The sequence below is a fragment of the Sporacetigenium sp. TC11 genome, from assembly GCF_058146105.1.
In genome coordinates this window covers 519044-576714 of the sequence record NZ_JBYVNY010000001.1, presented here as the reverse complement: position 1 = coordinate 576714, position 57671 = coordinate 519044, and the positions used below count along the sequence as shown (strand labels likewise).

At 30.1% G+C, this 57671-nt stretch carries 38 protein-coding genes (1 of these 38 cut by a window edge); 37 read left to right on the top strand and 1 reads right to left on the bottom strand.

Annotation, left to right across the window (positions count from 1 at the left end; translation table 11 throughout):
• Window positions 1–180: 180 nt before the first annotated feature.
• Window positions 181–405, top strand: a complete 225-nt coding sequence (locus tag ACUSRV_RS02680) for an alpha/beta-type small acid-soluble spore protein (protein WP_490140369.1) — start codon at window positions 181–183, stop codon at window positions 403–405.
• A 140-nt stretch (window positions 406–545) separates the two neighbouring features.
• A complete protein-coding gene (locus ACUSRV_RS02675; RefSeq protein WP_490140368.1) occupies window positions 546–716 on the top strand; it encodes a hypothetical protein in 171 nt (56 codons plus the stop codon).
• Between the two features lie 26 nt (window positions 717–742).
• On the opposite strand, the gene ACUSRV_RS02670 is transcribed toward ACUSRV_RS02675, so the two are convergent.
• The gene (locus ACUSRV_RS02670; protein WP_490140367.1) at window positions 743–1219 is read right to left on the bottom strand and encodes a hypothetical protein; all 477 of its coding nucleotides are present in this window, start codon (window positions 1217–1219) and stop codon (window positions 743–745) included.
• 111 nt (window positions 1220–1330) lie between these two features.
• On the opposite strand from ACUSRV_RS02670, the gene ACUSRV_RS02665 reads away from it, so the two are divergent.
• The 35 genes from ACUSRV_RS02665 to wecB form a co-directional block, all read left to right on the top strand.
• Window positions 1331–1831, top strand: coding sequence for a hypothetical protein (locus tag ACUSRV_RS02665; protein WP_490140366.1), 501 nt, complete (start codon window positions 1331–1333; stop codon window positions 1829–1831).
• A gap of 32 nt (window positions 1832–1863) precedes the next feature.
• Window positions 1864–3651, top strand: a complete 1788-nt coding sequence (locus tag ACUSRV_RS02660) for a GAF domain-containing SpoIIE family protein phosphatase (protein WP_490140365.1) — start codon at window positions 1864–1866, stop codon at window positions 3649–3651.
• Between the two features lie 9 nt (window positions 3652–3660).
• Entirely contained in the window at window positions 3661–4248 is a 588-nt protein-coding gene (locus ACUSRV_RS02655; RefSeq protein ID WP_490140364.1) for a flavodoxin family protein, read from the top strand.
• A 119-nt stretch (window positions 4249–4367) separates the two neighbouring features.
• Complete coding sequence (gene aroC / locus ACUSRV_RS02650) at window positions 4368–5537, top strand: chorismate synthase (RefSeq protein WP_490140363.1); 1170 nt, start codon at window positions 4368–4370, stop codon at window positions 5535–5537.
• Window positions 5525–6559, top strand: a complete 1035-nt coding sequence (gene aroB / locus ACUSRV_RS02645) for a 3-dehydroquinate synthase (RefSeq protein ID WP_490140362.1) — start codon at window positions 5525–5527, stop codon at window positions 6557–6559. The genes aroC and aroB overlap by 13 nt, the downstream gene beginning before the upstream one ends.
• Window positions 6552–7799 carry a 3-phosphoshikimate 1-carboxyvinyltransferase gene (gene aroA / locus ACUSRV_RS02640; RefSeq protein ID WP_490140361.1) on the top strand — a complete coding sequence of 416 codons (1248 nt, stop codon included), beginning with the start codon at window positions 6552–6554 and terminating at the stop codon, window positions 7797–7799. The genes aroB and aroA overlap by 8 nt, the downstream gene beginning before the upstream one ends.
• Before the next feature lie 58 nt (window positions 7800–7857).
• Window positions 7858–8427: a phosphate propanoyltransferase gene (gene pduL / locus ACUSRV_RS02635; RefSeq protein WP_490140360.1), complete on the top strand. Its 570-nt coding sequence runs from the start codon at window positions 7858–7860 to the stop codon at window positions 8425–8427.
• A gap of 131 nt (window positions 8428–8558) precedes the next feature.
• Window positions 8559–9233 carry a deoxyribose-phosphate aldolase gene (gene deoC / locus ACUSRV_RS02630; protein ID WP_490140359.1) on the top strand — a complete coding sequence of 225 codons (675 nt, stop codon included), beginning with the start codon at window positions 8559–8561 and terminating at the stop codon, window positions 9231–9233.
• 104 nt (window positions 9234–9337) lie between these two features.
• Window positions 9338–11284, top strand: coding sequence for a S8 family peptidase (locus tag ACUSRV_RS02625; protein WP_490140358.1), 1947 nt, complete (start codon window positions 9338–9340; stop codon window positions 11282–11284).
• A gap of 92 nt (window positions 11285–11376) precedes the next feature.
• On the top strand, window positions 11377–11637 hold the full coding sequence (locus tag ACUSRV_RS02620; protein WP_490140357.1) for a hypothetical protein: 261 nt from the start codon (window positions 11377–11379) through the stop codon (window positions 11635–11637).
• A 415-nt stretch (window positions 11638–12052) separates the two neighbouring features.
• On the top strand, window positions 12053–15601 hold the full coding sequence (gene nifJ, locus ACUSRV_RS02615; RefSeq protein WP_490140356.1) for a pyruvate:ferredoxin (flavodoxin) oxidoreductase: 3549 nt from the start codon (window positions 12053–12055) through the stop codon (window positions 15599–15601).
• A 180-nt stretch (window positions 15602–15781) separates the two neighbouring features.
• Window positions 15782–19051, top strand: coding sequence for an immunoglobulin-like domain-containing protein (locus ACUSRV_RS02610; RefSeq protein WP_490140355.1), 3270 nt, complete (start codon window positions 15782–15784; stop codon window positions 19049–19051).
• Between the two features lie 148 nt (window positions 19052–19199).
• The gene (gene ptsG, locus ACUSRV_RS02605) at window positions 19200–20747 is read left to right on the top strand and encodes a glucose-specific PTS transporter subunit IIBC (RefSeq protein ID WP_490140354.1); all 1548 of its coding nucleotides are present in this window, start codon (window positions 19200–19202) and stop codon (window positions 20745–20747) included.
• Between the two features lie 243 nt (window positions 20748–20990).
• On the top strand, window positions 20991–22847 hold the full coding sequence (locus ACUSRV_RS02600) for an S-layer homology domain-containing protein (RefSeq protein ID WP_490140353.1): 1857 nt from the start codon (window positions 20991–20993) through the stop codon (window positions 22845–22847).
• Window positions 22848–22999: 152 nt separating this feature from the next.
• Window positions 23000–24721, top strand: coding sequence for an S-layer homology domain-containing protein (locus ACUSRV_RS02595; protein WP_490140352.1), 1722 nt, complete (start codon window positions 23000–23002; stop codon window positions 24719–24721).
• Between the two features lie 80 nt (window positions 24722–24801).
• Window positions 24802–26601: an S-layer homology domain-containing protein gene (locus ACUSRV_RS02590; protein WP_490140351.1), complete on the top strand. Its 1800-nt coding sequence runs from the start codon at window positions 24802–24804 to the stop codon at window positions 26599–26601.
• Between the two features lie 83 nt (window positions 26602–26684).
• Entirely contained in the window at window positions 26685–28493 is a 1809-nt protein-coding gene (locus ACUSRV_RS02585; protein WP_490140350.1) for a DUF4127 family protein, read from the top strand.
• Between the two features lie 60 nt (window positions 28494–28553).
• Window positions 28554–29585 (top strand): S-layer homology domain-containing protein, encoded by a 1032-nt coding sequence (locus ACUSRV_RS02580; RefSeq protein WP_490140349.1) that lies wholly within the window; start codon window positions 28554–28556, stop codon window positions 29583–29585.
• A 94-nt stretch (window positions 29586–29679) separates the two neighbouring features.
• On the top strand, window positions 29680–30711 hold the full coding sequence (locus ACUSRV_RS02575) for an S-layer homology domain-containing protein (protein WP_490140348.1): 1032 nt from the start codon (window positions 29680–29682) through the stop codon (window positions 30709–30711).
• Window positions 30712–30934: 223 nt separating this feature from the next.
• Window positions 30935–32089, top strand: a complete 1155-nt coding sequence (locus ACUSRV_RS02570; protein ID WP_490140347.1) for an S-layer homology domain-containing protein — start codon at window positions 30935–30937, stop codon at window positions 32087–32089.
• 354 nt (window positions 32090–32443) lie between these two features.
• Window positions 32444–34441, top strand: a complete 1998-nt coding sequence (locus ACUSRV_RS02565; protein ID WP_490140346.1) for an S-layer homology domain-containing protein — start codon at window positions 32444–32446, stop codon at window positions 34439–34441.
• Between the two features lie 119 nt (window positions 34442–34560).
• Window positions 34561–36198: a family 10 glycosylhydrolase gene (locus ACUSRV_RS02560; protein ID WP_490140345.1), complete on the top strand. Its 1638-nt coding sequence runs from the start codon at window positions 34561–34563 to the stop codon at window positions 36196–36198.
• 68 nt (window positions 36199–36266) lie between these two features.
• Window positions 36267–37313 carry an S-layer homology domain-containing protein gene (locus tag ACUSRV_RS02555; protein WP_490140344.1) on the top strand — a complete coding sequence of 349 codons (1047 nt, stop codon included), beginning with the start codon at window positions 36267–36269 and terminating at the stop codon, window positions 37311–37313.
• A gap of 326 nt (window positions 37314–37639) precedes the next feature.
• A complete protein-coding gene (locus tag ACUSRV_RS02550) occupies window positions 37640–43141 on the top strand; it encodes an S-layer homology domain-containing protein (RefSeq protein ID WP_490140343.1) in 5502 nt (1833 codons plus the stop codon).
• A gap of 245 nt (window positions 43142–43386) precedes the next feature.
• Window positions 43387–44541: an S-layer homology domain-containing protein gene (locus tag ACUSRV_RS02545; RefSeq protein ID WP_490140342.1), complete on the top strand. Its 1155-nt coding sequence runs from the start codon at window positions 43387–43389 to the stop codon at window positions 44539–44541.
• Window positions 44542–44575: 34 nt separating this feature from the next.
• A complete protein-coding gene (locus tag ACUSRV_RS02540) occupies window positions 44576–45244 on the top strand; it encodes an S-layer homology domain-containing protein (protein WP_490140341.1) in 669 nt (222 codons plus the stop codon).
• Window positions 45245–45499: 255 nt separating this feature from the next.
• The gene (locus ACUSRV_RS02535) at window positions 45500–46084 is read left to right on the top strand and encodes a sugar transferase (RefSeq protein WP_490140340.1); all 585 of its coding nucleotides are present in this window, start codon (window positions 45500–45502) and stop codon (window positions 46082–46084) included.
• A gap of 101 nt (window positions 46085–46185) precedes the next feature.
• Window positions 46186–46926 (top strand): WecB/TagA/CpsF family glycosyltransferase, encoded by a 741-nt coding sequence (locus ACUSRV_RS02530; protein WP_490140339.1) that lies wholly within the window; start codon window positions 46186–46188, stop codon window positions 46924–46926.
• Window positions 46927–46946: 20 nt separating this feature from the next.
• Window positions 46947–48872 (top strand): DUF5693 family protein, encoded by a 1926-nt coding sequence (locus ACUSRV_RS02525; protein WP_490140338.1) that lies wholly within the window; start codon window positions 46947–46949, stop codon window positions 48870–48872.
• 1 nt (window position 48873) lies between these two features.
• The gene (gene csaB, locus ACUSRV_RS02520) at window positions 48874–49947 is read left to right on the top strand and encodes a polysaccharide pyruvyl transferase CsaB (protein WP_490140337.1); all 1074 of its coding nucleotides are present in this window, start codon (window positions 48874–48876) and stop codon (window positions 49945–49947) included.
• Window positions 49948–50192: 245 nt separating this feature from the next.
• On the top strand, window positions 50193–52916 hold the full coding sequence (locus ACUSRV_RS02515) for an S-layer homology domain-containing protein (protein WP_490140336.1): 2724 nt from the start codon (window positions 50193–50195) through the stop codon (window positions 52914–52916).
• 290 nt (window positions 52917–53206) lie between these two features.
• Complete coding sequence (locus ACUSRV_RS02510; protein WP_490140335.1) at window positions 53207–54508, top strand: hypothetical protein; 1302 nt, start codon at window positions 53207–53209, stop codon at window positions 54506–54508.
• The gene (locus ACUSRV_RS02505) at window positions 54495–55301 is read left to right on the top strand and encodes a hypothetical protein (RefSeq protein ID WP_490140334.1); all 807 of its coding nucleotides are present in this window, start codon (window positions 54495–54497) and stop codon (window positions 55299–55301) included. Before ACUSRV_RS02510 ends, ACUSRV_RS02505 begins: the two co-directional genes overlap by 14 nt.
• Window positions 55302–55517: 216 nt before the next feature.
• Entirely contained in the window at window positions 55518–57131 is a 1614-nt protein-coding gene (locus tag ACUSRV_RS02500; RefSeq protein ID WP_490140333.1) for a putative polysaccharide biosynthesis protein, read from the top strand.
• A gap of 22 nt (window positions 57132–57153) precedes the next feature.
• A protein-coding gene (gene wecB, locus ACUSRV_RS02495; RefSeq protein WP_490140332.1) for a non-hydrolyzing UDP-N-acetylglucosamine 2-epimerase crosses the window boundary here: on the top strand, window positions 57154–57671 show its 5' portion. The gene runs 589 nt beyond the window's last position; only the first 518 of its 1107 coding nucleotides appear in the window; its start codon is at window positions 57154–57156; its stop codon lies beyond the right edge, outside the window.

Sequence of the window (57671 nt, the reverse complement as noted above, 5' to 3'; positions counted from 1 at the left end):
AACGACCTAAAAAACAGGTCCGTTGCTCAAAATTAGAAAATTCAAAATATGGTAAAAATTACCTTGAATTAAAAAATGAAATCTTCACAAAATAGTATTACAAAGCAAGATACACAGCAAAAGTCATAGCAAAATAGGAAGCAAGCCAAAAAAATCATTTTAGAAAGGTGAGGATTAGACATGTCAAATAACAATACTAACAACACAAAAGTAGTTCCAGAGGCTAAAGCAGCACTAAACCAAATGAAAATGGAAATAGCTGGTGAATTAGGAATGGCTAACTATGGACAAATGGACAAAGGAAATTTAACAGCTAGACAAAATGGTTATGTAGGCGGATATATGACTAAGAAATTAGTTGAAATGGCTGAACAACAAATGGCTGGAAAAGGACCACAACAATAAGTATTTAATATAAGTAATATTATAAAAGGCAGAGGAAGTTTCCTCTGTCTTTAATTTTTTACAAAAACATTATAATGAATTATTTTTAATACTCTGGAGATAATAAAATATATACATAATAATTAATAGGAGGTATAAATATGTCTACTATAAACTTTGAAGAAGTAAAAAGACAATTTGTAAATGCTGATTTAGATGAAAAAATAAGAATATATACTTCAACTGAAGGACTAACTGTTGAGCAATTTAGAGAACTTCTAAAATTCTATCCAATACAACATTTAGCAAAATTAGAAAAGGCTATGGGATAATAAAAAGCGAGGAGAAATCCTCGCTTTTAATGTTTTTGATTTTTTATGTAATTATAGACTCTTTCACTTCCTAACTCTATCTTTCCTGTTTTTATGTATTTTATAATATTGTCTACTTCAATTGCTGTTAAGTATTGAGAAGGCATTGTAAGTTCATATCCGCTTTCCTTTAATACGTTTTTAAGTTGAAGTTGTTGGGTAACTGTAGGCTTAGGTGATATTGAAACTTTAGATTTTGATTTGCTTTTAGGTGAGATACTAAATTCATTTTGATTATTTATAAGCTTATCTATGTAGTTTATGTAGGATTTTCTAAATTCTTCTTTGTTTTTTACATTTTCATCTAACCAATGCTTCATATTTTCCATTTCTAGTATATTTTGTGCAAATATGTTTGCTGTTAATTTACCACTTGCAATTCCCTTTTGATATTTTCTAAGAACCTTTTTTGTATAACCATAAAGCTGAGTTCTAAGTCGAATATCCAAACTTTCTATATCCATATAATAGCTCCCTTCTTACATAATCATCCATTTATATTATTGACAAGTATAAAAAATATTATAATTGTAAAAATATAAATAAGTAAAATATTCCAAACTGGAGGGAAAATTATGATTAATGGTTTAGTAAAGCTTTTTTATTCAGAAATAGTAAAATCTAGAATAAAGGATTTAACAAAAAAGGAATATGAAATAAAGAAACAGCCAATTCAGGAAGTATCAGCTAAGGTAGATAATATTTTAGGTAAGGCCTTAAAATACTTTGCTACTGTAGTAGGTATACTTATAGCATTTAATTTAAATATATTTTTTGGATTAGGAGCTATGGCAATACTTATGCTATACACATATTACAAGGTATTTTTAGAAGATCAATTCAAAGAAAATATCAAAGATAATATAAAGGAAAACATGGGGAATATAAAAAGCAATATAGAAGGAACTAGTCAAAAAATAGTTACAGACAATATAAAACCAAAGTTAAATGCTTTGATGATAATACTTTTAATAGGATTGTTTACTAATTTTAACATAGTTTGTATACTATCTTTCCTAATAGTTTTTGTATTTACTATAAAAGATTTATATAGTAATATTAAAAATATACAATAGACATAATTCGTTCTAAATACTGGGGGAGTTTTATGAAAAACAACACTAAGAAAGAAAAAGCTATGTATAATTTAGTAGAAATATCAAAACTTGTAACAGAATCTACGGACTTTTTTGTAATAAAAGATAAAATAATAGACAAAATGCTTCAAGTTGTACATCCAACTAAGGCATGTGTAAATTTATTTTATAAAAATAGCTTTAAATATGCATATCTAGTTTGTTCTTCTACCCTAAATTATATACCGACATTATTTTCTGATGATAGCCCAAGGGGTGTAAAAATAGATTTTAGCACTTATCCAAAATATATCCAAGAAGCAGTATGTGAACAAAAAATAGTTTGGGTAAAAGATATATTTGAAGATGAAAGAGCTATAGATGAAAGAGCTATGGCTAGCGAAGAAGGATATAACAGTAGAATAGTATTTCCTCTTATAGCTAACGATAGGGTAGTTGGTTTTTTAACTTGCTTTTTAAACAAAGACGAAACTTTGAGTGATGATGATATAGCCTTTATTTCTTCTGTTACATCTTTAATAAGTTTATCTATAGAAATAACTAAGAAAAATAGCGACATAGACGTTTTGGTAAATAAATTGAGAGGTGCTCTAAACTCTATAAATGAAGCTACCAAAAAACTTTATACAGATGAAAGTATACAAAGCTTCTTAGATCATTTAAGTAGACAAGCTTGTCATATAACAAAAAGTAAGGCTGCTTTAGTAGTTATAGACGATGAAGAAAGCAAAAAACAGCTATTTAGTCATTATATACCTGAAGATGAAGACCAAAATACTAATATATATGGAGCCCTTGGGTTAATAAAAGAAAATGATATAACATCTAAGTACTATGATAAGGGAGATTTAAGTAAAGAAATAGAAGACCAAAATGTAGGTACCCTTATATATCACAAGCTTCACTTAAGTGAAAATCATGTTGGATATATAGCTGCAGCAAATAGTGAAAAATACACTATAGACGATCTTAAGGTACTTAGTATATTTGCAAAACAAGTTTCTGTTGGTATGCAGCTGTATAAATATAATATAGCAAAAATGGAACATGAACTTGTTGAAAATGAATTAAAGGTTTTATCTGAACAGCAAAGACTTATGATGAATGAAAGTAATATTAAGTTTGTAAACAACAAAGAAATATCATTTTATCACAAGCCTTCTAAGTTAATAGGAGGGGATTTCTGTCATGTACTAAAGGTAAATGAAGATAAAAGAATTCTTCTTTTAGTAGATGTAATGGGACATGGTATAGTTTCAAACTACTTTGTAGCAATGTTAAAGGGAACCTTTAAGACCTTAGCACTTTCTAACAAAAGCTCATCAGAAATAGTATCTTCTATGAATGAGATATTGTATGAAGAATTTGATAAAATGGGAGTTTTTGCAACTGCTAGAGTTGATGTAATAGACGTATCTCAAAATTCTATATGTAGTTCTAATGCAGGCCATCATCTACCTATAGGGATACGTGTATTAGAAAATGGTGAAGTTATATCAAATGAAATAGAAATAGATAAAGGCTTACCGCTTGGAGTTATTGACAAAATGGCATATAGTGAAGGTTGTTATTGTCTAGAAGATTATAACCTTATATGTATGTTTACTGATGGTGTTTTGGAAGTTAAAAATAAAGATAAAGAAGAATACGGTATAGATAGACTTAAGAAATTTTTAGAATGTAATTATAAATTAAATACATCAGAAATATTTGAAAAACTAGAACAAGAACTAATTGATTTTTCTAATGAAGAACATTATGAAGACGATATATTATTAGTTTTCTTAAAAAATATATAGGGGGATTTTATGATAGTAGTTGTAAATGCAAGTCCTAGAAAAAAGAAAAATTGTGTAGACATAATAAATGATATAACTAATAAATTGGAGGAAAATAGTATTGATTATGTTGTTCACAACATATACGATATGAATATAGATTACTGTAATGCATGTGGATTTTGTGAAAAGACAGGGCATTGCCGTATAAAGGATGATATGACTCCTATATATGAACAATTTGACAAATCCAATGGAACAATTGTTGTATCTCCTGTTTACTTTGATTCAATACCGGCAAAACTAAAGACTGTAGTAGATAGAACTCAAGCTTTTTTTGCAAGTAAGTATATATTAAAAAAACCGTCTATAAATAGAAGTAAAAAAAGAGTTGGTATGTACATAGCTGTAGGTGGAAGTAGCCCTTATGAAAGTCAATTTAAGGGTGGCCAAATAATTATGGACTTTTTCTTCAAAAGCGTTAACTCAAAGCTAAAGTATACTTATAATATAAATAGCTCTGATGAAATGTCATATAAAGATAACGATGAACATGTTGAAAATATAGATAAATTAATAAATTCTTATATAAATGAAATAAAAGAGCTTGCTAAGTAGCTAGCTCTTTTTTTATCAAAGGAAATTTTAATTTCCAACTTATAAACTTGAGCAACGGGCCATGTTTCTAGGCCGTTGGCGACATGAGTGAAACGAATTTTTTTCTTAAGGAGGAAGTTATGCTTAGGTATTTAACTAGTGGAGAATCACATGGAAAATGTCTTGTTGCAATATTAGAAGGTATGCCAGCTAATTTACATATAAATATAGAGACTGTAAATAATGAGCTTAAAAAGCGTCAAACGGGATATGGTAGAGGCGGAAGAATGGCAATAGAAAAAGACAATGTAGATATATTAAGTGGTATGAGAGGAAGTACTACAATTGGAAGCCCTATTGCTATTATGATAAAAAACAATGACTATGAAAATTGGGCAAATTATATGAACCCTATAACTGATATCGACAAAGAAACTAAAAAAGTTACAAAGGCAAGACCTGGTCATGCCGATTTAACTGGAAGTCTAAAGTATGATTTTGATGATATTAGAAACGTACTTGAAAGATCTAGTGCTAGGGAAACTGCAGTAAGAGTTGGTGTTGGAGCTATTTGTAAGCAACTTTTAAAGACTTTTGACATAGAATTTACTTCTCATGTTATTCAAATAGGAAGTTCAAAACTAGAAAATGTGTATGATTTTGATTTTATAAAAGAACATGTGGATAATAGCGAAGTTAGATGTATAGTAAAAGATATTGAAAGCAATATGATAAATGAAATAAAAAATGCAAAGGTTGATAAAGACACCATGGGTGGAATATTTGAAATAAGAATAAAAAATGTACCTCCAGGTCTTGGTTCATACGTTCATTTTGATAAAAAAATAGATGCAGAACTAAGTAGACATCTTATGAGTATACAAGCCATAAAAGGTGTTGAAATAGGTTTAGGATTTGAAGTTGCGAATCATAGAGGATCCAAAATTCAAGATCAAATATACTACAATGAAGAAAAAGGTATATATAGAAGTTCTAACAATTTAGGTGGTATAGAAGGTGGAATGAGTAGCGGAGATGAAATAATAATAAGATGTGCTATGAAACCTATACCTACTTTATATACTCCACTGGATTCAATAGATATAGAGACTTTGGAAGGATATAAGGCAAGTATTGAGCGCTCAGATGTATGTGCAGTTCCTGCAGCTAGTGTAGTTGGAGAAAATGTGGCGGCATTTGTCATAGCTAAGTTTTTCTTAGATAAGTTTGGCAGTGACAATATAAATGATATAAAGTCTAACTATCACTCTTATATGGAAAGGTTGGAGAGAAGAGGATGGAGAAAATAAACAAAGTAATAATAGAAAGTAGTTATGATAAATTTTATTTACCTAAAGAGTATGACTCTATTTTAATAATAACTGACGATAATGTATATAAAAAGCAATTAGAATATTTTATAAAAGTATTTAAACATAAGATTATTTACGAATATATAATATCTAGTGGTGAGGACTCTAAAAATTTAGGAACTTATGAAGAAATAATAAGATACTGCATACAAAACAATTTATCTAGAAAGTCTTTAGTTTTGGCATTTGGGGGTGGAGTTGTAGGTGATTTAGCTGGATTTGTAGCATCTACATATATGAGAGGTGTAGATTTAATACAAGTTCCAACAACATTACTTTCCCAAGTAGACAGCTCTATAGGTGGTAAAACAGGAGTAAATATAGGTGTTTATAAAAATATAGTTGGAAGTTTTTATCAGCCAGAACTTGTATATATAAATGTAAATGCACTCAAAACTCTACACAAAGATGAATTCATAGGTGGACTAGCTGAGGTTATAAAATATGCTTTAGTATATGACTATGAGTTTTTAGATTATTTAATAGAAAATAGTGATGATATTTTAAATTTAAATGAAAATAAGTTACTTTATATTATAAGTAAATGTGTAAACATAAAGTTAGATATTGTAAGAAAAGATGAAAAAGAAAATGATTTGAGAAGAATCTTAAATCTTGGACATACTTTTGGCCATGGTATAGAAAAGCTAGGAAGATTAAGCCATGGATTTGCTGTAAGTATAGGTACTGTTATGGCATTTAAGTTCTCGCTAAAAAGAGGATATATAAACAATGATTATTATGAGAAGTTAATGGAAGTATATAATTTATACAATTTGCCAACGACTTTTTATGATATAGATTCTAAAGACATACTAAATGTTATGAAAAATGATAAGAAAAATAGCTTTGGAAAGTTCAATTTAGTTATTCCAATAGATTATGGTAAGGTAAGAGTTGTAGATGATGGTACTGAAGATGAAATATATGAAGTTATTGAGGAGATAAAAAATGCTTAGGGGAAGTTTTGAATTAATAGGAGATAAGTCTATATCCCATAGAGCTATAATGTTTTCAGCAATAAGTAATGGAAAAAATAGAATAACCAATTTTTTAAATGGGCAAGATTGTATAAGTACGGTTAATTGTTTTAGAAAAATGGGTGTAGATATAGAATTAAATAAAAAAGAAGTTATAGTAAATGGAGTTGGACTTAAAGGTCTTAAAAAGCCAAGTGGGCTTTTAGATGTTGGAAACTCAGGTACTACAATAAGGCTTATTATGGGAATACTTGCTGGTCAAAACTTTGAAGCTACTTTATTTGGAGATGAATCTATAGCTAAAAGGCCTATGAAAAGAGTTACCGATCCACTAAAGCTTATGGGATGTAATATAACTGGTGATTATACACCAATAACAATAAATGGTGGAAATATTAATTATATAAATTACAATATGCCTATTGCATCTGCACAGGTTAAATCAGCTTTAATATTAGCTTCATTATATGGAGAAAACACTAGCACTATAGTTGAAAAAGTTAAAAGCAGGGATCATACTGAAATAATGCTTAAGTCATTTGGAGCAGATATTAATGTAAATGATTTAACTATAAATGTAAATCCAGTAGAAAATATTTATCCTAGAGAAATATACGTTCCTGGTGATATATCTTCTGCAGCATTTTTCTTAGTTGGAGGAAGTATTGTACCAAATTCTGAAATACTTATAAAGAATGTAGGCTTAAATCCTACTAGAACTGGGATACTAGATGTACTGAAATCTATGAATGGTAATTTTGAAATAGTAGATACTAAAAAAGTATGTGGCGAGTTAATAGGAAATATAATAGTTAGGTATTCTAATAATCTCTGTGGAATCACTATATCTGGAGATTTAATTCCTAGACTTATAGATGAAATACCAGTAATAGCTGTACTTGCCACTCAATGTGAAGGAACTACAATTATAAAAGATGCAAAGGAACTAAAGGTAAAAGAAAGTAATAGAATAAAAGCTACAGTTGATAATTTGAAAAAAATGGGAGCAGATATAGAAGAATTAGAAGATGGAATGATAATTAAGGGAAAGACTAAGTTAAAAGGAGCATACATTGAAAGCTTCAAGGATCATAGAATAGCCATGGCAATGAGTATTGCATCTTTAATAGCTAGCGGAAATACAAATATAGATGATAGTGAATGTATTAACATATCTTTTCCAAATTTCTATAATTTACTAAATGGGTTAATTATTTGATTTTGATAGGAATATTATGTATAATGATTATGAAAATTAAACATAGGAGGAATTACATATGAAATTACCAATAGCTTTATCTAACAAACACGTTCATCTTAGTCAAGAAGACATAAATGTATTATTTGGAGAAGGATATGAATTAAAAAAATTAAAAGATCTTGCACAACCAGGTCAATATGCTTGTGAAGAAAAAATTGATGTGGTAGGACCAAAAGGAACTTTAAAAGGTGTTAGAGTTTTAGGACCTGCTAGACCAAGCAGCCAAGTTGAAATATCATTAGCTGATGGATTTGTTTTAGGTGTAAAAGCACCAATAAGAGATTCAGGTGATATAGCAGGAACTCCAGGTGCTAAATTAGTTGGACCAGCTGGTGAAGTTGAAATGAAAGACGGTATTATAGTAGCTGCTAGACATATCCATATGCATACTTCTGATGCTGAAAAATTTGGTGTTAAAGATAAGCAAAGAGTTAAGGTTAGAACTTTTGGAGAAAGAGCATTAGTATTTGAAAATGTTTTAGTAAGAGCTCACGAAAGTTTTGCTTTAGAAATGCACGTTGATATAGAAGAAGGAAACGGTGCAGGTGTTAAAAACGGAGAAATGGTTGAATTAATAGCTGAATAATATATTGATAAAGTGCAAAAAGTATGTGTATAATACACATGCTTTTTTTGAGCAACGGACCCGATTTTTGGGTCGTTGGCGACATGAGCAAAGCGAATTTTTGTTTAAATAGTAAATAAGGAGATGAATATATGGACGTAAATATAGCAAAAATGATAGATCACACTATACTTAAGGCTTTTGCAACTGAAGAAGATGTAAAGGTTATATGTAGAGAAGCAAAAGAATATGGATTCTTTTCTGTATGTATAAATCCAGGATACATAGAACTAGCAAAAGAAGAATTAGAAGGTAGCGATGTAAAGGTTTGTACTGTTATAGGTTTCCCTTTAGGTGCTAATACAACTGATACTAAGGCATTTGAAACTAAAGATGCTATATCTAAAGGTGCTCATGAAGTTGATATGGTTATAAATATAAGTGCTCTTAAAGATAAAAAATACGATTATGTACAAAATGATATAAAAGCTGTTGTAGATGCAGCAGACAAGAAAGCACTTGTTAAGGTTATAATAGAAACTTGTTATTTAACTGATGAAGAAAAGAAAATAGCTTGTGAGCTTGCAAAAAAAGCAGGAGCAGATTATGTTAAGACTTCTACTGGATTTGGAACAGGTGGATCTACCCCAGAAGATATTAAATTGATGAGAGATACTGTAGGGCCTGAAATTGGAGTTAAGGCATCTGGAGGAGTTAGAAATATGGAAGATGCTATAGCTGTTATAAATGCGGGCGCTACTAGAATAGGTGCTAGTGCATCTATTGCAATAGTTCAAGGAAGAAGTGGAAGTAGTGGAGGATACTAATATTTAAGGTTGGCATGAATTTATTGCCAACTTTTTTATTTTCAATATAAATAAAATAAGTATATAATATTACTGTATTTATATTTATTCTAGGGGGATTTTATGTGTTAAAAAAGAAGTTACTATCAATAAGTATTATTTCTTGTATTCTTATTCAATCACTTGGGTATAATTCCCTGGCTTTAGAAAATGATTATAGTGACGAAGAAAAGATTATTATAAGTGTAGAAGATGAGAGCACTAGAAGTTTAAATAAAAGAATAAAAGAAATATTAAAAGAGGATAATATTTTAGCTGATGAAATTAAGGTTAATACTGTAAAAAATAAAAATATTTCTATACCAGATACATATGTTATAACTTTAGACTCTAATAAATCAGTAAATAAAGTAATAGAAAGCTTATCTCAAAATAAAGATTTCGAATATGTACAAAAATCTCATGTTTTTAAAGCAATTGGTAATAGCAATTATAATAGTGAGTTAATACAAAACTATAGCAATGAAGTTGTAAATAATTTTACAGAAGATACATTTTACAGACAAAGTACAATTGCTGTATTAGATACAGGAATAAATTATAATTTAAAGGATTTTGAAGGAAAAGTTCGTACAGATATTGATAAAGATTTTGTAAATAATGATGATGATGCTTTTGATGATCACTTTCATGGAACTCATGTTGCTGGAATAATATCTCAGGTATCTGATAATCACACTAGTATATTGCCTATTAAGGTATTAGATTCTCTAGGATTTGGAGAAGACAGTGATATAGCCTTGGGAATAAGATATGCAGTAGACAATGGAGCAAAGGTTATAAATTTAAGCTTAGGATCTTCAGTTATAGAACCTATACCAGTGATTGAAAAGGAGCTAGAATATGCTAATAAAAATGGAGTAACTGTAATTGCAGCGTCTGGTAATAGTTCTAGTAATGTTCTTTTTTATCCTGCCAATTCAAAATATGTTGTTTCAGTAGGAGCAACAGATAATAAAGATAATTTGGCTACATTTTCAAACTATGGCAAAGGATTAGACTTAGTTGCACCTGGAGTAGACATTGCAAGCGTTATTTCAAATGGAGATATAGCTTTATTATCAGGAACTTCAATGGCAGCTCCACATGTTTCTGCAGTAGCGGGTATTATGTACTCAGTTAAACCAGATATAACTTTAACCGAAGTTTACAATACATTAATAAGTACGACTAAGGACTTAGGAAGTATAGGCTATGATACAAGGTACGGATGGGGAAGATTAGATATTACGAAAGCTATAGATACTGTATCTAGTTTAGATAAATCAATAGTTAAACCTGAAAAGCCATTAGTATATGAGGTATCTGATAATAGCAATAAAATAATAGGTAAATCAAAAGCATGGTATTATGTAACTGCTAAGTTGGGAAATACAGAAATAGGATCATCACTTGTAAATAAATATGGAAGTTTTTCAATACCTATTAACTATCAAACACCGGGAACAATATTAAGTCTTGTAGCCACAAATGAAAAAGGAGAAATTAGTGATACAGTAAATATAACTGTAAAAGATAGAACTCCACCGGTAGTACCAACTATTAATACCGTTAATAATAAATCAACATTAATAAGCGGAAAATCAGAACAACATTCAACTGTATATATATATTTAGATGGAAAATACCTAGGAAGATCTATAACAGATGCAATGGGTGTATATAAGTATACAATAAAATATATAAAATCAGATATGGAGATAAAATTGTTGTCTGTAGATAAATCAGGAAATAAAAGTAAATATGCAATTACTAAAGTAAGAGATGTAATTCCACCTTTACAGCCTAGTGTATATACAGTAAAAGCCTATGATAAAACAGTAAAAGGAAGGGCAGAAGCATATTCAATATTAAGGGTTAGTATAGATAAAAAAATTTATTTATCAAATGCCGATAAAAATGGATACTTTACTGTAAATATACCTGGGCAAATAAGAAGTAAGAAAATTTACGTAAACGCAATAGATAAATCTGGTAATATTAGTGCAACAACTATAATTACAGTTAAATAACATTTGACTTTAATTTAATATAACCTTAAAATACTTTATAAGTGCGATATTTAAAGGATATTGGTGAAATTTATGATTTTGGGGGGATGATATTGAAAACTTGCATATTTACTATGCCTAGCTTTTCAAATTTTATAGGTATATGTGAACAATATAATTATGATAAGGATACTTGTATAGTGTCTATTTCTAGAGCTGATAAATCTATGTACTGTGTAAACGGTGTAAATATATACAAGATAAATAGAAGAGAATTAATAGATTTTATAAGGGAAAATGAGTTTGAAAAAATAAGATTAGACAAAAAGGGAATAGTTAATTATTTAATCAAGTCTATAAAAAATAGAAGATAACTCATGTAGAGCCAATAGGCTCTTTTTTATTGTTTTTTTATGTTTACATAAAATGGAATTAGATATATAATTTAATTATAACTTTAATATTTAAATATTTAAATATCAAAATGAGAATTAATTTAAAAAATTCAGATATCAAAATGAGAATTAATTCGAAAATTTGGTTTAAAAAGTATAAAATAGGGGAATATTAAAAGTTGGACATAGTTGGTTAAAAAAACCAAAATTTCGACAAATTAAAAAATTACAAAAATATATTTTAAAATTGAAGGAATTTTATATGAAATATAGAATTCTTATTTACAAAGATATTTTTATGCAAAAAATAAGTTTGTCATAAACCAACTAATAAATTATTAGTAAGAATATTACATATGTAATTCTTATTACAAAAAATAAGGAGGAGAAATAAATGGCTAAAATCATGAAGACAGTTGATGGAAATACGGCTGCTGCATACGTTGCTTATGCATTTACAGATGTAGCTCCTATATACCCAATAACTCCATCTACAAATATGGCAGAAGCTTTCGATGAGTGGTCTGCCCAGGGGAAGAAAAACGTATTTGGACAAAAAGTTAGCGTTGTGGAATTACAATCAGAAGCTGGTGCTGCTGGTGCAATGCACGGTTCATTACAAACTGGTGCTTTAACTTCTACATTTACTGCATCTCAAGGTTTATTATTAATGTTACCTAATATGTTCAAAATGGCTGGTGAATTATTACCAGGTGTATTCCACGTAAGTGCTCGTGCTATAGCAGCTCATGCCTTATCTATATTTGGTGACCACCAAGACGTTATGGCTGCAAGACAAACAGGATGTGCAATGCTTGCTTCTGGATCTGTACAAGAAGTTATGGATTTAGCAGGGGTAGCACATTTATCTGCTATAAAAGGTAGATTACCATTTATACATTTCTTCGATGGATTTAGAACTTCTCATGAAATACAAAAAATAGAAGCTATAGACTATTCTGATTTTGAAAGATTAATAGACAAAGAAGCTTTACAAGAATTTAGAAATAGATCTCTACATCCAGATCATCCTATGTTTAGAGGAACTGCTCAAAACCCAGATATATACTTCCAAGGAAGAGAAGCTTCAAATAAATTCTATGATAATATGGTTCCTATAGTTGAAGACTATATGAATGAAATAAACAAAATAACAGGAAGAGATTACAAGTTATTTAACTACTATGGTGCACCAGATGCTGAAAATATATTAGTTGCTATGGGTTCAGTAACAGACACTATAGAAGAAACAATAGATTACTTAAATGCTAAAGGAGAAAAATATGGACTTATAAAAATTCGTTTATTTAGACCATTCTCAACTAAGCATTTCTTAGATGCAATGCCTAAAACAGTTAAGAAAATATCTATATTAGATAGAACTAAAGAGCCAGGTTCAATAGGTGAGCCATTATACTTAGAAATAAAATCTATATTCTATAACAAAAAAAATGCTCCTCTTATAGTAGGTGGACGTTATGGATTAGGTTCAAAAGATACTACTCCAGCTCAAATAAAGGCTATATTTGATAACTTAAAATGTGATGCTCCAAAAGATAGATTTACTGTAGGTATAGTTGATGATGTAACTAATACATCATTAGAAGTAAAAGAAGAAATAAACACAGCTCCAGAAGGAACTATAAGATGTTTATTCTGGGGATTAGGTTCTGACGGTACTGTTGGAGCAAACAAACAAGCTATAAAAATAATAGGAGATAACACAGATATGTATGCTCAAGGATACTTTGCATACGACTCTAAAAAATCTGGTGGGGTAACTATGTCTCACTTAAGATTTGGTAAAACTCCTATAAAATCAACTTATTTAATAGATGAAGCTGATTATGTAGCATGTCACAACCCATCTTATGTAAACCAATACAATCCAGTAAATAGACTTAAAAAAGGTGGAGTATTTGTTCTTAACTGTTCATGGAGTGCTGATGAATTAGAAGAATACTTACCAGGTAGTATGAAAAAATACATAGCTGACAATAATGTTGAGTTTTATACTATAGATGCTACTAAAATAGCTAATGAAATAGGGCTTGGAAATAGAATAAACATGATAATGCAATCTGCATTCTTCAAGTTAGCTGAAGTTATACCTGTAGAAGATGCTGTTAAGTACTTAAAAGAATCTATAGTTAAGGCTTATGGCAAAAAAGGTGAAAAAATAGTTAGCATGAACTATGAAGCAGTTGAAAAAGGTGCAGATGCGTTAGTTAAAATAGATGTTCCATCTTCTTGGTCAAATCATAATGAGACACAAACAGAAGAAGCTGCTACAACTGTAGAAGAACCAGAATTCATAACAGAAATATTAAGACCTATGGCTTCACAAGAAGGTGATATATTACCTGTAAGTGCATTCAATGGAATAGAAGATGGTTCATTCCCAAGTGGTACAGCTGCATATGAAAAACGTGGTATAGCAGTTAATGTTCCAGAGTGGATACCAGAAAACTGTATTCAATGTAACCAATGTTCATATGTATGTCCTCATGCTGTAATAAGACCAATGCTTGCTACAGGAGATGAGTTAAAAGAAGCTCCAGAAAGCTATGTAACTAAAAAAGCTGTAGGTAAAGGATTAGATCAATATCAATATAGAATTCAAATAAGCCCTATGGACTGTACTGGTTGTGGAAACTGTGCTGATATATGTCCAGCTAAAGAAAAAGCATTAGTTATGAAGGGAATTGATACTCAAACAATTGAGCAAATACCAAACTGGGAATTTGCTATGACTAATGTATCTCCAAAAGAACATGCAGCTTCTCCAATGAACGTTAAAAATAGCCAATTCAAACAACCTCTTTATGAGTTCTCAGGAGCTTGTGCTGGTTGTGGAGAAACTCCATATATAAAAGTTGTAACTCAACTATATGGAGATAGAATGATGATAGCTAATGCTACAGGATGTTCTTCTATATGGGGTGCATCAGCTCCATCAACTGCATATACTGTAAACCATGAAGGTAAAGGTCCTACTTGGGCAAACTCATTATTCGAAGACAATGCTGAGTTTGGATACGGTATGGCATTAGCTACTAATCAAATGAGAAGTAAAATAGCTGATATAATGCATGAATTAGTAAGCTTAGATATAAAAGAAAACTACAAAGAAATATTAAACAACTGGTTAACTAATATGGAAGATGGCGAAGGCTCTAAAGTTGCAAGTAATGAAGTTAAGAATATTCTTGCTAACCTTGATGTACAAGATACTAGAGCTAAAGAATTATTTGCCGAGATTGCTGATAAGCAAGATTACCTAGTTAAGAGATCTATATGGCTTCTAGGCGGAGACGGTTGGGCTTATGATATAGGTTATGGTGGGCTTGATCACGTATTAGCTTCTGGTGAAAATGTAAACGTATTAGTATTTGATACAGAAGTTTACTCAAATACAGGTGGTCAATCTTCTAAAGCTACTCCAGCTGCTGCTATGGCTAAGTTTGCTGCTTCTGGTAAGAAGTCTAGAAAGAAAGACTTAGGTATGATGGCTATGTCTTACGGAAATGTATACGTAGCTCAAGTTGGTATGGGTGCTGATAAGAACCAATTTATGAAAGCTATAACTGAAGCTGAAAGCTATGATGGACCATCTTTAATAATAGCTTATGCTCCATGTATAAACCATGGTCTTAAAGAAGGTATGGGTCGTAGCCAAGCTAATATTCAACAAGCCGTTGCAAGTGGTTACTGGCATTTATACAGATACAATCCAACTCTTGCAGATCAAGGTAAAAATCCATTTACTTTAGATTCTAAAGAGGGAACAGCAAGCTTTAGAGATTTCTTAATGGGTCAAATAAGATACTCTGCTATTGCTAAGCAATATCCAGAAACTGCTGAAGAGTTATTTACTAAGGCAGAAGCTGATGCTAAGCATAGATACATGTCTTATAAGAGACTTGCTGAAGCTCAATTCTAATATATAAATTAAAGGATGCACATTTGTGCATCCTTTTTATGTTAAAGTAAATATTGGCACAATATACTTAGTTATTTAATATATGAATATAGTGTTTTACTACTATTAAATATAATTATTAACATTATATGGTATAATTTATAAAGAAGATAAATTTTAAATATAGTTGGGGGCATTAGGTTGAAAATAAATAAAAAATTTACAGCTTTAATATTATCTACAACGATGATATTATCAAGTACATCGGGTCTATTGACATATGCTGAAGAACAAAGTATTAGCGATTATAACCAGAGTACTTATGAAGAAAATAACGGAGTAGATATAACTGCACCGGTGCTAGACGTTGAGAGTTTGAATGTAGATAAAAAAGAAGCCAGGGATGGAGATAGGGTAAATATAAGTTTAAAAGCAAGTGATGATATATCGGGAATAAAATATGTATCATTATATTATGAGATGCCAATTACAGGTAAACCTCAATATGTACCAATGACATATAACAGTGAGAAAGATATATATGAAGGATATATAGATACAGATAATACTACGGAATCCGGAGAATGGAAAATAGATTTTGCATATATCAAAGACAACCAAGATAATGATGTCTTTATATATAACTCAAATATAAATAATTATGGAGACATAAGAGAAAATCTTAGTGCGGGAGATTTTACCGTAAGTGGAACAAGTGCAGATATAAGTGCACCAGTATTAGATGTATCAAGTTTAAATGTAGATAAAAAAGAAGCTAAAGATGGAGATAGGGTAAATGTAAGTTTAAAAGCAAGTGATGATATATCGGGAATAAAATATGTATCATTATATTATGAGATGCCAATTACAGGTAAACCTCAATATGTACCAATGACATATAACAGTGAGAAAGATATATATGAAGGATATATAGATATAGATAATACTACGGAATCTGGAGAATGGAAAATAGATTTTGCATATATCAAAGACAACCAAGATAATGATGTCTTTATATATAACTTAAATATAAATAATTATGGAGATATAAGAGAAAATCTTAGTGCGGGAGATTTTACCGTAAGTGGGACAAGTGCAGATATAAGTGCACCAGTATTAGATGTATCAAGTTTAAATGTAGATAAAAAAGAAGCTAAAGATGGAGATAGGGTAAATGTAAGTTTAAAAGCAAGTGATGATATATCGGGAGTAAAATATGTATCATTATATTATGAGATGCCAATTACAGGTAAACCTCAATATGTACCAATGACATATAACAGTGAAAAAGATATATATGAAGGATATATAGATATAGATAATACTACGGAATCTGGAGAATGGAAAATAGATTTTGTATATATCAAAGACAATCAAGATAACGACGTCTTTATATATAACTTAAATATAAATAATTATGGAGATATAAGAGAAAATCTTAGTGCGGGGGATTTTACAGTTATATATGAACAAAATCCTACTAAACCAATTGAAGGAGTTACTACGGTAAATAATAATGAATACTGGACTAATAAAATTATAAATGGAGATCTATATATAGGACCTAAAGCAGTTTTAACTATAGGAGGCAATGTAACTGTAAATGGAAATATATATGTAATGGGTGCCCTAAGATCTTACGGAGGATTAGTTCTAAATGGGAAATTATATGGGAGATATATGTCCTGGGGTGGAAGTCCAACTTTATATAACGGAACTATTGTTATAAGTGGAACTAATTATATATCAAATTTCATTATGACCTCATATCCGGTACAAGATATACCTATAAGAGGAGATGCGGCATCCGTAACTGATGGAAATCTAAGCTTAAAAGGGGCTACTGTTCCTGTTGTAGATATGTATATAGAAGGACAAAATGTATATGTAAATAATAATGGAGTATTTGACTTAAAAGATATAAATATAGGTAATAAAGATAAAATAACAATAGAATTTAAAACAGTGTTTGGAAATACAATAAGTAAACAATACTATGTAGTTAATGGTAATATAAATGAACAACCAGTAATAACTGCAAGTGATATAACACTAAAAGTTGGAGACTCATTTGATATACTAAGTGGAGTAAGTGCAGATGACAAAGAAGATGGAAATATAACAGATAAAATAGAAGTAGTAAAAAATGAAGTAGATACAACAAAAGAAGGAATATATGAAGTTGAATATAAGGTAGCAGACAGTCAAGGAACTAGTATAACAAAGGCAATAAAAGTTACAGTAAGAAGTAATGAAAAGCCAGTAGTGATTGCAGAGGATATAATACTAAAAGTTGGAGATACGTTTGAGCCATTAGATGGAATAAATGCAAGTGATAAAGAAGAGGGGGATATAACAGCAGATATAAAGATAAAAGAAAACACAGTAGATACGTCAGTTGCGGGAATATATAAAGTAGTATATGAAGTAAGTGATAGTGATGGTAACACAATTACAAAGGGAATAAATGTAACAGTAAACAGTATACCAACAATAAGTGCAAGTAATATAATATTAAAACTAGGAGATATATTTAACTCATTAGATGGATTAAGTGCAAGTGACCAAGAAGATGGAGATATAACATCTAAAATAGAAATAGTGAAAAACACAGTAGATACAACCAAGATAGGGGAATATGAAGTAGTTTATAATGTAGTAGATAGTAAAGGAGCAAGTACAACAAAAACTATTAAAGTAACTATAAGAAGTAATGAAAAACCAGTGATAACTGCAAGTGAAAAAACACTAAGAGTTGGATATCAATTTGACCCAATGAAAGACGTAAGTGCAAGTGATAGCGAAGATGGAGATATAACAGCAGATATAAAGATAAAAGAAAATACAGTAAATACATCAATTGCCGGAACTTATAAAGTAGTTTATGAAGCAAATGATAGTGATGGAAATACAGTAACAAAGGAAATAGAGGTAAGCGTAATGGGAAGAATAATCGAACTTATGGATGTGATAACTCATTGGGCTAAAGATAGTATAGAATTATTTGTATCTAAAGGATATGTAGGTGGATATGCAGATGGAACATTTAGACCTAATAATTCAATAACTAGAGCTGAGTTTGTAACTATATTTAATAAAGCATTTGGATTAACTCAGTTAGGTGGAAAAGTATTTAGTGACACGAAAACCCACTGGGCTAAAGATGAAATAGACATAGCTGTAAGCAATGGAGTATGTAATGGAAAGTCAGCAACAGAATTTAAGCCAAATGACCCGATAACAAGAGAAGAAGCATCTGTAATGATAGCTAACTATAAGAAACTATCAGATACAAATTATGATAAAATAAACAAATACAATGATAATAATCAAGTATCTAACTGGGCTAAAAGTTCAGTAGAAGGCATGATAGAAAATGGATATATGGGCGGATATAGTGATGGAACATTTAAGCCCAAAGGTAAAATAACAAGAGCAGAAGCAGTAGTAACTTTAAGCAGAGTAAAATAATAAGTTTAGAAAAAGAGGTTATCTAAAATGGTTTTTAAAATCATTGAGATATCCTCTTTTTATATTAAAATTGAATAAAAATATATATTAAGCAAATATTAATGGTTAGATATGATAAATTTTGTATTTAAAAGGAGAATTACATATTATGAAATTACTTCAACGTATAGGTAAAGCATTTATGGTTCCTGTTGCCTTACTTCCAGCTGCAGGGTTACTACTTGGCTTTGGAGCTGCTATGCAAAACCCAGATGTTTTGGCTATAATACCATTTTTAAAAGGTGGTTTTTGGCAATTATTTGCATCTGTTATAAAAAATTCAGGTGAAATAGTATTTGCCAACTTACCTTTATTGTTTGCATTAGGTGTTGCTTCTGGTTTAACTGGAGACAAGGGCGTTGCAGGTCTTGCTGCCGCCATAGGATTTCTAATAATGAATGTAGTTATGGGAATACTTATGCCAACTGACTTATCGCAATATGCATACGGTACTGTATTAGGTATAAAAACATTAAACTCAGGGGTGTTTGGTGGTATATTAGTAGGTTTAGTCGCCGCTTATTTATATAATAAGTATTACGACATAAAATTCCCTGATTATTTATCTTTCTTTGCAGGGCCTAGATTTATACCTATAATAACTGCCTTAGCAGGTATAGGACTTGGTATATTAATGGCATTTTTATGGCCTCCTGTTGGATCTGCTATAAGCGCGATAGGTTCTGTAATTGCTGCTGAAAATGCAAATCCAATATATATATTTGTGTATGGATTGATAGAAAGATCTTTAATACCATTTGGTCTACATCATATATTCTATTCACCACTTTGGTTTACTGGTGCTGGTGGCACTTGGACAGATCCGGCTACACAAAAGGTGTTTATGGGAGATGTTAATATATGGTTTGGCCAATGGGCTGCTGGTGCTAATCTTACAGCAGGTAGATTTATGTCAGGTAAGTATCCATTTATGATATTTGGTTTACCTGCAGCAGCATATGCAATGTATAGAGCTGCTAGACCTGAGAAGAAAAAAATAGTAGGAGGACTTTTATTATCAGCTGCTCTTACAACATTTTTAACTGGTATAACTGAGCCACTAGAATTTACATTCTTATTTGTTGCTCCAATATTATATGTTATACATGCATTACTTGCTGGTTTATCATTTATGTTGATGTACATGTTTGATGTGCACATGGGTATGACATTCTCTGGAGGTCTTATAGACTTTATATTATATGGACTTCTTCCTGGACCAGCAAAGACTAATGCATGGACAGTAGTAATAGTAGGTTTAATATATATGCCTATTTATTATTTCTTATTTAAGTTTGCTATAGAAAAATGGAACTTAAAGACACCAGGTAGAGAAGATGAAAATGAAGTTGTCAAGTTGTATTCAAAGGAAGATTATAATAAAAGAGGCGAAGGAAATTCTGATAAAATGGGTGATGATGAACAAGCAGCCCATATATTAGAAGCTCTAGGTGGAAAAGAAAATATAGAAGTATTAGATGCTTGTATAACTAGACTTAGGGTTAATGTAGTAGACCCGAGTAAGGTTGATAAATCTAGGCTTAAATCTCTAGGTGCAGCAGGGGTTCTTGAAGTTAAAGGTGGAGTTCAAGCTATATTTGGACCTAAATCAGATCAAATAAAAACTAGAATACAAAATATAATGGATAGAAAATAATAAATATACAAGGTAAATATTACAAGAAAGGCAGAAATTATTAAATTTCTGTCTTTTTTTATTATAATTATTTTATATTATAAATTCATATAAACAATCATAAATAAACTAATTAAAAGTAACAAAAAAATTACATTGTCGAAAAAATGCGGAAATTGACTACAATTTCTGTATTTTTTTTGTTATAATGTAAATAGGTGTAGTATTTTATATAATAAATTCTTTATAGAAGGGGGACATTAAATGCATATAAAAAAAATCACTTCAACTGTAATAGCTACAATTATTGCATTATCTATTAGTGCAACTAGTATATTTGCAGATTCTACAGCAATGGTAAATTCACCAACATTAAATGTTAGAACTGGACCTGGTACAACTTATACGAAGATAACTACTATAGATAAAAATGACACTGTAACCATATTAGAAGGATCAAAGGGATGGTATAAGGTAAGATTGAGTAATGGGCAAGAAGGTTGGGTTTCTAGTGAATACGTAACAGTACAAGGAAATAATGATATAGTAGATTATACTCAAGTAAGTATAACTTTAGATGAATATATAGATTCTCAAGTAGAGAGAACAAATACATCTGTAGAAACGCTAAAATCATATATAGATCCTAATAATTTAACAATTGAAGATAAACAAACTTTTATGCAGTTTTTAAAGATAGATAAATTTAGAGAAATTGATGTTCAAGGATTAAATACCTATTTAAATAATATTACAGTTAGTTCAGGGAAAACTAATATATTTTATAACAAAGGACAAGTATTTGTAGATGTAGCTAGAAAATACAATATAGATCCTATTTATTTAGTTGCACATACTTTACATGAAACTGGATTTGGAATGTCAAATTTAGCACAGGGGTATTATGTTGTATTAGGTCCTGATGGAAAAGCCATAAGAGATATAGTTGAGATAAAAGATAGTGAAGGCAATGTAACAAAGACTATAAGTTATGTTAGATTGAAGGATTCTAGTACACCAACTGATGCACAAACTGTTAAAGTTCATAATCTTTTTGGTATAGGAGCAGTAGATTCAGCAGTTATACCAGGAGGTACAACAACTGCATATGATAATGACTGGACATCTATTCCAGCTGCAATAGATGGATCTGCTAAGTGGATTAGAGATGGTTATATATATAGATCATCATATAATCAAAATACTGTATATAAGATGAGATACGATTATGTAGGAAAATGGCATCAATATGCAACTGATATAGGATGGGCAAATAAAGTATCAGAATATATGAATGAGTTATCTTATTTATATGAACCAACTAATTTAGAGTTTGAAGTACCAAAATATGCAACTCCATCATACACGGTACCTGTAATAGGTGATGCACCAATAGAAACAAAATATGTTTATAATATTGAGAGTGTAAATGTAAGAACAGGACCTACTTCTAGTTTTAGAGATGTAGGAGATTTAGCAAAAAACACTGCAGTTGAAGTTTATGGTTATACTTCAAATGGATGGGCCATAACTAAGATCAATGGAGAGGTAAGATATATATATAATAATTATTTAACATATACAAAGCCGGCGATTATAATTATAAACTTTGAAGATATACAGTCTCATTGGGCAAAAGCTTCTATTGAGCAATTTGTATCTAAGGGATATGTAAATGGATACGATGATAAAACATTTAGACCTAATAATTCAATAACAAGAGCTGAGTTTGTAAAGATACTAAATAAATCATTTGGATTGACTATAACAAGTGGAAAAGTATTTAGTGATACAAATAATCACTGGGCAAAAAATGAAATAGATATAGCATTTACAAATGGAGTATGTAATGGAAAAACTGCAACAGAATTTAAGCCAAATGATCCAATAACAAGAGAAGAAGCAGCAGCAATGATAGCTAATTACAAAAAATTATCAGACACAAATTATGATAAATCAAATAATTATATAGATAAAAGCCAAGTATCTAGCTGGGCTAAAGCTTCAGTAGAAGGTATTACAGAAAAAGGATATATGAGCGGATATAGTGATGGAACATTTAGGCCAAAAGGCAAGATAACAAGGGCAGAAGCAGTAGTGACATTAAGTAGAGTTGAGTAATAAATCAATATAAATTGTCAATAAAAAGTAACAAAAAAGTTAAATTGTCAAAAAAGTACAGAAATTGACTTCAATTTCTGTACTTTTTTGTTATAATATAGTATATAATATTTTATTTTATAAATGTTTTATTTATATTAAGGGGGAAAAACATGCATATTAAAAAGATTACATCGATTTTATTAGTTGGAATGATAATATTATCTATTAACTCCAACAATGTATTTGCAAATACTTCACAAATAAATACAAGTAATGAGATATATTCAACAGTAGCGCAAGAAAATGAAGACATAGTAAGCAAGGTTGAAGTAAGTTTAACTTTAGATGAATATATAGATTCACAAATAGGGGGAGTTAATACATATACAAAATTAAAAGAAAAGATAGATCCTAATAATTTCACTGTGGAAAACAAACAAACTTTTATGCAATTTTTAAAGATAAATAAATTTAGGGAAATTGATGAACAAAGATTAAATACCTATTTAAACGATCTTGGTGAACCAGAGAATAACATATACTATGATCAAGGACAAACATTTGAAGATGTAGCTAGAAAATATAACATAGATCCTATATATTTAGTAGCACACACTCTACATGAAACAGATTTTGGTAAATCACCTTTAGCACAAGGATATGATGTTGTATTAGACGAAAATGGTAATGCTGTAATGGATACAGCTGAAATAATAGGCAGTGATGGCAAGCCAAAAACGGTGAGTTATGTGAAATTGAGTGATACTAGTACTCCAGATAGTACTAAAACTATTAAAGTTCATAATCTTTATGGGATAGGAGCGGAGGATTTAGCACCTAAAGAAGGGGGAACAACAACTGCATACAAAAATGGATGGACATCAATTCCAGTTGCAATTGATGGTTCTGCTAAATGGCTAAAAGAAAATTATATATATAGATCAGATTATGGTGGAGGTCATAATCAAGATACTTTGTACAAAATGAGATTTGATTATGTAAAATATAGCGGCCATCAATATGCAACTGACATTGAATGGGCGACTAGTATATCGAATCATATGAATAATTTATCTGATTTTTATGTAACAAATAGCCTAGAGTTTGAGGTACCAGCGTATAAAGAGCCGTACACTATACCTGTAATAAATGAGCAACAAGAAACAAAGTATGTTAGTTATACCTATGCAAATATAAGAACAGGACCGAGCACTAACTTTAGAAAGGTAGGAGAGTTTCTAAAAGATACCCAAGTGAAAGTTTATGGTTATGTTTTAAACGATTCAGGTAAATGGGTAATTACTAAGTTTAATGGTGAGGTAAGATATATAAAGGATGAAAATCTAACAAGTGAAAAGCCACCAATTGTAATTATATACCTTAATGATATACAAGGTCATTGGGCTAAAGATTCTATAGATCAATTTGCTTCCCAGGGTTATGTAAATGGATATGCTAATGATTCATTTAAACCTAACAACTCAATAACGAGAGCAGAGTTTGTAACGATACTTAATAAAACATTTGGATTAACAACAACAGGTGGAAAGATATTTAATGATACTAAAACTCATTGGGCAAAAAATGAAATAGACATAGCTGTTACAAATGGCGTGTGTAATGGAAAATCAGCAACAGAGTTTAAGCCAAATGACCTAATAACAAGAGAAGAAGCAGCTGTAATGATATCTAATTACAAGAAATTATCAGATTCAGATTACGATGAGTTAAATAAATATAAAGATAAAGGCCAAGTATCTAACTGGGCTAAAAACTCAGTAGAAGGTATGATGGAAAAAGGATATATGAGCGGATATAGTGATGGAACATTTAGGCCAAAAGGAAAAATAACAAGAGCAGAAGCAGTAGTAACTTTAAGTAGAGTTGAGTAAAAATACAAAAAACACCTATAAAATTATAGGTGTTTTTTATTGGAGTGTTAAAATTGACAACTTTGTAGAGGAGATAAAGTATGCAAATAAAGAATTCAAAATTTAAAAATATAGTTATTAATATAGTCGTAGTATGTATGGTATTTTTATCAGGAACTAGTATATTTGCTAGTGGAGCTAATTTTAGTGATATAAATGGACATTGGGCCGAAAGTTATATAAATGAGTTTTCTAGCAACGGATATATAGGTGGATATAGTGATGGAACATTCAGACCTAATAATTCTATAACAAGAGCTGAGTTTGTAGCAGTATTAAATAATGTATTTGGCTTTGAACAAAGTAAGCAAGTAAGCTTTAAAGATGTAAAATCACAAGCCTGGTATTATGATGATGTATGCATAGCTGCGCAAGCAGGTTACATAAAAGGATATACTGACGGAACTTTTAGACCTAATGCAACTATAACAAGAGAAGAAGTAGCTTCTATAATAACTAGTATAAAGGATAAAAAAGATAGTAATTTAGATAAAATAATTAAGTATAAAGACTTTAATCAAGTATCTACTTGGGCTAGACCATCTGTAGAGGGATCTGTAGAACATGGGTATATGAGCGGATATAGCGATAACACATTTGGACCTAAAAAAGGTATAACTAGGGCAGAAGCTGTTGTTACTATATCAAGAACTCAAAAGCCTGAAATAAGTGATCCATATCCAGTGATAACAATGTACACTACAGCAGATTCATTAAATGTAAGATCAGGACCAGGATCAACCTATAGTATAGTAGGATCATTGATAAAAGGTACGGCTGTAGAAGTAGTAGGTGAAGAAGATGGATGGGCAAATATAAAATATAATGGATCTTATGCCTATGTTAGTAAGAGTTTTTTAACAGATATTAAGCCATCACAAAGCCCACTACCAATTCCAACTTCTACTCCATCATATGTTGATGTACCACAAAATCCAGGAGTTATAGATCCTATCCAAGATATTTATCAAGATAAAATAAATGTATCAAAGGTAAATAATAGTGGCTCTTTAGCTAGTTTAGAGATTACTACTAATGGAGAATTTGAAATAAGTTATCAAACTTATGCAAATGGAACTTGGAGTAATTGGTATAATGGGGGATCTGGTATAGAAGGTGTTAAGATAAATTTAACTGGAGCACCGTCTAATTATCATGTCTTCTATAGAACTAAAATTAAAAACCAAGGATGGCAAGGCTGGGTTAAAGATGGGGACATATCTGGTGAAATAGAAAATGGAAATGTTGTAGAAGATATACAAGTAAGAATTATAGTATCTAGTAATGCAGATAGTATGGTTAAGCCTACTATAGCTGTTGATATAGGCCATAATGTATCTCTTGCAGGTGCAATTGATGGTATATATAAAGAAAGCTATTTAAATAAGGTTATAGGTGAGAAGGTAATTTATAAACTTAGAAATAGAGGATATAATGTAGTAAATACTTTACCTAAAGGAAGTTATACTCAAAGTGGAGAGTTGGCTAAAAGAACTCAAATTGCAAATTCAAATGAAGTTGATAAGTTTGTTTCTATACATTTTAATAGTTCAGATAATCCAGATGCTAATGGAACTGAAGTTTTTTATTCAACTAAAACAGGATCATATAGTATGGCTAAATCAACAGTAGATAACATATCTAGTGCATTTGGATTTAGTAATAGAGGAGCTAAAGATGGAAGTCATTTAGCTGTTTTAAAAAATACAAATATGCCTGCTATATTAGTAGAAGGATGTTTTATAACTAGTAAAGTAGATATGGACAAGTTTATATTAAAGGGAAGTAACGCTTACGATATTATTGCTGATAATATAATAAGTGGGATTTTAAATAATTAAATTTTTATGTGTTATAATAATGGGAGAAGGCTTATGTCTTCTCTTTTTTGTAACTAAAAATAAGTTTTATTGAGGTTAAATATATGAAAAAGATAGTAGCAATTTTTTTAATAGGAATATTTATAAGTAGCATTATTTTTTTTCAAACTGAAAATAAAGACAATAATTTTCTAAGAACTGTGGCATATGTTCCGTTAGATGATAGACCAGTTAATTATGATAGAGTTATAATGGCAGGTGAAGCAATGGGAATAAAGGTACTTGTACCTGAATCAGATAATGATCCAAAGCCAAATTTATTTGCAACAAAACTAGATGGACAACCCCAAAACACAACTAATCTAAATTTAGGGTCACCTGATTTAATAGTAGATTGGCTTAGAGCTGTGACTGCTAATAATAATATTGATGGATATATAATAAGTGCAGACCAGTTAATGTCAGGTGGATTAGTAGGATCGAGATTAAATCATAATAAAATAGATGTAACTACTGAATTAAATAGACTTGAAATCGTGATGAGCATAATAGGAGATAAGCCAGTATATATGTTTGATTCAATAATGAGATTAGCAGATACAAATGGGTTTAATGGGTACACTGAAGAAATATACAATGCAACTAGAAAGTACAGTTCTTTAGAACGATGGAGAAAAACAAATAATGAAACCTTTGATATGAGTTTTAATGATGTAATAAATAACTATAATAAATCACCTAAGGGGGAGAATTTAGATTATAGTGGATTAACACTTGCTCAAAGAGATGATTACTTAGATTCTAGAGTAAGAAAGTTTAAATTAAACATAGAAATGAACAAGATACTAAACCAGTATCCAAAAGCTGAACTATACTATGGAGTTGATGATAGTAAAGGTAGAAATACTATACAGACAAATGAGATAGATTATTTAAAATTTAAAGAAGATGTACCTGATAATAATATAATGGCAGGTGCAGATGAAATGGGAATGTGTTTATTATCAAGATTTTCAGTGGATCAATTTTCAAATTATGGGTTAGGAAAAGTACCTAAAGTTAAAATAACATACTTTGGAAAAGGTCAAAATTTACAGGCAGATAATTATGATTATAACACTCTTGATAGTGGAGTTAGAAAGCATATATTAATAAGCGGTGGTCAAATAGTGAAAAATAGATATGACATGGAAGTATTAGTACTTACCCAATCTAATAAAACTGAACAATCTAAAAATGCTAATGACCTTAATATGAAGATTAATTATAATTCCAAAAAAAATATACCAACTGTTGTAATAGATGCTTCACTTAAAAGTGGAGAACTTCAAAGGTTATTATTCAATAATAAAAATACACCAAAATTATTATCATATAGTTCTTGGAATACAGTAGGAAATATGACTGGACTAGCAGTAGGACATGGCATAGGAAGATTAGCATTTATTGGTCTAGGAGATAAGGAAGCTTCCACTATAACTGGACTTAACGGACAAGTAAAATTATTATATACGGAATTAGCTAAAGATGTATCGTATTTCTTAGGGTCTAAAGATAAAGTAGATGAATATCTAGGACAATTAACTGGAGTGGACAAAGAGCTAATTAAGTCTAACTTTTATAAATATAACGTAAAAGAAGGCACTAGGATATATAACAATTTATTAAAAGAAGTTAATATTAAGACAAGTACATCAAAAGATAATGAATTTAGAATGAGTAGATTAAATACTATATTCTGTAGTCCATCAAATAGAGTTTTTAAGACATATAAAGGTCCTGATAACTATAGTTTTGCTCAGATAAGATGGATAAACTATCCAGGTGAAAATAATACGCAAGAAAGACAGATAACATATCCTTGGAATAGGAGTTTTGAAGTGAGAATTCCTATATCTGTGAGTTTTAAATAAAAATGCTTATCCTAAAAAACTCTAGAATAAGCATCCGAAGATAATAATAAGGGGGATCTTATGAAATTCAAAAAACAACTTATGACAATGGCCTTAGCCTTGGTGCTATTTCTGACTACTATTATAGTGCCAAAAAGTATTGCTTATGCAGAAGAAAATTTATATTTAGATGAGACAGATCCAAGCAATTATGCACTTACAACAAATAATATTGATAATGGGGATAATCTGCTACTTTTAAGAGATAAATATGAAGTCATACATGCTTTAATATATATTGACCATTCAAGTATAGATGCTCTATATAGAGAATTATCAATTGCATATGGAGGCAGTGATACTGATATAAAGTCAGATTATATTACAATTGAATTATATAAATATTATAATGGAAAGTTGACTATGGCAGATAAAGATTATTGGAATTTGGCAGATATAGATGAAGATGTACTCTCTGTGACAATTGATAAATCTTTATTTAATCAACAATATCTATATATTAGAGCAGGTGTTTCTGATAGTGTAGATGGAACAACATATGATGACGTAACATTATTTAAAATAGAAAATCCGTTTTATGTAAAAGATGTATCGGGTCATTGGGCAGAAGCTAGTATAAGAGATTTTATAACTAAAGGATATGTAGGTGGTTATAGTGATGGTACATTTAGACCTAATAATTTTATAACTAGAGGTGAGTTTGTAACAATATTGAATAAAACATTTGGAATAAATACAACAAGTGGAAAAATATTTAATGACACAAAAACACACTGGGCAAAAAATGAAATAGATAAAGCTGTAACTAATGGAGTATGTAATGGAAAATCAGATACAGAGTTTAAGCCAAATGATCCAATAACAAGAGAAGAAGCAGCAGTAATGATATCTAATTATAAGAAATTATCAGATATGAATTACGATAAAATAAATCAATATAAAGATAAAGGTCAAGTATCTAACTGGGCTAAAAATTCAGTAGAAGGTATAATAGAAAATGGATTTATGGGCGGATATAGTGATGGTACATTTAGACCTAAAGGAAAAATAACGAGAGCAGAAGCAGTAGTAACGCTAAGTAGAGTAAAATAATATAAATGTAGGAAATAGGAAAAATATGTAGAGAAAAACAGTCGATTTTATGATAAAATAAGCTGAAGATAATAATAAAAATAAGGGGGATCTTATGAAATTCAAAAAACAACTTATGACAATGGTCTTAGCCTCGGTGCTGTCAATTTCTACGATTATAGCGCCAAAAAGTATTGCTTATGCAGCAGAGGAACTAGATACGACAAATCCAAATAGTTATCAACTTATAACAGATGGAGATGAAGAAAGTGACTATGTAGTATTAAAGGATAAATATACAACTGAACATGAATTAGGATATCTTGGTTATGACGATATAGATAACACATATGGAGAATTAGATTTTTTCTATATGCCTAGCCAACTTGATCCAAAGTCAGATTATCTTACATTGGAATTATATAAAGATAATAATGGTACGTTAGCTAAGGAAGAGAGCTTTGAATTTGACATGACAGTTCTTGAATTTGAAGATTTTGATATACCTTATATAGAAATTGAGAAAAGTTTATACAAACAATCATATCTGTATTTTAAAATAGGAGTTGCTGATACTGAAGATGCAACAACATATGATGATTCTAAGTTATTTAAAATAGAAAATCCATTTTACAATGATGATATAGCAGGTCATTGGGCAGAAGCTAGCATAAGAGATTTTATGAGTAAAGGATATGTAGGTGGATATAGTGATGGTTCATTTAGACCAAACAATTCTATAACTAGAGCTGAGTTTGTAACAATATTCAATAAAGCATTTGGATTAACTACAACAAGTGGAAAAGTATTTAGCGATACAAAAACACACTGGGCAAAAAATGAAATAGATAAAGCTGTAACTAATGGAGTATGTAATGGAAAGTCAGCAACAGAGTTTAAGCCAAATGATCCAATAACAAGAGAAGAAGCAGCAGTAATGATATCTAATTATAAGAAATTATCAGATACAAATTATGATAAATTAAATCAATATACAGATAAAGGTCAAGTATCTAGCTGGGCTAAAAATTCAGTAGAAGGTATGATGGAAAATGGATTCATGGGTGGATACAGTGATGGAACATTTAGACCTAAAGGAAAAATAACAAGAGCAGAAGCAGTAGTAACATTAAGTAGAGTAAAATAAAAAATAGATTATTTTTTACCGTTTAACTTTACTATTAAATTAAAAGGAGTTGACCTTACGGTTGACTCCTTTTTTATGTAATTTTATATAAATTTGCTGTATTTTAATTAAATAAAAAGGAGAATAAGTGTAAATATAGAATTTATTAAGAGAATATTGGTCCAATATCTAACTAAATGGACTTGTATTATTATAATTAGGATATTTTAATTGGGAGGATTTTATGAAATTTAAAAAACAAATTATAACAATGGCCTTAGCTATGGTACTATCAATTTCGGCTATTATGGCACCTAGGAGTACTGCTTATGCAGCAAGTGAATCACAAGATGAGATTAAAAATGGATTGATAAACTTCGTGGAGGAATTAAATACTAAAGATGCTAGTGAAGTAGGTAGAGTAGAATTTCAGCATAAAAACATTGAACAAAGAACATATTCAGTTCAAGCAACTACAGGTACAGATTTGACAAATCCAAATAATTATAGACTTGTAACAAATGACTTAGAAAATACGGAGAATATGGTAATATTAATGGATGATTATATAGCTGCACATGTTATAGCATACTTTGATTATGATAACACTACTAAAGAATTAGGATTTGTATATGGAAGTAGTGTTCCTGATATAAAGTCAGATTATATTAATATGGAATTATATGCAGATAATAATGGGAAGTTAACTATGGTAGATAGTGGTTATTGGGACATGGCAGGTATAAGTGAAGATATCCTTGCAGTACCAGTTATCCCAGATTTATATAATAAAGCATATCTATACTTTAGAGTAGGCGTTGCTGATACTGTAGATGGAGCATATGAGGACTCAAAGTTATTTAAAATAAAAAATCCATTTTATGTAAAAAATGATATAGCAGGTCATTGGGCAGAAGCTAGCATAAGAGATTTTATGAGCAAAGGATATGTAGGTGGTTATAGTGATGGTTCATTTAGACCAAACAATTCTATAACTAGAGCTGAGTTTGTAACAATATTTAATAAAACATTTGGATTAACTACAAAAAGTGGAAAAGTATTCAGCGATACAAAAACTCATTGGGCAAAAAATGAAATAGATGTAGCTGTAAGTAATGGAGTATGTAATGGTAAATCAGCAACAGAGTTTAAGCCAAATGATCCAATAACAAGAGAAGAAGCAGCCGTAATGATATCTAATTATAAGAAATTATCAGATGCAAATTACGATAAAATAAACCAATATAAAGACAAAGGCCAAGTATCTAGCTGGGCTAAAAACTCAGTAGAAGGTATGATAGAAAAAGGATTTATGGGTGGATATAGTGATGGGACATTTAGACCTAAAGGAAAAATAACAAGAGCAGAAGCAGTAGTAACATTAAGCAGAGTAAGATAATAAATTATTAAATAATTAAAATAAGCAAAAAATCTATTGATAATTATATCAATAGATTTTTTAATTACAAGGATATTATAATTTAACTGGTTTGTGGAAAAGTTATAATATCCAACTTATAAGCTTGAGCAACGGATCATCTTTTCAAGATCGTTGGCCACATGAGGGTCACGAATCTTTTAACTAATATCAATGTTGATTAAAATCATTCCTTCTTATATAATTAGATATGTAACTATATGAGATTATTTGTCTACAAAGGAATATTATTGTCTTTATTTACTCATCTATCTAATTGATCACCAAATAATACTTTAAAATATAAAAATAAAAATGAAAAGGACTGATATTAATTTGGCAAAAAATAAATTAATTATATCTGCTATTACCCTAAGTCTATTAGGAACAACGGTATCATTTGCAGAAGGTAGTAACAGAATAACAATAGAAAACCCGAACTATAAACTAGAAAAGTTTGAACCAAGAAAAGGAGCTTACTTGGGAGCATACACATTACAAGATAGCAATGTTTATAAAATGCATGGAGGTTTTAAAAAACAATATACTCAACAAGAATACTCAGGTATGATTGATGAATTTGAAGATTCAGTTACTGTTGGGGATGTAAAAGGTCTAGGAGAACATGCAGCATATTTCAAATATTTTGGGTATGTAACTGGTGACAAAGTAGACTTAAATAACTGGCTAAGTGCTGTAGTTAGTGAAGATGGAATTCCTCATATTGCTCTTGAACCCCAAGCTTTAACTAAAACTGGCAATGCACTTGATTCAATACAAAATGATAAAAAATTACGAGATTTTGCTAAAATGCTTGGAGAATACAAGCGTCCAATATTTTTAAGATATGCGTCAGAAATGAATGGTGATTGGGCTCCTTGGCACGGTGACAAGGTAATAGATGCAAATGGCAATGTGAAGATTGTAAAAAACAGCACTGCATATAAAGAAAAGTGGAGAATAGTTGCTAATGTTATGCATGAGTATGCCCCTAATGTAATTATGACATGGGTGCCGTTTCCTACTCCAGAACGTTATATAGATGAATACTATCCAGGTGATGCATATGTTGATTGGGTTGGAGTTAATGTTTATAACACTATGTATACAAATGGAGATATTAATAAACCTACTTTAACTGAGAATACAATATCTAAGTTAGATTATGTTTATAATAAATATGGGTATAAAAAACCTGTATTTGTTGGTGAGTTAGGTATTGCCCATGAGTCTAATTTATTAATAAATAATATATTTAAAAAATACAACAATATAACTGTTGCGCGGGAAAAATTATCTACATTCTACAATGGAATACAAAAAAATTATCCTCGTGTAAAAGCTGTTTTTTATTTTGATGTAAACAATATGACAGAAGAAACTATACCTGTAAGAAGACGTATTAGTAACTACTCCTTAACAACAAATCCTTTATATGCAAGCCTTTATAAGAAATTAACATCAAGTAACTACTTTATAAAGAAAGTAGATGCAAGTACAGAAAATGAAGAAGGTTCAAAAGAGTTAGAGGATATAATACTTCCATCAGGAAGAAAGGGTGATTTTGTTTCAATAAGAGATATTGTTAATGTACTTGGAGGCACAGTTAAAGAAGTAAAGAAAAACAACTCAACTTATATAGAATTTAATATATTAAATAAGAATTACTCATACAAGGTTGATAACTTAAATGGACTTAAATCAAATGGAATTAATTACATAAATATTTATACTTTTGATAAATTAACACCATTTAAACTAGTTAAAAAAGTAAATGATTATAAATTCATATATGAATATGGAAATTCTGGACCTATAGTATCCGGTGATATAGATAATCATTGGGCAAAAGAGTATATAGAAGATTTTAAAGAAAAAGGATATATTGGCGGATATGATGATGGAACATTTAGACCAAATAATTCTATAACTAGAGCTGAGTTTGTTACAATATTTAATAAAGCATTTGGACTATCTAAAACAAGTGGAAAAGTATTTAGTGATACAAAAACTCATTGGGCAAAAAATGAAATAGATAAGGCTGTAAGCAATGGGGTATGTAGCGGAAAGACATCAACAGAATTTAAGCCAAATGATCCAATAACAAGAGAAGAAGCTGCAGTAATGATAGCTAATTATAAGAAAGTATTAGATGTTAATTACGATAAAATAAACCAATACAAAGATAAAGGCCAAGTATCTAGTTGGGCTAAAAACTCAGTGGAAGCCTTAATAGAAAAAGGATTTATGGGCGGATATAGTGATGGAACATTTAAACCTAAAGGAAAAATAACAAGAGCAGAAGCTGTTGTAACATTAAGTAGAGTAAAATAAAATGTTTGTATTCAAAGAGCATCTACAAAAATAGATGCTTTTTTGTCGTATAATATAGAAAAAAGCAGAAATATATAGTAACATTGTTAGTGTACTCAATATTATGGGGGGGCTAACAGATGAAGAAAATACTAACATCAGTACTATGTTTTTGCTTATTATTTACGGGATTTGGAAGTTACGAAGTAAATGCAGCATCGGATGATATGAATGCTGCATGGATAACTACAATTTATAATAAAGATTGGCCTAGTAATAAAGTAAATATAGAAGAACAAAAACAACAAATGATAACAATATTAGATGAACTTAGAGCAACTGGAATAAATACTGTAATGTTTCAAGCTAGACCTAAGGCAGATGCATTATATAAATCTAATATAAATCCTTGGTCTGATGTATTGACAGGAACTCAAGGAAAAGATCCAGGATACGACCCATTAGAATTTGTAATACAAGAAGCAAATAAAAGAAATATGAATGTACATGTATGGCTAAATCCATATCGTGTAACGACTTCAGGAACAGATGTAAATGTATTAAGTAATAATCATCCAGCTAAGAAAAATCCTTCATGGGTTATACAACATGGTGGTGCTTTATATTACAACCCAGAACTACCTGAGGTAAAAAAACATATAGCAGATACAGTAGGAGAAATAGTATCTAATTATGATGTAGATGGAATAGTTTTTGATGATTATTTTTATCCTAGAAATTACCCACTACCATCAGGTGAGGGTAAAGATGGCAGTGTTGCTAATGCAAGAAGAAATCATGTAAATGAAACGATATCTTTAGTTAATAACAAAATTAATAGTATAAATACTAGTGTGAAATTTGGAATAAGTCCAAGTGGTATATGGAAGAACAAATCAAGTGATCTAACAGGTTCAGATACCAGTGGAAATGAAAGTTATTATTCTGACTTCGCAGACACTAGAAAATGGATAAAAAATAATTGGATAGATTATGTAGTTCCACAGATATATTGGCCAATAGGATTTACAATAGCAGATTATTCAAAACTTGTACAGTGGTGGTCAAATGAAGTTATTGGAACAAATGTAAGCCTATATATAGGCCATGGTATATATAAAGATGAAGTGGCAGTAGAGATAGATAAACAATTAGAATTAAATAGAGAGTATCCACAAATTAAAGGAAGTGTATTTTATACAACATCTGATATATTATCAAATAGACAAGGATGTAAGGACAAAATAAGAGATATCCTTAAAAACTTTATTGATATAAAAGGCCACTGGGCAGAAGGATACATAAAGTCGTTTACAAGTAGTGGATATATAAGTGGCTATGAAGATGGAACATTTAGACCTAATAGTTCAATTACAAGGGCTGAGTTTGTAAAAATACTTAATAATGTATTTGGATTAACTAAAACAAGTGGAAAAGTATTTAATGATACTCAAACTCATTGGGCTAAAGTTGAAATAGATATAGCTGTAACAAATGGAGTATGTAGTGGTAAATCAGCAACAGAATTCAAACCAAATGATTTAATAACAAGGGAAGAAGCAGCTGTTATGATATCTAATTATAAAAAATTATCAGATGCTAATCATGATAAAATAAATCAATATAAAGATAAAAGTCAGGTATCTGCTTGGGCTAAAAGCTCAGTTGAAGGTATGATAGAAAATGGATACATGAGTGGGTATAGTGATAATACATTTAAACCTAAAAATAATATAACAAGAGCTGAAGCAGTTGTTACTCTAAGTAGAGTAAACTAATATACAGAACTTTTCTTAATATTTGTCTATATTACTACAAAATAAATAATTATATTAGGGGGGATTTTATGAAACTTAAAAAACAACTTATGACAACGGCATTAACTGCAGTTATAGCATTTTCTGCTGTTATAGTACCAAGGGGCGTTACTTATGCGGGAAGTGAAATGAATGCAAATTTAAGTCAAACATTAGCTTTAAATGAGGCAAATCCAAAAGATTATATTCTTATAAACAAACTTTCAGAGCCTGGGTTTAACCTAATATCTTTACGTGATTCAGATGGAGAAGGTGGACATCTTTTAGGTTATACGGAGCATGCAAATATAGATGATAGATATGGAGAAATATCTTTTGCATATGCTGGTGCTGAGGTTAAGTTAAATTATATTACAATGGATTTATATAATGAAGTCAATGGAAAGTTGATTGAGGCAGATAGTTTTTATTGGAACGTATCAGGTAAAAGTGAAGATACACTTACTGTGGATATTGATAAATACCTATTAAATAAACCATACATATATATTAAAGCAGGTGCTACTGATAATATATATGGGCAACTTAAAAGTATCTCTTTATTTAAAATAAAAAATCCATTTTATGGCGATATAGCAGGGCATTGGGCTGAGTCTAGTATAATAGATTTTATGAATAAAGGATACGTAGGTGGATATGCTGACGGTTCATTTAGACCAAATAATTCTATAACAAGAGCTGAGTTTGTAACAATATTTAATAATAAATTTGGATTAACTAAATCAACTGGAAAAGTATTTAGCGACACAAAAACTCATTGGGCTAAAAATGAAATAGATATAGCAGTAAGTAATGGAGTATGTAATGGAAAGTCAGCGACACAGTTTAAACCAAATGATCCAATAACAAGAGAAGAAGCAGCAGTAATGATATCTAACTATAAAAAATTAGCAGATACAAATTACGATAAATTAAATAAATATAGTGATAAAGGTCAAGTATCTAGCTGGGCTAAGAATTCAGTAGAAGGTATGATGGAAAAAGGATATATGGGCGGATACAGTGATGGATCATTTAAGCCTAAAGGAAAAATAACAAGAGCAGAAGCAGTAGTAACTTTAAGTAGAGTAAAATAATATCAAAAAAGGAGTTTACCTTATGGTTAACTCCTTTTTTGATATTATTTTAATCAAATAAAGGGCAATAGATTGATTCTGCAATTCTATCGTGTATTCGCGTATTTAGACACTTATAATTGATTTTATGTGTGATTTTGGATAAAAATGACAAAAGCTAGAGGAAAATAGTTCGAAATGTAGAATATTATAAAATGAAATTATAGTAAATAGGGAGAGGTATATCAATAATAACAAATGGGATATTTGAGAAAGTAATAAGTTTAGTTATAAGCTTAGTTGCTCTTAAATACTTATGTAAAAAGCTATTAAACAGGGGGAAAGAGATGAAAATCAGGAGATTTACAAGTTTGTTAATGGCTATTATGATGGTTCTGTCGTTTTTTAATCAACCAGTATTTTCCATTTCAGCTATTAACACATCAAATGAATTGTTAAGCATTGATGAATCTACAGATGCTAATAACTCTTCGGATAGTGAAGAGCTACCTTCAAATTCTAATGAAATTCCAAGCAGTGAAGAACAAACAAACAACAGTGAAGAACAAACAAACAACAGTGAAGAACAAACAAACAACAGTGAAGAACAAACAAACAACAGTGAAGAACAAACAAACAACAATGAAGAACAAACAAACAGCAAGGAAGCATCAACCAATGTAGCGCCAGAAAATTATGAGCCTAAAAATACTTTTATAAAGAAGGGGTTTTCGGCATTTTCTGAAAATAATACACAAAAAAGAGTACTACTAATTGAAGATAACGATCCATGGAATACACAATCAAATCAAGTAGTTTTATCTGGAATAGCAGGGTTCGACAAGGTTAGCACATCGGAGTTTTTGTCAGTTGATTTATCTAAATATGGAGTAGTTGTGTTTGCAAATGATCAGCCATTTGAAACATATTCTAATTATACCCAATTTAAGGATTATCTAGAACTATTTGCCAAACTAGGAGGAGTTATTGTTTTTGGTGCAGCTGATGCTGGATGGGCAAACGGCAGCTTAATTGAAGATTTGCCTGGAGGAGTTAAAAAGACAAACCACTATGAATATCGAAATTATATTGCTGATGAGTCTCACCCTATTGTTACTGGTATTTTTACGGATAATAAGGTTTTACGAAATAGCGAACTTTACGAAAAGTATACTAGTCATGTTTCCTTTAACGAGGATACATTACCTCCAGGAACTAAAGTAATTTTACGAGAAAAAACAACAAATAAGCCAACTCTTATAGAATACCCTTTAGAAAAAGGTAGAGTTATAGCCTCTGGTCTTACATGGGAGTATAATTATGTAAATGGGGGTAGGTATATAGATTGGTTTTCATTCGAACAGTATGGAACATATGCCAAAACAGCCATGGAAGACATGTTCAAATATGCTATCCGAGTTAGTGATATTAGTGTTGATGATATAAAAGCTCTTAAAGAGTTTTACTTAAGCAACGCTGACCATCGTATTATTGTCACATCAAGAGAAACTACTCAGCCAATATCAGGTGTAACAGTGGAAGTTGATGGCGCTGAATTAGTGACAGATGATAATGGATCAATTCGCTACAAAGGTGCTTATGGAGAAAAGCTTGTTACTATTTCAAAGGATGGATACAGAACAGTTCAACAAAAATATAATTTACAGCAAAGAACAGCTCGTTTTATATTTTTAGAAGAAGCAACTCAAGACGGTTTACCGTACCTTACTAGAGTGCAAGATCGGGATACATATTTTGATTTACGTTCACAGACGAAACGTTTTATACAAGGTGACAAAGAAATGTTTTATCTAGAAGTTACAGGAGATTGGGGTAAGGAAGCTAAGGGCTCATATGTTCTGTATCAAGAAGGTGAAGCTGGTGGTCCTTCAGGAAAAAAATTAGAGAGCTTAACTGGTGAGTTTAATTTTGCACCAGGCCTTCAGTTAAATCCGGAACAGCCTGTTAAACTTAAGATGGTTTCAAAAAATGGGGTATCAAGTACTCCAATTAAGATTAATTTATTTATTGATGAATCAGAAGCTTCTTCTAAAAGACCAGGTTTAGAAGATTTAGAGAGTTTTCAAATTGCAGATGAACAACAAGGAACTGTAAATGATAGTTGGATGACTAGTGTTTTTCCAGGTGAATTTAATTTGAAACCACCATTTATGCCAGTTAATATGGCTAGAACTGTAGGTGATGACGGTACAGTGACCTGGAAAGGTACTATAGGTATAAAAGGAGATAACCTTGTAGATAAGGAGAGCAAGTGGCTTACATATAAAAACGATATAGAAAAGGCGAAAAAAAGTCAAGATAAATTGGCAGAATTACAACGGTTGATGACTGCCTATGGAGGAAAATCTGGATCATTTACTATTGAAAAGAAATTATGGAATCCGCAGGTAAATGCTATAGGTTTTATTGAAGTTAAAGTAGATAAAAAGGGTAATACTATTGAAAATAAAGGTGGAGTGTTATTAACAGGTAGTAACAAATCAGTATATTCAAGGCAGTTTTTATATGGTCCTGTTCCGATTTACATTGATTTAACTGGCCAAGTTGATGTTAAATTAAAGGGTGATTTAGAGTTCTCAGATGAAAAACAAAAGGTAATTCCTATTTCAGGAAATTTAACGATAACTCCTCAGGCGGCTTTAGGTGGAGGATTAGGGGTTTCCGGCTTGGTAACGGCTGGAGTTGAAGGAGGAATGGGAGTAGAAATCCAAATTATTCCAGATAACAAAGGATCATTAGAGGTGGCAGCTAAGATTAAATTCAATGCGCTATACATGGTTCAAAAAGAATTTACAATTGCCAAAGCAACAAAGTCATTATGGCCAGAAGCTAAATCGAATTTATTCAATGCAAATTATGAGCTTATTGAGTCTGAATTGTCATTAATTTCCCGTGATTATTCCAAAAAAACAACGAGTTGGAATGGTGTAAAACGAACAAAACTGGGTTCCTTAAATGCTGACCAGTCAGATAGTCTAATTTCCTTACAGGATTGGATTATGCCAAACACTATGCCTCAAATTACTAAAGTAGGCGATAAGCTAATAATGTTATTCCACTATGATGATGAGACAAGAAGCACTGGAAATAATACCGTATTAATGTATTCTGTCTATAATGATGATACATGGAGTGAACCAAAACCAGTTTGTGAAAGTGAAACAGCAGACTTATATTTCAAGACATTGGTGCATAATGATGAATTCTATGTAATTTGGCAAAAATCTAAAGATAAGGTAAGCCAAACGGAAGTAGATGATTTACTTGCTGAAGTCACGAAAAACAGTGAAATTAGTTTTGCTAAATGGAATAATAATACTCAATCTTTTGAAAGTCAACAGTTTATAACAGATAACTATTCACTTGATATGTATCCAACCATTACATCTAATGGTGGTAATGTTACTGCGTTATGGGTAAGCAACAGTGATAATAATCCTTTTGGAGAATCGGGAACTTATTCCATTATGAAAAGTACATTATCTAACGGGAAATGGTCTAATCCGTCACTTGTATACAAGACAACAGACTATATTACCGATTTAGCTGCTGGTTATATTAATGGGGATTTAAGAATTGCATATAGCGTACATAAAGAAGATATTCCAAATATATATCTTTTAGAAAATGGAAAAGCTACGCCTATTCCTAAAAGTACTTATGCAAACTCACTTAAGTTTGGAAAGAACGGCTTATATTGGCAGTCAAACGGAATTATATTTGAATACGATATTTCAAGTACTGTTATAAACACAATTAGCCCTGGTAAAGAAAAAGTCATAACATCATCATATCAAATGATAGAAAATGAGGACAAGTCTGCCATAGTATGGCTTAATGGAGGAGAAGAAAGCTCCACAGTGTATGCTTCCATAAGAACCTCTGATGGTTGGAGTGAGCCAATATCACTTTATAATAGTGAAGATTTCACTATTCAGTTTATGGATGTTGAATTGCTGGATAGCGGTGAATGGAAGATTATAATGAATAGGCTTGATTATATTGACGAAGAGCAGATGAATTCACTTGTTTTTGCCGATGTTAATCCTAAGACTGATACGCTTTTAAACTATGCGTATGCGGACGAAACCAAGAGAGTTGGAGACGTTCAGCCTATTGAATTCAGTGTTACAAATAATGGTGAAAATGATGTAAATACATTATCCTTGAAAATGATCAAAGATGATAATATTTATTTTGAAAAGGATATAGACTGCCAAATTAAGCCTGGAGAAACCGTAGTATTAACAGAAGACGTTGCTGTCTCAGATATTACGAAAGAAACAGACATCACTGTTTCAGTTGTTTCAAACGAAGAGAGTGATGAGGCTAATAATAGCGACGTTATAACATTAGGTTTGGTGAATGTGTCTGTAAAACTTACTCAGCATCGAATTGACAATAAGATTATTGTAACTGCTCAGGTTTCAAATAATTGTGAAATACCTGCTAATGTTGCAATAAGTGTAGTTGAAGATTCATTGGATGGTGTAACTCTTGATATGAAGAATATAGGTACATTAGATAACGAATCTGATTACATGTATGTCTACTCTATAGATTTAAATAATATCAATTTTGACGGTGCTGATAGTAAATATTACTATTTTAAAATCGATACTCTTGAAACTGATTTGAATGAATACGATAATTCAGATATAGTAGTTGCACTTAATGAAAAAGAAAAAGAGATTAGTAATGATCCAATTGAAGATATAAAAGTAACTAATGTCACTGGAGTAACTGTATCTCCTCAAACAGTGACACTAAAGCTAGATGATTTAGAAAACTCTAAAACCAAACTTGCTGCAACTGTAACACCTTCTAATGCTACTAATCTATATGTAAAATGGGAATCGGAGAACAGTGATGTGGCGAGGGTGGATCAAAACGGATTAGTTACTGCAGCTAGTGTTGGGGATACTAAAATTACGGCTACAACTTATGATGGCAAATTTGTTAGTACTGTAGATGTTACCGTAAGTGCCAAAGTAGAAAGTCATTCGTTGAATCTAGTAGCCAATACTGGCGGAAGCATTACAGTTGGCGAAAATGGTAATTATGAAAGTGGCACTGTAATAAATCTAACAGCAAAACCTGATGACGGCTATCGATTCAAAAACTGGACTTCCTCTAATGGAGGAACCTTTGGCAACGCTACTAGTGGAATTACGACTTTTACGATGCCACCTAATACAACTACTGTTACTGCAAATTTTGAACTTGAAGAACCTATAGATAAAAAACTATCATTAATTAAGTTAAGTGAAATTACCGAGTTATTTGAAGTTAATTTAAAAGATATTAAAAATCACTGGGCTGAAAAACAAGTTAACTCATTAGTTGAAAAAGGAATCGTTAAAGGATATAGCGATCAAACATTTAAACCAAACCAAAACATTACTCGTGCGGAAGTAACAGCACTTATTTCAAGAGTGATCAACGAAGAAGTAGATGTAAAAGATTCAATTGCGTTTAAAGATACGATTCCAAAGTGGGCAGAAGAAGTTGTCCGAATTGGCGTATCACTTGAGATAATTAGTGGATACCCAGATCAAACATTTAGGGCCAATAAAAATATTACTCGAGCTGAATTGGCAGTAATGTTAAATCGTCTCATCCAAAAAGTAGATTACAAGGCTCCTGCAAATCAACAAGTGAGTTTTGAAGATACCCTACCAAATTGGGCAAAAGATGATATTTTAGAATTAAGTAGTTATGGTTTAATTAATGGATATAGCGATGGAACATTTAAACCAAACAAAAGTGCAACTCGAGCAGAGGTCACAGCTATTATCCATAGACTATTAACGTCACAGGATAATTAGTTTTTAGTGAAATAGAGGTCTATCTTTTTCATAGAAGTAAGACTTTAGAAGCTGTTGAGAAGATTTATCTCAACAGCTTTTTTTCGGTTTAGTTGAGTTTTTACCTGCAAAAATACCTCCTTCAATTTTCAGTTCATTATTTTATAGGTGTTTTTGAGCTTGAAAAATAAGTTAATTAAAGGAGAATAATGTCGGATATAGAATTTTATTAAAGGGATTTTTAATAAATTGAGAGGAGAATATCAATGAAGACAAACAGAATATTTAAGAAAATAATAAGTTTAGCTATAAGCTTAGTTACTGTTGCAAGTGTATTTAGCCTTTCAAATTCATATGCAGCCACAAACGATTGGAGTAATCACTGGGCAAACGACAATATACAAGAGTTTATGGAAAAAGGATATATAGGTGGATATAGCGATGGAACATTTAGACCAAATAACTCAATAACAAGGGGAGAATTTGTAAAGATATTTAATAAAGTATTTGGATTAACTAATAAAAGTGGAAAAGTATTTAACGATACAAAAACTCACTGGGCAAAATACGAAATAGATATAGCGGTAACTAATGGAGTATGTAACGGAAAATCAGCAACAGAGTTTAAGCCAAATGATCCAATAACAAGAGAAGAAGCAGCAGTAATGATAGCAAATTATAAAAAAATAGCAGATAATTATTTAGATAAATTAATGGGATATGCTGATGGCGAACGAGTATCTAGTTGGGCTAAAAGTTCAGTAGAAGGTGTAATAGAAAAAGGATATATGGGAGTAGGAAGTGGGGAATTTAAATATAACGCTAAAATAACAAGGGCTGAAACAGTAGTTACTTTAAGTAGAGTAGTAGGTCCAGGACCTGCACTACCAGAACCTGTATCAATAGAAGCAACAACATCTTCAAATAGTACTAGTGCCAATGCTAATGTGAGCTGGCGAGCGGTAGAAGGAGCAGAATGGTATGATTTATATAGAGCAACATCAGGAGCAGGTCCCTATACAAAGATATCAACAACTACTCAACCAAGTTACAATGACACTGGACTTACAATAAATAAAACTTATTACTATAAAGTTAAAGCATACACAACTACTGAAACTGGAAAAGGATACAGTGATTTTTCATCAATACAAAGTATTCCAACTCCTAAAAATCCTAATGCCTTATTTAGAAAAAAAGGGGACGGCTATATGAGTGTTATCGTATCTGAGAACCCGGGATGGATTCAGCCTTTGGATGGTTCAGCTAGTGATGTAGAAATTTATATGAAGGATTCTCAAATCTGGATTACATATTATAATATGGGTGTAACTTCTGTTTTTGATTCTAGTATAGAACTTGACGTAAAGGTGGAATCTACAGGTGAGATTCTTTTCCACAAAGATCGAACAAATTACTAAATAATGATTATATTGTTATAAAGGGAGGAATATAATGGTTCAAAAACTAAATAAATCTATACTTGGAATATTAATAACAGTATTATGTTTTACAGGTATAGGAATTAAAAATGATAGCTATGCTGTAAATGATTGGGTCGATCACTGGGCAAAGGAATACATACAAGAATTTATAGACAAGGGATATGTAACTGGATATAGTGATGGGTCATTTAAACCAAATAACTCAATAAATAGAGCTGAATTTGTAAAGATATTTAATAAAGTATTTGGATTAACTAATAAAAGTGGAAAAGTATTTGATGATACAAAAACTCACTGGGCTAAAAATGAAATAGATATAGCAGTAACTAATGGAGTATGTAATGGTAAATCGGCAACAGAATTTAAACCAAATGATTTAATAACAAGGGAAGAAGCATGTGTAATGTTAGCTAATTATAAGAAATTAGCAGATGAAAATCACGATAAGATAACTACATATAAAGATAGTGGCCAAATATCTAGTTGGGCGAAAAGCTCTGTGGAAGGCCTAATAGAAAAGGTATTTATGCTTGGATATGGAGATGGAACATTTAGACCAAAAGAAAAAATAACAAGAGCAGAGGCGTTAATAACAATAAATCGAATATTTAATAATAGACCAGTAGTAATTATTCCAGACCCAGATCCAAAACCTAGCACTATAGATTTAGAAAACTAAATATAATTCTTTTAAAAGCACTTAACTATATTAGTTAAGTGTTTTTATTCTTTTAATTACAAATTATATATAACGATATGTATAAATTTGTAAAAAAATAACTAAATACATATACAAGAATGCAAAAAAATGATAAAATTTAAGGCGCGAATATTACAAAAATTATCAGAAAATAAGTATAAGTTTACCTTTATATACAAAAATTATAACTATTAAGTATAATATTAAAATAGTTATAATATGGAGAAATCAAAAATGTATAAAAAGGTTGATAATACAATGAAAAGAAGTATAGATATTATAGGTTCATTATGCGGAATTGTATTACTTTGCCCAATATTAATTTTAGTAGCAATATTAATTAAGGTTGAATCACCTGGACCGATAATATTCAAACAAACTCGTATAGGAAAAGATAGCAAGCCATTTAATATATATAAATTTAGAAGTATGAAAATAGATGCGCCTAATTTAGCTACAAAGGATTTTAATAATTTAGATATGTATGTTACAAAAATAGGAAAGTTAATAAGAAAAACAAGTATTGATGAACTACCTCAATTACTCAATATCATAAAAGGTAACATGAGTATAGTTGGACCTAGACCAGTTATAGAAATAGAAAACGACCTTTTAGAGCTAAGAAGAGCTCATGGTGTTGATCAAGTGTTGCCAGGAATAACTGGGTTAGCACAAATTAATGGAAGAGATTCTATAAATATAGAAACTAAAGTTAAATACGACTATGAATATGCAACTAAAAGAAATGTAAAATTAGATATATACATTATAGCAATGACATTATTAAAGGTAGTAAAGGCATCTGACATAAAAGAATAAAAGTTAAAAAGAACTTGCTATGCTAATCTAATTACGAAATAATAGATTAGCATTTCTATTTATAAAACCAAGGACATTTAATCATTAGGAGATGTGAACATATGAAGGAAAAATACGTAGATATACTTGATATTAATTTTTTAAGTGTAAAGAGAAATGAGTTGTTAGACTTAATTGAACAAAGAGTTAATAATGAACAAAAAACTTTTGTAATAACTGCAAATGCTGAAATAGCTATTTACACCAAAGAAAATCAACATTATGCTGATTTATCAAAAAAAGCTACTTACATAATTCCAGATGGTATAGGTGTAGTAAAGGGAGCTAAACTCCTTAATAAACATATACCTGAACGTATACCTGGTGTTGAATTAATGGTTGATTTAATACAAAGTGCAGAAAAAAATAATAAAAAAGTTTATTTTTATGGGGCAAAGCCTGAGACAATTGAAAAAATGGTAAATATACTAAAGGAAAAATATCCAAAGTTAAATATAATAGGATATCACCATGGATACCATGACGATAGTGATAACAAGATTATGAATGAAGTTATAGATTTAAAGCCTGATTATATATTTGTTGCCAAAGGATGTCCACTTCAAGATGAATGGATAGTAAAAGTTTTAGATCATGTTGATAAAGGTATGTTTATGGGGGTAGGAGGTAGCTTTGATGTTATCTCAGGAAATGTAAAAAGAGCACCTGAAATATGGATAAATCTTAATTTAGAATGGTTATATAGAATTGTAAGTGACCCAAAGAGAATAGGAAGATCAACTGCATATCCAAGGTTTGTTATGGCAGTTATGGCTGAAAGACTTAAAAATAAAGATAAGTAATAAAATAGGGAGGTGGTTTGGTGAAGAAAAATATAAAGCAAATATTTTTATGTTTATTTGTAATTGGATTAATTGCGGGGAGTCCAATTATATTTAATCGTATAAAGTATGAAGTATCAAATTCAACTTATGAAGTAGCTATAGATATGAAGTCTATTGTAGATCTAGAAGAAGGTGATTTAAATAGATTTTATAAAGATATGAAAAAACAAAAGATATCTACTGTAGTGTTTAATAATGTAAACCTAGAGTACTTATCAAAATATAGAGATATAGAATATATGAATGTAACTGAATTTGAAGAGGACTATGAAATAAATAGTTCTTTAACAAAAGACGCAAACAAAAATCATATAGTTGTTAGATTAGGGAAAGCTGATTTCCTTAATAAAGAAATAGATGTAATGAAACAATATTTTAAAGGATGCAAAAGCATAGAAGATAATAAAGATATATTCTTTTATATTAATTTACCTATTAGTACATATGCCAACGAATATGAAAATCAATTACTAAATCCAATATTAACTACTAAATTTTTTATAGACAATAAAGGTATAAAAACTGTACAAGACAAAGATTTTGTACCTATGATTGGGGTTACTAATGTAGAGGAAAAAGGAATCCAAGATATAATTGTAAGTCAAATAATTGATTTATCTAAAGAATACAATATAGATAAAGTTCAATTAAGGGGAGCAGAAGTAATAGGGTTTCCTAAAAATAATGATAAATATTTAGAAGAGTTTAAAGAAAATGATATATCTTTAGTTACAACTGAGTTTCAAACAAAAACTGGATTGAATCCTTATTTAGAAAATGGTTTAGGCAATACAATAAGGGGACATGAAGTACGCGTAAATGAAACAGATTTAACAGAATATGAGTTAGAAGCAAGAATTGCTAGGGCTGTAAAAGAAAGAAATATGTCAGTAATAGTTTTAAAGGATTTTATTGACTATAGCACTCATGAAACTATAGATACTAGTGTAGAAACAGCATTAGATAGTATAGACGGAGTTAAAGGGCAGTTAGATAATATATTTAACATAGGAATAGCCAAACCTATACCTAAGATGGATAGATACTTGATATCTGAGGTATTTATAGCGCTTAGTGTATCATCTATGGTAGGTTTAATAGCTTTAAGTATATTAAAAGATAATAAGCTATCTATAATGTCAGCAGCTATAGTGTTTATATTTGCATTAGCTACTATTATATTACAAGTAAATATAGCTATAAAATTATATGCATTGTTTAGTGCAATAGTAGGTGCTGTGTTAGCTATAATTATCCCTTGGAAAAGTAAAATAAATTCTATAGCAGTCAAATATATATATAGTTCAATATTAGCATTATGTGCAGGAATTATAGTTAGTTGTATAATGTATGGAACGGGCTATATGCTTAAGTTACAAGCATTTGCTGGAGTCAAACTTTTATATGTATTGCCTCCTATATTAATAGCTTTATGGGCTTTAATTGATGATAAAGATATGGATATTAGATCAATAAAAGTTTCAAATATTATAAAGAGACTTAAGTGGTATCATTATATAGGTATTGTTATTGTAATTTTAGTAGGATATATATATATAAATAGAAGTGGAAATTCAGGAAATGCCAGTGAATTTGAGCTTTATATTCGTACTATGTTAGAAGAAATATTGTATGCTAGACCTAGAACCAAAGAATTTATATTAGGTTACCCAATGCTATTAATAGGATATTATTTATATAAGAAAAAATTTGAGTATTCTCGATTTGTTATGGCACTTGGAGCTATTGCTACAATGTCTACAGTAAATTCATTTACTCATTTGCATACTCCATTTTTATATTCACTAATAAGATCTGCATACGGTGTTATTTTTGGCGCTATAGTAGGCATTATTTATATAATAATTTTAAATATAATGAAGAAGTTTACTAAGGAGGCCTAATATGCGTTTAGTAATTTCTGGATACTACGGATATCATAATATTGGAGATGAAGCTATTCTAAAATCAATTATCAACTCTCTTAGAGTACAAGATCCTGATATTAAGATTACAGTTTTATCTAATGATATAGAACATACAAAGAAGACTTATAATGTAGATGCAATTAATAGGTGGAATCTACCTAAGATATATAATGAATTAATGAAAAGTGATGGTTTGATTAGTGGAGGAGGTAGTTTACTACAGGATGCTACTAGTGCAAGACCTATAACTTATTATACATCTATAATAGGACTGGCAAAAATGGCTAGAAAACCTGTGTTCATATATGCACAAGGAGTAGGTCCTATAGATAGAGATTTTAATAAGAAGATAGCTGGATATTTCTTAAATAAATCAAATGTTATAACTTTAAGAGATAATGAATCCTTAGAGTTAGTTAGAAGTATAGGTGTTAAAGATAGTATAGATATAGTTCCAGATCCTGTAATGGGATTTAGTATAGAAGGCTTTGAATCTAGTATATGTGATAAATATAAGGGAAGAAATTTTGTTACTATAAGTGTTCGTGATTGGAGTAAGGCAAAAACTGATTTTCTTGGGAAAGTAGCTAAATCATGTGATAATATAGCTAGAACCGGAGTAGAAATAGTATTTGTTCCTATGCATGGAGAACATGATGAAAAGATTTCTAAAGATGTAGTAAATATGATGAAAGAAAAAGCAGAAGTATTTCCAGGTAATGCAACTATAGAAGAAAAAATACTATGTATAAAGCTTTCAAAGTTAATAATAGGGATGAGGTTACATGCTTTAATATTTGCAGCAACTGTTAATACACCTATGATAGGTATATCATATGATCCTAAAATAGATTCTTTTTTAAATTTAGTAAACCAACCTTGTATAGGTAGTGTAGATGAAGAATGGAATCCTGAGGATTTAGCAGATAAAGCTAAGTATATATTAGAAAATCATAAGTTAATGCAAGAAGAGTTAGAAAAGAGTTCAAAGAAGCTTAAGGATTCTGCTATGGAAACAGCAAAGAAAGCCATAGCATTATTCTCAAAATAATAAATTATGAGGGATCAAACGAGGATTGCCTCCACTCTGAAAAGTCGTATTATATACGACTTTTTTTATTTAAAATTAACATAGTTGGTATTTTTCGATATATGAAATTTATATTATTCAAAAATTCTTGATTAAAATATACAATATAACCATATTTTGTTAAAATGGTAAAGAAACTAATAAATATAATGATATTATATTGCTTAATAAGTATATTTAGGTTGAATATTGGGGGGAAAAACTATATGAAAAAAATAAAAGTAATACTGATACTTTTATTAGTATTTGGTACGTTTGGATTAAATCACAAATTATATGCAACTGAAAATAACTCAAGTCAAATGGAACAAAATAGTTTAGTTGGAGAAAAGTATGAAAAACAAAAAAGACTGTCTATAAAAAGCCTTAGTCTACAAGAAAATCATGATATACCTGAGGAAGTTAACGATGACTTAAATGCATTGTCTAATATAAGCTATATAAAGTTAATGACAGATTCTAACTATGAAATAGCACTGGCATATGAAAATGGAGATTATACATACCTAGATAGTACTGATACAATAGAACAAGCTATTGAAATTGCTAACAATGCAAAAAATAATGTAGAAGGAAATGTTATTCCAGCCGTAATAAATAAAGATGGATTAGTGGTTTATGCAACTGAGGCTATAGGAAGAATTGTAAAGATTATTGATGGAAGAGTTGTAGATTATGGAGAGGCAGATTACAACAATTATACAACTAAGATATATAGAAGTTCAACAACAATTTATGATTTTGCCGGTATTAATCATGGATTTATAGACGATGTTCCTATTATACAAGATAGTGGAAATAGAGTTAAGGTACAAGTTAACGGGTTAACTGGATGGGTAGATAAAGAAGATGATAAAGGAGTTAACATAATATATGTACCTATAAATCAAGCTAACAATCTTAGTTATTATACTACAAGTGATATTACTAAAAATGATAAAAGAAGTTTAAACCATTATATAAGTTATGATGTAGAGAATAGTGGTAAAGGAAATATTAGAACTATAGGGGTTGCACCTTCTTTTATGGAAGTTGGCAAGAAATACTACAGTTATGATTGTAAATATTTTTATAATAATATAAATGATTTATTAAATGATTTGAAAAATAATAATCACGATAATGCAGTAAATAAGGACAATCCATATTATAATTATTATACATATATATCAGCAAGACAGAAGAGCATATATTCAGTAGAAGAAATAAATGATTACATAGAAAATAAGATAGACTTAAATGACAAGTTTAAAAACAGTGTTTTGAGGAATAAAGGAAAGGCTATTGTAGATGCGCAAAATAAATACGGCGTAAGTGCAAATTTAATACTTGGAATTGCTATGAATGAATCAAATATAGGGATTTCTAATATTGCATTTGAGAAAAATAATATATTTGGATTAGGAGTATATGATAATGGTTCAATTACAGGTTATACATTTGAAAATATAGAGTCATGTATAGAAAATTTTGCAAAAGAGTGGATGCATGGTCAATTTTTAAATCCTAAATCTAGCAACTATAACGGTTCTAGTTTAGGAAACAAAGGTACAGGTATTAATGTAAGATATGGAACTGATCCATTTTGGTCAGAAAAAGCTGCAGATTATATATATGAAATGGACAGATATATAAGTGGAGAAAAACCTTTAATAGAATATAATAGACATCAAATCGGTATATATACATCGATAGATACAGTTAAAGATATTAATGGTAAATCTTTATATGATATAGTAAAAGATCGTTATTTCATTGGTAATTATAATGGTCAGATAGGAGAGCCTGTAATAGTATTATCACAATCAAATGATAGAGTAGCAATGTATCCAGATAGACAAGTACCTATAAATGAAGTAAATCCGGAAATTTATAATTGGAATTTGAATGGATATGTAAATTCATCGAGTGTAAGTTTAATAAATGAAAAAGCAGAAAATCAAAGAGAGTTTACTAATTTTACTGTTAATAATGTAAAAGTAACATCATCATCTATTACAGGAAAAGGAGTATATGATGCAACTGTAAGTGCTTATGTTGATGGAAACCAAATAGGAGACTCAGTTGTTATAGATACAACAGAAAATTTCACCATAAATATACCACCTCAAAAACTAGATACCAATATAGTAGTAGAAATCAGTAAGGATGAATATAAATCTTTACCGAAAACTGTTACTGTAAGTAATAAAAAACCAGTAATAAGTGCAAGTGACATAACAATAAAAGTTGGAGAAGAGTTTGGTCCAATGGATGGAGTTATAGCAACAGATGAAGAAGATGGAAATATAACAGATAAAATAGAAATAGTAGAAAATACAGTGGATCCAAGCAAAGTAGGAATTTATAAAGTGGTATATACAGTAAGCGATAGTGACGGAAATACAGTTGTAAAGGAAGTAAAAGTAACTATAGGCTTTAAAGATATACAAGGGCATTGGGCAGAATCATCAATAATGGATTTTATAAATAAGGGATATGTAGGTGGGTATACTGATGGAACATTTAGGCCAAATAACTCAATAACTAGAGCTGAGTTTGTAACAATATTTAATAAAGCATTTGGATTAACTACAAAAAGTGGAAAGATATTTAGCGATACTAAAACTCACTGGGCTAAAAATGAAATAGATGTAGCTGTAAGTAATGGTGTATGTAATGGTAAAACAGCAACACAATTTAAGCCAAATGATCCGATAACAAGAGAAGAAGCATCTGTAATGATATCTAACTACAAGAAATTAGCAGATGCAAATCATGATAAAATAAATCAATATAAAGACAAAGGTCAAGTGTCTAGTTGGGCTAAAAACTCAGTAGAAGGTATGATAGAAAAAGGCTATATGAGCGGATATAGTGATGGAACATTTAGACCAAAAGGTAAAATAACAAGAGCAGAAGCGGTAGTGACATTAAGTAGAGTAAAATAAGAACTTTAGGAAAAATTAAATATCAAAAATCGTGGATAGGACTCCTACGATTCGCCCCACCATTGAAATCCACAAAAAGGTATTGACCAAAGAGTCAATGCCTTTTTTATTCAATTGTCAGCTGACTTTTACGAAATACAAAAATATACTTATAAAATTTTATGTTACCTGCTAAACTATTCAATATATTTCAGAATCTAATATTCAAAATCTTATTTCAACTATATAACTAATATTTTGTCGTGATATAATATTTATAAAATACAGATTTTTACAAAGGAGACTACATATTGAGTAAAATAAAAAAATCACTTTTTAAATACTTGTATAAAGCATTTACTGAACCTATGATTGAGTTTTTCTTTATGTTAGTATTTATTGCTATTTTATGTTGGGTATTAAAATTAAACATATGGAAATTTTTTAGTAAAATTGATTTAACAGTATTTATTGCAATAATTATTGCCTTTATTGTGAATGTATCTACAAATTTAATTTCAAAATGTTTGCGAAAGAAGATCGAGGATGTCATCAAGTTGTCGGATGACTATGACATATTAATTAAACAGTATCCATGCCAAGAGATGATAACCTATAACAATAAACAGGAACCTAATATAAAGTTATTTAGAAAAATAATTAAAGAGAATAATAAAAATCCTATAAAAATTCCTGTTATATTAGAACAGTTACTAATTGAAACTAATATAAATGTTATAGACTCAAAAGATAAGCAATATAAATTACCAGAAATTATTAAAGATAATTACGAGACAATTATGAAGGCACATGAGTTTTCAGATGTTTACAACCAATTAAATATTAGGTTGGACAATTATAAATTTGATTCTGAAAAAAACTTGCTAACACTAGAAACTTCACGTACTACATATTTTGATTCACTTGTGACGAATCGAGCTATGGATTATAAGTGGGGCTTAAAGAGTTCGAATAGAGAATTGCTAGACTATGGTCCATATGTACATTCATTAAGTGAATCGAAACTTTCTAATCATTTAGGATTCAATGGCTTTGTTGAAACTTCAGATGGTAAGATTATTTTTGTGCAGAGAAATAATGATGTTTCGATTGGAAAAGGAACATTGGGGAATAGTATAGGAGCATCTTTAAAAACGATGTATGCTTTAGATGATAATAAAAATTTTACAGAAGCTATGCTAATAAATAGTATGGAGAAAGAACTAGAGGATGAACTAAGTATTCCAAATGACTGTTATGAATTTTCTTCAAAAAATATTATTGCTATTTATCGTGATTTAGTAGAAGGAGGTAAGCCTCAGTTATTGTTTTATGTAAAAATAAAGAAATCATCGGAAGAAATAAAAGAATTATTTGATACTGATAATAAAAGGAAAAATAAAAAATACTTACAAAGTAAACTAAAAAAGGATGGAAATAAACTTATTTTTATCGATATTGATAAACTTGGGGAAATCCTTATTTTTCCAGAATTAATTATTTACAATAAAAAACAATATTTAACTATGCCAAGTGCTTCAGCTGCCATTGTTATATTAATAAAATATTTCAAAGAAAAAAAGAAGGAAGTAAACACTAGTGAGAATAATTGAACATCTTATAGTTGGTAAAAAACAAGACCAGAATTTTTGTGAAGACGGAATATTTATAAATGAGCATTTTATTGCTGTCATTGATGGTGTCACATCAAAAGGAACGCATCTATGGAATGGTTTTACAAGTGGGGTATATGCAAAAAATATTATTTTAAATTATCTGGTAGATGCACCATTTAATATTGATGCGAAACAACTATTGTCTAATTTAAATAGGGTATTATCTGAAGAATTTATTAATGTAAAAACTGAGGATGAAATAAAAGAATACTTACGTGCATCGATTATTGTTTTTAGCAACTATTATAAAGAAATATGGGCATTTGGCGATTGTCAATGTATGATAAATGAAGAAACTTATACACATTCTAAAAAAATAGATTATTTGAACTCAGAAATTCGTTCAATGGCAATCAAGGGTTTTCTAAAAAGTGGAGTGAACCTTGAAGAACTAACAAAATATGACAGAGGAAGAGAATTGATACTGCCATTTTTAGAAATGCAACTACTTTTTGAAAACACGGACGATGATTTGGGATATCCAGTATTGAATGGACGACAAATTAATATGAACTCATTGAAGCGATATAGTGTTAAAACAGGTGATTTAATAGTATTAGCTAGTGATGGATATCCAAAACTTTTTCCTACGCTTGAGAAGAGTGAGGCATATTTGAAGAAGATTATAACTGAAGACCCAATGTGTTATTCATTATATAAGTCTACGAAAGGATTGGCTATCGGACAGAATAGTTTCGATGACAGGACATATGTTAAATTTGTGGTGTAAAGGTATAACAAGTAAGGTTACTATTAGTATTAATTTTATTAGCTATAAATAATGGTAATTAAATTATAAATAATATAACAAAATATTGTACGGAACTAAAACTAGAGAATGCTAATCTCTAGTTTTTTTATTTAAAATATTAAGTTACAGGTATTTAATTTAATCTAAGTATATGATATATTAAAATTTGACATAAAATAACATGGAGGCAAATTAATGGACAATAATAGTAGTAAAGATTCATTTTTAAAAGGTGCCCTTATACTAGGATTAGCTGGAATATTAGTTAAAATAATAGGTGCTTTTTTTAGAATACCTCTTGGAAATTTAATTGGAGCGGAAGGTATGGGATATTATCAAGCTGCATATCCTGTATATACATTGTTTTTAACATTGGCAACTGCAGGGTTTCCAACTGCATTAGCAAAATTAGTATCTGAAAAGATGGCTATAGGAGATCATCAAGGAGCCCATAATATATTTAAGGTATCTTATATGGTATTGATTATAACTGGGTTTGTTTCTTTTTTAATATTGTTATTTGGTTCTAAGTATATAGTTAATAATGTTATGCATAATCAAAATGCATATTATTCTATGTTGGCTATATCTCCAGCATTATTGTTCGCACCTGCAATGGCTGCTTATAGAGGGTACTTTCAGGGAAGAAGGGAAATGAGCTATATAGCTATGTCCCAAATAAATGAACAAATATTCAGAGTAATTTTAGGACTAGGTCTTGGATATTTCTTAATGAAGTCTTATGGACCATCACTAGGAGCAGCAGGTGCTATAATGGGTGCTACAATAGGAACTATTGCATCTATGCTTTATTTAATATTTGTATATTTTAGAAAGAAAAGTGAAATAAAAAGAGATATAGAAAAAAGTAATCATTTTGAGAAAGATAATGTATCAAAGGTATTAAATAGTTTACTAACAGTAGCTGTGCCAATAACTATAGGAGCAGCAGCTATGCCTTTAGTAAATATAGTAGATAATGTTATAGTTATAAGACAATTAGAGGTAGCTGGCTTTTCAAATGCAAATGCAAATATATTATTTGGTCAGTTAACAGGTATGGCTATGTCTATTATAAATCTTCCTACAATAATAACCTTATCTATGAGTATGAGTTTAGTTCCATCTATATCTCAATTACATGCTAGAGATGACGAAAATGGAATTAAGGAAGAAATTAAAAATGCTATAAAGTTAACTTTATATATAGTTCTTCCTGCTGCATTTGGATTGGCATCATTGGCAACACCTATAATGCAATTGTTATATCCTAATGAACCATCTTCAATAGGTATGATATTGTTGGCTTTGTCACCTTGTGTTATATTCCTTGGTTTGATGCAAACTTTAAATGGAATACTTCAAGGTATAGGAAAGCCTATGGTACCTGTAATTGGTTTAGTTATAGGTATATTATTTAAGGTAGTTATAAGTTATGTTTTAACATCAATGCCAGGTATAAATATTATAGGTTCTGCACTCGGAACTGTCGCTGCATACCTTATAGCTGTTATATATGAGTTATATTATATAAAGAAATATGCTAAGGTAAGTCTTTCTATAAAAGAGTTTTTAATAAAGCCACTTTCAATAGTAATTATTATGAGTGGAGTGGTTATATTAAGTTATAATATACTAGGTAATTTATTAGGTGCTAAATTAGTAACTGTTTTAGCTATAGCTATAGGTGGGTTAGTATACGTTATAAGTATATTCTTAGTAGGTGCAATAACTAAAGATGAGTTAGTTAAAATGCCTAAGGGAGTAAAGATTTATTCTATACTTAAAAAAGTTAAGCTTATGAAGTAATAAATAAAGGAGATATGAAAATATGTCAAAGATAAAAGTAATGACTATTTTTGGTACTAGACCAGAGGCTATCAAAATGGCTCCATTAGTTAAGGAACTGGAATCTAGATCAGAGATAGAAAGTATAGTATGTGTTACAGCTCAACATCGTCAGATGTTAGATCAAGTTCTAGAAACTTTTAAGATAACTCCAGACTATGATCTAAATATAATGAAGCAAGGACAAACTTTAGTAGATATAACAACAAGGGCATTACAAAGTTTAAGTGAAGTTATATGTAATGTGAAACCTGATATAGTGTTGGTTCATGGAGATACTACAACTACCCTTTCAGGAAGTTTGGCAGCTTTTTATAATCAAGTTTCTGTAGGTCATGTTGAAGCAGGTCTTAGAACTTATGATAAGTACTCTCCTTTTCCTGAGGAAGTAAATAGACAGGTAACTGGTGTTATAGCAGATATGCATTTTTCACCAACGGAAGTTTCTAAGTCTAATTTACTAAAAGAAGGTAAAAAAGAAGATAGTATATATGTTACTGG

Excerpts from the sequence above, each read along its gene's own strand:
- ACUSRV_RS02680 (WP_490140369.1), top strand. The coding sequence starts at position 181 with ATGTCAAATAACAATACTAACAACACAAAAGTAGTTCCAGAGGCTAAA.
- ACUSRV_RS02675 (WP_490140368.1), top strand. The coding sequence starts at position 546 with ATGTCTACTATAAACTTTGAAGAAGTAAAAAGACAATTTGTAAATGCT.
- ACUSRV_RS02670 (WP_490140367.1), bottom strand. The coding sequence starts at position 1,219 with ATGGATATAGAAAGTTTGGATATTCGACTTAGAACTCAGCTTTATGGT.
- ACUSRV_RS02665 (WP_490140366.1), top strand. The coding sequence starts at position 1,331 with ATGATTAATGGTTTAGTAAAGCTTTTTTATTCAGAAATAGTAAAATCT.
- ACUSRV_RS02660 (WP_490140365.1), top strand. The coding sequence starts at position 1,864 with ATGAAAAACAACACTAAGAAAGAAAAAGCTATGTATAATTTAGTAGAA.
- ACUSRV_RS02655 (WP_490140364.1), top strand. The coding sequence starts at position 3,661 with ATGATAGTAGTTGTAAATGCAAGTCCTAGAAAAAAGAAAAATTGTGTA.
- aroC (WP_490140363.1), top strand. The coding sequence starts at position 4,368 with ATGCTTAGGTATTTAACTAGTGGAGAATCACATGGAAAATGTCTTGTT.
- aroB (WP_490140362.1), top strand. The coding sequence starts at position 5,525 with ATGGAGAAAATAAACAAAGTAATAATAGAAAGTAGTTATGATAAATTT.
- aroA (WP_490140361.1), top strand. The coding sequence starts at position 6,552 with ATGCTTAGGGGAAGTTTTGAATTAATAGGAGATAAGTCTATATCCCAT.
- pduL (WP_490140360.1), top strand. The coding sequence starts at position 7,858 with ATGAAATTACCAATAGCTTTATCTAACAAACACGTTCATCTTAGTCAA.
- deoC (WP_490140359.1), top strand. The coding sequence starts at position 8,559 with ATGGACGTAAATATAGCAAAAATGATAGATCACACTATACTTAAGGCT.
- nifJ (WP_490140356.1), top strand. The coding sequence starts at position 12,053 with ATGGCTAAAATCATGAAGACAGTTGATGGAAATACGGCTGCTGCATAC.
- ptsG (WP_490140354.1), top strand. The coding sequence starts at position 19,200 with ATGAAATTACTTCAACGTATAGGTAAAGCATTTATGGTTCCTGTTGCC.
- ACUSRV_RS02600 (WP_490140353.1), top strand. The coding sequence starts at position 20,991 with ATGCATATAAAAAAAATCACTTCAACTGTAATAGCTACAATTATTGCA.
- ACUSRV_RS02595 (WP_490140352.1), top strand. The coding sequence starts at position 23,000 with ATGCATATTAAAAAGATTACATCGATTTTATTAGTTGGAATGATAATA.
- ACUSRV_RS02590 (WP_490140351.1), top strand. The coding sequence starts at position 24,802 with ATGCAAATAAAGAATTCAAAATTTAAAAATATAGTTATTAATATAGTC.
- ACUSRV_RS02585 (WP_490140350.1), top strand. The coding sequence starts at position 26,685 with ATGAAAAAGATAGTAGCAATTTTTTTAATAGGAATATTTATAAGTAGC.
- ACUSRV_RS02580 (WP_490140349.1), top strand. The coding sequence starts at position 28,554 with ATGAAATTCAAAAAACAACTTATGACAATGGCCTTAGCCTTGGTGCTA.
- ACUSRV_RS02575 (WP_490140348.1), top strand. The coding sequence starts at position 29,680 with ATGAAATTCAAAAAACAACTTATGACAATGGTCTTAGCCTCGGTGCTG.
- ACUSRV_RS02570 (WP_490140347.1), top strand. The coding sequence starts at position 30,935 with ATGAAATTTAAAAAACAAATTATAACAATGGCCTTAGCTATGGTACTA.
- ACUSRV_RS02560 (WP_490140345.1), top strand. The coding sequence starts at position 34,561 with ATGAAGAAAATACTAACATCAGTACTATGTTTTTGCTTATTATTTACG.
- ACUSRV_RS02555 (WP_490140344.1), top strand. The coding sequence starts at position 36,267 with ATGAAACTTAAAAAACAACTTATGACAACGGCATTAACTGCAGTTATA.
- ACUSRV_RS02550 (WP_490140343.1), top strand. The coding sequence starts at position 37,640 with ATGAAAATCAGGAGATTTACAAGTTTGTTAATGGCTATTATGATGGTT.
- ACUSRV_RS02545 (WP_490140342.1), top strand. The coding sequence starts at position 43,387 with ATGAAGACAAACAGAATATTTAAGAAAATAATAAGTTTAGCTATAAGC.
- ACUSRV_RS02540 (WP_490140341.1), top strand. The coding sequence starts at position 44,576 with ATGGTTCAAAAACTAAATAAATCTATACTTGGAATATTAATAACAGTA.
- ACUSRV_RS02535 (WP_490140340.1), top strand. The coding sequence starts at position 45,500 with ATGTATAAAAAGGTTGATAATACAATGAAAAGAAGTATAGATATTATA.
- ACUSRV_RS02530 (WP_490140339.1), top strand. The coding sequence starts at position 46,186 with ATGAAGGAAAAATACGTAGATATACTTGATATTAATTTTTTAAGTGTA.
- csaB (WP_490140337.1), top strand. The coding sequence starts at position 48,874 with ATGCGTTTAGTAATTTCTGGATACTACGGATATCATAATATTGGAGAT.
- ACUSRV_RS02515 (WP_490140336.1), top strand. The coding sequence starts at position 50,193 with ATGAAAAAAATAAAAGTAATACTGATACTTTTATTAGTATTTGGTACG.
- ACUSRV_RS02500 (WP_490140333.1), top strand. The coding sequence starts at position 55,518 with ATGGACAATAATAGTAGTAAAGATTCATTTTTAAAAGGTGCCCTTATA.